This window comes from Mycobacteroides chelonae CCUG 47445, assembly GCF_001632805.1.
Classification (GTDB): domain Bacteria; phylum Actinomycetota; class Actinomycetes; order Mycobacteriales; family Mycobacteriaceae; genus Mycobacterium; species Mycobacterium chelonae.
The window spans coordinates 3678500-3735679 of record NZ_CP007220.1 but is presented as its reverse complement, the minus strand read 5'-3'; the positions used below and the strand labels follow the sequence as shown (position 1 = coordinate 3735679).

Sequence of the window (57180 nt, the reverse complement as noted above, 5' to 3'; positions counted from 1 at the left end):
GGTGGTCATCGATCGGCTCCTATCGTGAGGTCAGATTGTGCGGCGATGGCGGCGTAGAGCGCGTACGGATCGTGGATGTCCCGCCCTATGGCGCCCGACATCCAATCCTTCGAGTAGTCGGCGGCGTAATCGTCGGCACCATCCCCGTATGCGCCGTCGTCGTCGAGATTGGACCGGAATATCCCGGCGGCCGAACGCGGCAGGAAATCCTCGTACACGATGGGGCTGCGCACGATCTGACCGTCGGCGCCCACGTCCGTACGGAAGTATGCGAGTTCCTGCTCGGCCAGACCGGCCTCGGTATCCGGAAAGTGATCGGCCCAAATCGACGCGGCCCGTTCGGGATCTGCCTGTGCGGTGTCGATGGCGATCATCGCGGCGTCGTAGCGAGTGCGGCCCACGGGGGTGAGGGCAATACCCCGTGCCTCGACTTCGCCGAACCGGACCCGCAGCGTGTCGCTGGTCACGGCGCTGTCAGGCATGAGGAAACGGCGTGGCTCGGCCAGTGCCCGGAATGAGGTCTGCCGCAGCAGAACATCGGGTCCGTGCCAGCGTGGTGGCCCCTGGATCGCGTCGATCATGGTGATGCCGCGTGCCGTCATCCGCTGGTACAGATCGTCGATATCGAGCACGCGCGGTGTCAGATGGTTGATGTGTGTGCCGCCCACGCCGGCGATGTCCGCGGCGACCGGTGAGACCGCGGAAAGCTCGTCATACCAGGCACGGTCGATGGGGGCGGTGGACAGTGCGAACGACTTCACGGCCTCGCGAATGAAGTCCTCGGCCTGCGCCGGGGTGGCTCCACCCGCGGCGCTGATCAGTCGCGCGTGGGCCAGTAGGGCCGGATCGAACAGCTCTCGCCGTCGTACGAAGTGATCCACGCGCGTGCGTAGTTCCGCATCGAAGAACCGGCGGTCGGCGGTCGCAAGCATGGAGGTGAACACCCGGAAGGGGTTGAGTGCCAACTCTTTTTCATCGATGGGCCGAAATGCAGTCGAGACCACGGGCACCGGCGACGCGGCGTCACGCAAGTCGTAGAAGTCGACGGGATACATCCCGAACGCTTCGAACAGGTCGGCGACGGCGGCGAGTTCTCGCGGGCTGCCCACCCGGATCGCGCCGTGGCGCTCGGCGGTCACACGATCAATCGAACCGAGCCGCTCGGCATCCGGATGCGTTGTGGCGTAGGTCTGGTTAACCTCAGTGCTGACATCGACCAGCGTGTTGTACGCGGGAACTTCCGTCCCATACATCTGAGACAGTGCCGCCGCGAAACCTGCGCGCAGTTCCCAGCAGGGGATGAGATCGATCATCGAATTCGTCCTGTAGTTGGTCTCACAGTTGACGTGATTGGCCTGCGCAAGTTTGTTCCTTGTGGTCCGTGGTCGCGGTACTCTGCCCCCGTGAACGCGGATTCCGAGAGAACGCCCGAGCGTCCGCTTGATGACGTCGATCGAATTCTGGTGCGCGAGTTGGCTCGCGATGGCCGGGCGACCCTTGCACATCTGGCGGCAAAGGCCGGTCTGTCGATCTCGGCGGTGCAAACTCGTGTGCGGCGGCTGGAATCTCGCGGTGTTCTCACCGGATATGCGGCCCGGGTCAATCCGGAGTCGGTGGGCCAACTGCTCTCGGCGTTCGTGGCAATCACCCCTCTCGATCCTTCGCAACCCGATGATGCTCCGGCACGGCTTGAGCACATTGACGCCATCGAGTCGTGCCACTCGGTGGCGGGCGAGGAAAGCTACGTCCTCCTGGTGCGCGTGCCCTCGCCGCGTGCGCTCGAGGAGCTGCTGCAGCTGATCCGCACCACAGCCAATGTTCGCACGCGAAGCACCATCATCTTACAAACTTTTTACGATGGCCGCCAGCTTGTGCCGTAAATATTCTTGTCGTGATGTAGAGAAGTCGTAAATACTCCGTTAGTGTGGGTCTTATGACCGCACTCATGTTTCCGGGGGCACACGTAGGCTCCACGACCGATGACGAGGCAACGCGTCCGGACCCGGTGACACCGGATCGGGTGCATGAGGTGCTGCGGCGCAGCATTCTGGCCGACGGAATGGACCTCGTGCTGGACCTGGAGCGTTCGCGTGGGGCGCATCTAGTGGACGCGCGCGACGGGACCACCTATCTCGACATGTTCACGTTCTTCGCGTCGTCGGCGCTGGGGATGAACCACCCGATGCTGGCCGAGGACGGCGAGTTTCGTGCCGAACTGACCCGGGCTGCCATCAACAAGCCGAGTAATTCGGATATCTACACCGTCGAGATGGCCAGGTTCGTCGACACTTTCGCGCGTGTGCTCGGTGACCCGGCGCTTCCGCACCTGTTCTTCGTCGACGGCGGAGCACTGGCGGTAGAGAACGCACTGAAGGTGGCCTTCGATTGGAAGAGCCGCTGGAACGAGGCGCATGGAATCGATCCGGCCCTGGGCACCAAGGTATTACACCTGCGTGAGGCCTTCCATGGCCGAAGTGGCTACACCATGTCGCTGACGAACACCGATCCCAACAAGGTGGCGCGGTTCCCCAAGTTCGACTGGCCGCGCATCGATGCGCCATACCTGCGCCCCGACGCCGACATCGAAGAACTGGAAGCTGCGGCGTTGGCGCAGGCCCGCCGCGTGTTTGCCGAAAATCCGCATGACATAGCATGTTTCATCGCCGAGCCGATTCAGGGTGAGGGTGGAGATCATCATTTCCGTCCCGATTTCTTCCACGCCATGCGCGCGCTGTGTCACGAGAATGACGCCCTGTTCGTCTTCGATGAGGTGCAGACCGGGTGTGGCCTCACCGGTACGGCGTGGGCATTCCAACAGCTGGGAGTGACTCCCGACATCGTGGCGTTTGGCAAGAAGACGCAGGTGTGCGGGGTCATGGCGGGCGGTCGTGTCGATGAGGTCGCCGACAACGTCTTTGCCGTCAGCTCACGCATCAACTCCACCTGGGGTGGAAACCTGGTCGATATGGTGCGCTCTCGCCGCATCCTGGAAGTGATTGAGTCGCAGCGGCTTTTCGGCAATGCGGCTCGGATGGGCGAGTACCTACTGGACCGTCTGCAGACCCTGGCGCTGCGGCACGGCGAGATCGGCGACGTGCGGGGCCGCGGGCTGATGTGCGCGTTCAGTCTGCCGACCACGCAGGAGCGCGATCATCTGGTGGAGCGCCTATGGTCGCAGGAGCGCGTGATCCTGTTGCCCAGCGGCAAGAACAGTGTCCGGTTCCGTCCGCCGCTGATCGTCAGTGCCGAGGAGATCGACGCTGCGGTGGCCGCGGTATCACGGGTGCTGGCGCAGTCTCCCCAGGCATAGCTCACCAGGCGTAAGGGGAGTGCTCCCGCGCCGTCCGTAACGCGGAACCCCACCATGCCAGCTCATCGAGCATCGTCTTGGCGGCGGTTTCCGCGTCGCGGCTGTCGACGAGCTGGCCGGCGTCATCGAATTGGCTCCACACGCCGTGGAAACTGACCACGTCACGGGTGGTCACGGCATGCAGTTCGGCGAACACCAGGCGCAGCTGCTCGATGGCGCGCAACCCTCCCGACATGCCGCCGTAGGACGTGAATCCGACCGGCTTGGCCTGCCACTCGCTGTGATGCCAGTCGATCAGGTTCTTCAACGGGGCGGGGAAACTGTGGTTGTACTCCGGAGTGACCACGAGAAATGCGTCGGCAATGCGCAGTCGTGCCGTCATCTTGGCCAGATGGGCGGTGTCGTCGGCCCCCGGTCTGCGGGAAAGGTGAAGGGGAAGTGGGTATTCCGCGAGGTCGATGTAGCCGGCATGGAACGACGGATGATCCCGGGCCTTTTCTGCGATCCAGTTCGCGACAGTGGGGCCGAACCGACCGTCACGCGTACTGGCGCAGATCACGGCGAGGCGCAGCGGGGTGGTTGACGTGTTCACGCGCCCATCGTCGTACCTAAAGTGCACTCGAGGTCAAGTGGTTTCTTTCCGTCACGCCAGCATGGCGTCGGCGAAGCGGCGCACGGCGGCGACGGCTTCCTGCTCGGCACTCGTCGAGCCCGGGTAGTCGTCGCGGGCCCGCGATTCGATGCCCCCGGTGGCGGGGTCGAGCCGCACCTCGGCGACCATCTCGGCGGTGGTCGGTTCGCAGACGGCCCAGCTGTAGAGGCGATCGGAGTCCCAATCGGCTGCGCGCGCGGATACATAGTCGGCATCGTCGACGCCGAGTGAGGTCAGTGCCGCGCGATCGTCCATGCGTTCGTCGGCCCGCAGGGCGCGTAAGTACCATGCGCCCGCATTGATCTCGATGGTTTCCATGAGTCTAGAAACGCGTCGAGCGTGAAACCATGGCGGCAATTCGGTGAGAATCGCGCCACAGCTTCACGCTCGGCGACAAACGTCCTACTTGATCTCGGCGATCACGGTGCCCTGGGTGATGGCGGCACCTGCCTCGACGCTGAGCCCGGTGATGGTGCCGGCCTTGTGCGCGGTGACCGGGTTCTCCATCTTCATGGCCTCCAGCACCACGATCAGCTCGCCGGCCTCGACCTCCTGGCCCTCTTCGACCGCGACCTTGACGACGGTGCCCTGCATCGGAGCGGTCACCGAATCACCGGTGGCGCCACCGCGGCCGTGGCCGCCGCGCTTGCGGGCCTTGGGCTTCTTGCGGATAACACCGTTCGCGGCGCCACCGCCTCCGCCACCGAGCGAGATGTCACCGGGCAGCGAAACCTCGAGACGACGGCCGCCGACCTCGACGACCAGCTTCTGGCGGGGCAGAGCCTCGTCCTCTTCGCCCTCGGCGGCGTCGGCGGTGAAGGGCTCGACGGTGTTGTCCCACTCGGTCTCGATCCAGCGGGTGTGCACGGTGAAGCCGTCCTCGTCGCCGATGAAGGCGGGATCGGAGACCACTGCGCGGTGGAACGGGATGACGGTGGCCAGACCCTCGACGTTGAACTCGGCCAGGGCACGCCGCGAGCGGGCCAGCGCCTCGTTGCGGTCACGCCCGGTGACGATCAGCTTGGCCAGCATCGAGTCGAACTGTCCGCCGATCACCGAACCGGCCTGCACACCCGAGTCCAGGCGCACACCGGGGCCGGTGGGGGTGTCGTAGACCTTGACCGGGCCGGGGGCCGGCAGGAAGTTACGGCCGGCGTCCTCGCCGTTGATGCGGAACTCGATCGAGTGGCCGCGCGGCGTCGGGTCCTCGGTGAACTCAAGGGCCTCGCCGTTGGCGATCTTGAACTGCTCCAGCACCAGGTCGACGCCCGCGGTCTCCTCGGTGACCGGGTGTTCCACCTGCAGACGGGTGTTGACCTCGAGGAATGAGATCAGGCCGTCTTGGCCCACCAGGTACTCGACGGTGCCGGCACCGTAGTAACCGGCTTCCTTGCAGATGCGCTTGGCGGACTCGTGGATCTCCTTGCGCTGAGCGTCGGTCAGGAACGGCGCGGGCGCCTCCTCGACCAGCTTCTGGAAGCGGCGCTGCAGCGAGCAGTCGCGGGTACCGGCGACGATCACGTTGCCGTGCTGATCGGCGATGACCTGCGCCTCGACGTGGCGCGGCTTGTCCAGGTAGCGCTCCACGAAGCACTCGCCACGGCCGAAGGCGGCGACGGCCTCACGGGTGGCGGACTCGAACAGCTCGGGAACCTCTTCCAGGGTGCGGGCCACCTTCATGCCGCGGCCACCACCACCGAAGGCCGCCTTGATGGCGATCGGCAGACCGTGTTCCTTGGCGAAGGCGACGACCTCGTCGGCATCCTTCACCGGGTCCGGGGTGCCGGGCACCAGCGGGGCCTGGGCGCGTGCGGCGATGTGGCGGGCGGTGACCTTGTCTCCGAGGTCACGGATGGACTGCGGGCTGGGCCCGATCCAGATCAACCCGGCGTCGATGACGGCCTGGGCGAAGTCGGCGTTCTCGGAGAGGAAGCCGTAACCGGGGTGGACGGCGTTGGCGCCGGACTTCTCGGCAGCTTGCAGGATCTTGCCGAAGTCCAGGTAGGACTCGGCGGCGGTGTTACCGCCGATGCCGAAGGCCTCGTCGGCGAGGTGAACGTGGGGCGCGTCGGCGTCGGGCTCGGCGTAGATCGCGACGCTGCCCAGGCCAGCGTCCTTCGCCGCGCGGATCACCCGAACGGCAATCTCGCCGCGGTTGGCGACGAGTACCTTGCTGATCTTCGAGCTGGCGTGATTGGGCACCGGGCCTCCTGTTGTTGGTTCTTCGCGCAAGCGGCTCATCGGGACTCCTACTTCCTGAGTTTTACCGCTTTCTTAGAGTCTCGGCAGTGAGTTTATGCATCCGTGGCATCAAACACACATCCGGGATGGGGTGTGCCGCCCCTGTTTTTACCTACTGATGAGTAGGTTTAGGACAATCTTCGTTTGATGCGCGCCAGCATCGCCGACATTCCGCGCAGCCGCAGTGGGCTGATCAGCTCTGCCAATCCGAGTTCGGCGTAGAAGTCGTCAGGGACCGCCAAGATCGCGTCGGCCGACTGGCCGTCCAGACCCTGATACAGGATCGAGGCGAACCCGCGCGTCGTCGGGGCCTCGGCGGGCGCGCTGAAGTACAGCCGGATTTCAGAACGGTCGCTGGCGTCGACGTCCAGGAACAGCGGCGACTGGCACTCCGGCACCGGTTCCATCGCTGCCTGCTCCAAATGCGATGGCAAATCAGGCAATTCGCCCGAAAATTCCAGTAACAAGCGCAGCTTGTCCTGCCCGTCGACGGCCTTGAAGTCGGCGACGATCTCGGCGAGTTCTGTCGGAAGGGTCATGCCTGGTGCGGTTGGGGCAGTGCCCCGGGCTTCTCGCCCTTGACGATCGGAGTGCGGACTCGGTTGCCCCATTCCGTCCAGGACCCGTCGTAGTTACGGACGCCCTCGACACCCAACAGGTGGGTGAGCACGAACCAGGTGTGGCTGGAACGCTCACCGATGCGGCAGTAGGCGACGATGTCCCCCTCGGCGGCGATGACGTCGCCGTAGATCTCGTCCAGCTCGCGACGGCGGCGGAACCTGCTGTCTTCTGCGGCGGCCTTGGCCCAGGGGATCGAGACGGCGGTGGGGATGTGTCCGCCGCGCAGGGCGCCTTCCTCCGGGTAATCGGGCATGTGGGTGCGTTCGCCGGTGTATTCGGCGGGGGACCGCACGTCGACGAGCGGTCCGTGCCCGAGGTGGGCCAACACATCGTCGGCGTACGCGCGGATCGGGGCGTCGTTGCGATCCACCACGGGGTAGCCCTCGGTGTGCTTGGACGGAACATCGAGGGTGGTGTCGCGACCCTCGGAGATCCACAGGTCGCGTCCACCGTCCAGGAGCCGGACGTCCGGGTGGCCGAACAGCGTGAACACCCACAGTGCGTAGGCAGCCCACCAGTTGGACTTGTCGCCGTAGATGACGACCGTGTCCTCGCGGCGGATACCCTTGCGGTTCATCAGCTCTGCGAACTGCGCGCCGTCGATGTAGTCGCGGACCGTGTTGTCGTTGAGGTCGACGTGCCAGTCGATCTTCACCGCGCCGGGGACGTGCCCAATGTCGTAGAGCAGGACGTCCTCGTCGGACTCCACGATGGACAGTCCGGGAGTACCCAGGTGTCCCGAGAGCCAGTCGGCGGAGACCAGGCGTTCGGGGTGGGCATAGGCGGCGAATTCGGGGCTGGGGTCGGCCGGGAGGGTCACGTTGTGAGCCTAGTCGCGTTCGAGCGCGGTCGGCTCATCGAGTTGGATACCGAGTTCAGATACCCGGTGCGTTGCTGGTCGCGGTGCGAGAATTCGCCAATGCCGGACTGGACCTACCACCCGCTGAGCCCCCTGGCGTCGTCCGTTGTCGGTGCGCGCCGGACACGGGTGTGGGCGATGAAAGTACTGGCGGCGGTGGTGACGCAAGCCGGGGGACGGCGCTGGATTCCCTGGGTTTTCGATCATCGGCCGGTTCCGTCGCAATGGCAGGGTCGGTTCGGAGCGACGGTGCCGGTCTCGATCGCGCGCGAGGCGGTTGCGGTGTTGCCGGTGCAGGGGGCCGCTGTCGTCGAGATCGGACCGGTGCAGACCGGCGATGTGGACGCGGTGCGGCGAGCCAGTGCCGACCGCAGATGCCGGGTGATCGCGGTCGCCGCCACGGCCGAGGTGGCTCAGGAGCTGGCGCCTTGCGTCGATGCGGTGTCGCTGCCCGGGGAGCCCGGGACGGTGCGACTGACCGAACCGGCGATCGATGCCGTGCTGCGCGCGCTCGCGGACCCGTCGGTGACGGTGCTCGCCACACCTGCGGTGCTGATCGCCGCCGGGCCGGGCTGGTTCAATCGGGTGATCGAAGCCGCCACGCCGACGTCGCCGCCAAAGCCGTTGCGTGATATCGGTTTCGATCCGCGCCAATGGCCCGGGTGGATATGGGGCGCGCTGGTTGGGCTCGGACTGATCATCGCGGGTATCGGAGCGGCCATCATCGCGTTGGGGCCGGTGCTGTTGTGGTACGACCGCGACTACCTCGGACTCTCGGTGCACGATCTGCATGGCGTGAACCATCATCTGGTCGGCTTTCTGCAACATGATCGGCTCACCATGGCGGGCAACATGATTGGTATCGGAGTTCTGTACCTGGGCTTGGCGTGGGGTGGGCTCAGGGAAGGGCACCGATGGGCCCGCAATGCTCTGTTGATTTCCGGGCTCGTCGCGTTCCTGACGTACTTCTACTTCCTGGTGACAGGTTTTCTCGAGCCGCTACACACGCTCGTCGTCGTGGGATTGTTCCCCATGCTGCTACTCGCCGTGTGGCGCGCTCCCTCGGTGCCGCACTGGCCACCGATCGTGGAGGGGCCGGAGTCCGAGCGGCGCCGTGCGTTGTGGGGGCAGCTGCTGATGATCGCCGTTGGGGGTGGGTTGTTCGTTGCCGGAGCGGTGATTTCAACGGTCGGCCTGACCTCGGTGTTCGTCCCCACCGATCTCGATTTCCTGGGCACCAGTGCCGAGGCATTGCGTGCCGCCAACCAGCACCTGCCGGCGTTCATCGCGCACGATCGAGCCGGCTTCGGTGGTGCGTTGATGGGAGCGGGCCTGGCGGTTCTCCTGGTCAGTCTGTGGGGCTGGCGCCGCGGTGAGCGTTGGGTGTGGTGGTCGTTGTTGATCGGATGCGCGTTCGGCACCGTGCCGGTCTTGGCGATTCATTTCGCCATCGGGTACACGCATTTCGAGCATCTGCTGCCGGTGTACGTGTTGGTAGTCGTGGTGGCGGTCGCCCTGGTGTTGTCGAAGGCGTATCTCACCGCGCCGCCCAATCAGTCTCCGACGCCTGCGTTCAGTCGCGGGGAGTCAGCCCGCTGACCTCCGCCACGATCTCCAGCGACCGCAGCTGCAACTTCCGGTCGGGCGCGTTGGGCACCACGATGAGCTCATCGGCCCCGGCCAGCTGTGCAAAGTCGTCCAAGTATGTGCTCACCTGACCTGGAGTGCCGACCGCGAAATACTTCGTCATCGCCTTGATCTGTTGCCCCGCAGGGGAATCCAGTGCGGCGATAGCCTCGTCGTCGGTGAGGCGCGGACCTCCGCCGCGATGCAGGAAAAGCTTGGCACGTTCGATCAGCGCCGCCCGGTACTGCTCCCGGGCGGTGTCTTCCTCGTCGGCGGCAATGACGTTGACCCCGGCGATCACGTACGGCTCCTGCAACTGCTCCGAGGGCTGGAACTCTCGCCGATACAGCGCCACCGCATCCTGCAGCGCGGGAGGCGCGAAGTGGGAGGCGAAACCGTAGGGCAGCCCCAGCACCGCCGCCAGCTGTGCGCCGAACAACGACGACCCAAGGATGTAGAGCGGTACATGTGTCCCGTGCCCCGGTGTCGCGGTTACCCCCGGGACCCGGCTCTGTTCGCTCAGATATGCCTGCAGCTCGATCACATCCTGCGGAAAGTGCTCGGCATCGGCGGGGGAGTGCCGCAATGCGCGCAGCGTCACCTGATCGGTCCCCGGGGCGCGGCCGAGACCGAGATCGATGCGTCCCGGGTGCAGGGTTTCGAGGGTGCCGAACTGCTCGGCGATCTGCAGCGGGGAATGGTTGGGCAACATGATGCCGCCCGCGCCCAGTCTGATGGTCGACGTCTGGGTGGCCACATGTCCGATCAAGACACTGGTCGCCGACGAGGCAATGGACCGCATGTTGTGGTGTTCGGCGTACCAGACGCGATGAAATCCCAGCGCTTCGGCGTGCCGCGCAATCTCGACGCTGGCGGCGAAGCTCTCAGCCACGGTCTCGTGCGGCGCCACCCGCGCCAGATCCAGAATCGACAAAGGTCTCGCCATGAACTGGAGCAACCCGCGGCGTTTCTTCGCTATTCCCCCGTGCGACGCACCATAGACGGTACAAACGGATGGTGCCCTTCATTCCGACCGCAGCGGAACTGGCGGGTGCGCTCGCCGAACTGCTCGACGACCTCCAATCTGAGCTGCCCGCATCCTCGGTGCATCGCGCCCGCGTCGGGGCCAACATCGCCAGGATTCTGCAGCGAGAACTGACCACGCCCGCGCAGCCGCCTGCCGATGACCCGTCATGGGAGGACCTGGCCGAGGCGGTGCGTAGTGAACTCGCGGTCGTCAAGCCCGGGTACGACGCCTGGGAGGGCGAATGATCGACCTGGCCGACGGGCTCACCCGTTACCTGCACGACGAGTTCGGCAAAAAGTTTCAGGTGTCTGGCGTGGTTGGCGTTTCTGCGGGCGCCCGACGGCGAAATGTGCTGTTGGATGCCACTTTCGGGGGTGAGACTCTCGAGCTGGTCGCGACGATTGTGCCCGCAGTTGTGCAGCAGGTCCCGGTGGGTAGTGAGGCCGGGGTGCGTGAGCTGGCGCGCAGCCACGGTGTTCCGGTGCCGCGGGTTCGTGGCGTGTGTTCCGAGGCCTCGTACGTGGGTGCGCCCTTCATGATCTCCGAACGCATCGCGGGCGAGACGGTTCCCCGTAAGGTGCTGCGGCTGGTGCAGTCCGCCGGGATCGAGGATCTGGTGGCTGAGCAGCTTGGTGGGGCGATGGGTCGGCTGCATGGGATAGATCCGGCGATGGCGCCGCCGGATCTGCCCGGTGACCCGGAGGCCGAGCCGGCGGTCATCCTGCTGGAACAGATGCGTGAGGGGGTGGCGGCGCTGCTTCCGGATCGGCCGGTGTTCCAGCGCACGCTGTCCTGGCTGACCGAGCGCATGCCCGGGCCACCCGCTCGGCGATGCCTGGTGCACACCGATATTCGCAATGGCAACGTCATCGTCGGCGAGGACGGCTTGCGTGCGGTTCTCGACTGGGAGGGCACCACTCGGTTTGGAGATCCCATGCGCGATGTCGGCTGGACCGCGCTGCGGATGTGGAGGTTCGGTGTCGATGAGCGCGAGTTCGGTGGCTTCGCGGGCCGCGAGGTGTTTGTGTGTGCGTACGAGGATGCAGGCGGCACGTTTGACGCCGACAGGTTCCGGTGGTGGAAGGTGTTGGGCACGCTGTGGTGGGGTGTTGGCCTTGCCGCGCAAGCGAAGTCGTATCTGGACGGTAGCGTGCGGGACATTGTGATGGCGGCAAGTGGTCGCCGGATACCCGAGATCGAGTGGGACCTGTTGATGTTGACGAAGCCGTAGGTGCCGGAAGGATCCAGATGAATTTCGAACTGCCGCCCGAACTCGTCGGTTATCTCGCCGAGCTTGATGAGTTCATCGATCGCGAGATCGTGCCGCTCGAGCAATCCGATGACAACATCCGATTCTTCGATCACCGGCGCGAAGATTCCCGTACCGACTGGGATCGTGGTGGCCTGCCCAATGGTGAGTGGGAGGAACTGCTCGGGGAGGCCCGTCGGCGTGCCGATGCGGCCGGTCACCTTCGGTACCCGTTCCCGGCGGAGTTCGGCGGACGTGACGGGTCCAACCTCGGCATGGCGGTCATCCGTGAGCACCTGGCGCGGCGCGGTCTCGGATTGCACTGCGACCTGCAGAACGAGCACGCCATCGTCGGTAACAACGTGGGGCTGCTTCTCATGCTGGAATACGGCACCGCGGAGCAGAAGGCCCAGTGGGTCGAGGGACTCGCCAGCGGTACGAAGTTTTTTGCGTTCGGCATCACCGAGCCCGAACACGGCTCCGATGCCACCCATATGGAAACCCGGGCCACAAGGGATGGCTCGGACTGGATCATCAATGGTGAAAAGACCTGGAACACCGGTGTGCATATCGCCGACGCCGACCTGATTTTCGCCCGCACCTCGGGCGATCCGGGTGACGGGCGCGGTATCACTGCGTTCCTGGTGCCCGCGGATGCGCCCGGATTCAAGGTCGAGGAATACCTGTGGACCTTCAACATGCCGACCGACCACGCCCACATCTCGCTGACCGACGTGCGGGTCCCCGATTCGGCGGTCTTCGGTGGGGAGGGCCGTGGGCTGGGTGTGGTGCAGCACTTCTTCAACGAGAATCGGATTCGTCAGGCAGCATCCAGCCTCGGGGCGGCGCAGTTCTGTATCGACCGATCTGTTGAATATGCCAAGGAGCGCAAGCCTTTTGGTAAGCCGCTGGCATCGAATCAGGCCATCCAATTTCCACTCGTCGAGCTGCAGACCCAGTGCGAGATGCTGCGCGCGCTGATTCACAAGACGGCATGGTCGATGGACACCTACGGACCGTTCTCGGTCTCCGAACAGGTCTCGATGTGCAATTACGTCGCAAACCGGTTGTGCTGCGAGGCCGCAGACCGTGCCATGCAGGTTCATGGCGGCATGGGGTACTCGCGGCACATGCCGTTCGAACACATCTACCGCCATCACCGGCGGTACCGGATCACCGAGGGTGCCGAGGAGATTCAGATGCGCCGGGTGGCCGGGTATATGTTCGGCTTCATGAATCAAAAGGCGCCCAAGGGGGTCTAGTGGGCGAAACGTCGGTACCCATTGTGGTGGTCATGGGTGTGGCAGGGGTTGGCAAATCAACCGTGGCGCAGGCCCTGGCGAAGCTCCTGGGTGCACCCTGTGCTGAGGGTGATGATTTCCATCCGGACGCGAACATCGCCAAGATGTCGGCCGGAATCCCGCTGGATGACACCGATAGATGGCCGTGGCTGCAGCGGATCGCCGAATGGATGGCCGAGCGTGGACGAGAGGGGACGGGCGGGGTGGTCACCTGTTCGGCACTCAAACGCCGCTACCGTGACGTTCTCCGCGTGGGATACCCGGATGCGTTCTTTGTGCACCTGTCAGGAGACAGGGCGCTCATCGGCGACCGGATGTCGCATCGCTCAGGACATTTCATGCCGACATCGTTGTTGGATTCGCAGTTCGAGATTCTCGAACCGCTGGAACCCGATGAGCGGGGTGCGGTGTTGGATGTCGGTATCGGGCCGGATGAACTGGTAGCGGAGGCCGTAAGGCAGCTCGGCGCATGAACGCCAACCTGATTCTGCTGGCCGAGCCGGCGAAGATCCCGCACACCACCAGCGACGTTCGGCTCCTTGTTGCCGTGGTGCCGAGCATCGGCGTGATCATTGCGCTCATCACCAGGCTCAAGATGCATCCGTTCCTGGCGCTGCTGTTGGGGTCGGGATCCCTGGCCGCCGTCGCGAGTGTGCCGTTCGACAAACTCCTTGGGTCCTTTGTGACGGGATTCGGCTCGACGATCGCCGGCGTCGGACTGCTCATCGGTTTGGGGGCGATGCTGGGTCGCCTGCTGGCCGATTCCGGTGGCGCCAACATCGTCGCCGATGCCGTGCTCGCACGGTCGGGCCCACGCATGCTGCCCTGGGCGGTCGCTCTGATCGCGGCCGTGCTCGGGCTGCCCTTGTTCTTCGAAGTGGGTGTGGTGCTGCTGATTCCGATCGTGCTTTTGGTGGCACGCCGGGGAAATGTGCCACTGCTGCGGGTGGGAATTCCCGCGCTGGCGGGCCTATCCGTATTGCACGGACTGGTTCCGCCGCACCCAGGTCCCTTGGTGGCGGTGGACGCGCTGAAGGCGGACTTGGGTGTCACCCTGGCGTTTGGTCTGCTGGCTGCGGTGCCCACCCTGATAGTGGCGGGGCCCCTCTATGCGCGGGTGGCAGAGCGCTGGGTGGGGCCACTGGAGATCCCTACCGCGACCGCACCCGAAGCCGATCGAAAGGGGCCGGCTCCGAGCGTTGTCGCGGTGTTGGCGACGATCTTGCTTCCGGTGGCCCTGATGTTGGCGAAGGCGCTCTCCGATGTGGTCATCGATAATCCGAAATCGTTGGTGCAGAGGATTTTCGACACCGCCGGTACGCCGCTGGTAGCGCTACTGGTGGCGACCCTGGTGGCAATGGTGACGCTGGGCACGGCATCTGGCCTGGACCGCGCGGGTGTCTCGGGAATCATCGAGAAGTCGCTCGGGCCCATCGCGGGCATCGTCTTCATCGTCGGTGCCGGAGGCGGATTCAAGCAGACCCTCATTGATGTGGGGGTCGGAGATGCCGTGAGCACCTGGTCGGAGAAATGGCATATCCCCGCGCTGGTGCTGGGCTGGCTCATCGCGGTGCTCATCCGATTGGCCACGGGTTCAGCCACGGTGGCGACCATCACCGCCGCCGGTATCGTCTCCCCGCTTGCGGCGGACATGTCTACCGCGCACGTCGCGCTGTTGGTGCTCGCGATTGGTGCCGGGTCGCTCTTCTTCTCCCATGTCAACGACGCCGGATTCTGGTTGGTGAAGGAGTATTTCGGGATGACGGTCGGCCAGACCCTCAAGTCATGGTCGGTGATGGAAACGGTGATTTCGGTCGTCGGATTTGCGATGGTCCTGCTGCTGAGCGCCGTTGTATGACTCGTCTAACCCTTTGTCGCACTCACGAACTGTGAGAGTCCCCGCACCTCTTGCTCAATGTCGTGAAATCCCGAGTTCCACAGCACCGAGGTGATGTCATCGCGGTCGAAGCCGTGTAAACCGTTGCGTGCCGCCATCTTCACGGAGAGCGACCGAACGAGCCTGGGGCCGCGGGTGCAGCTGGTCATCACCGCGATCCGGCCGCCCGGCCTGAGCACCCGGAGCATTTCATCGAGAACTTTGAAGGGCTCGGGTACCAGATACAGCGCGGCGAAACAGCACACCGCATCGAAGCTTCCGTCGTCGAACGGCAGGGTGCGCGCATCCGCCCGCAGGTATCCAACCCCGTTCGCGATATTGGTCCGGACCGCGCGCCGCAGCATGGGCTCGGAGAAATCGAGCCCGACTGCCAGACCGTCGGCGGATAACTGGCTGCCCAGGTATTTGGTGAAGTTTCCTGGCCCGCAGGCGACATCGAGCAGTGTATGGGCCGCGTCGAGTCGCAGGGCCCGTGCCGCACGGCGTCGTTCTGCCGATGGCGTGATGCCGGTGTAGAGCACGGTCTGGCCCCAGCGCCACGGCCCTTGATAGACCGCGGCCACCACGGGGTTGTTCATGGCGCGCTGGGCGACGCGCTGAGGCTGGTCCGAGGGCGGCGGAAGCAGATCCAGGTAGCCGGCCGACGAATGCGCACCCGCGTCGAGTGCGTCGGACCAGACCAGCTCGCCGAGGCGATCCAATGCGGTCGGGGTTGTCATTGGGCCTCCTGCAGCCTGTCGTCGTCGTGAAGGTGCTGAGCGAAAAAGGCGTAGACCCGTTCCCACGCGTCGGCCTCCGCCTCGGGGGAGTACCCGAATCCGGCGATCCGCATCAGTGGTTGCATCGGCAGCTGGTTGGCGAAACTGTGCCCCGCGTCGTACTTCTTGATGTCGTGTTCGATGCCGTGGGCGTCCAGTGCCTTGCGCAACCGGGGCTCGCCCCGAATCACGAAGGGGTCCCGAGTGGCCAGGCTCGCGACGACGGGGCACGCTCCCTCGAAATGGTCGCCGTAGGGGCCGGGCATCGCACCGTAGAAGGGTGCGGCCGCGTCAAAACCCTTGGTGGAAGTGATAAGTACGAATCCACCGCCCATGCAGAAACCGGCGACACCGACCCCGCCTGTGGTGTAGGGCAGCGACAACAGGTGATCGCGCGCGGCCAGGATCTCGTCGATCGCACGACCCCGGCGGGTAATCAGGTTGGTCATGACTCGGCTGATGCACCGGATACGTCCACGTGAGTACAGGTCGGGCGCCAGGGCCACGTAGCCGTTGGCGGCCACGTTCTTGGTGATGCGACGCAAGTCGGGAGTGGACCCGTTGATGTCGTGCAACACCACGATCGACGGCCACGGTCCGTCGCCCGCGGGCTTCTCCAAAATGCCTGTGACTTCACCACTTCTTGTGGGGAAACTGATGTCCGCCATAGCGCTCCTGTGATCGATCACAAATATTGTTTACAGTGATGTTAAGCTAATTGGAAAGGTAGGCTCCAGCTCTGATGGCTGTCAATACCCCATCGGGCCGGCCCCGGGGGCGCCCCGCCCGCACGCCCGAGCAGCACGAGCAGATGCGCGCACGCATCCTCGCCGCCGCCGGTGCCGTGTACGCCAAGCACGGGCAGCGCGGCACCACAGTGGCGCGCATCGTCAAGAAGGCCCACCTGTCTCGGCCGACGTTCTATGTGTTCTTCGACGGAACCGACGACGTCATCACCGCATTGGTCAATCACACCCAGTCGCAGCTCAACGGGAGGCTCTACGCGGTGATCGCGGAGCCGGCCGATCTGATCACCCAAATCGTTGCGGCAGTGGACGTTTACCTCGATACCACCGAGGAGATGGGCGATGCGGCGCGGGTGTTCCATATCGAGGCCCACGATCCGGCTTCCTCCGCACATCGATTGCGCCAGGAGAACGAGGAGGTAATGGTCGAGATGCTGCGCGGCCGGATCATCGAATCCGGCCGTCCTGCACCATCTTCAGAGGCCTTCCGAATGCTGTTCGGAACCCTGCAGGCGGGCAGTTACCGCTACTTGTCGACGCCCGGCAGTGATCGCCGGGAGGCGCGCGCCGCGATGTTGCGGGCGGCAGTGGCGCTGGTAGGCGCTCCGGAGGACTGGCGCCGGGCCGCCGAGCGGCCCGATCTGTTCGGGCAGTAGGGCTAGATGCTCAGGTACTGGGGTGTCAACACAATGGAATACAGGATGGTTCGATAAGCCCGGGTGGGGTCGGTAACCCACTGGCTCACCAGAAAATGCAGCGTCTGAGTGCCATCTGCGTTCATGGTTATGCTGACGACCTGAGGTCCATACGGCTGCAACAGCTTGTGCGGATCACGGGAGATGAACGGATCATCCGGTCGTGGATCGGACGGATCGTTGCGGATCAGCACCGTCATGGGCTCGCTGACCAACTCCTGGGGAGTGCGGAAAAGCTTGAGTCCGATGTGCGCGTCGCCGGAGCCGTTGGAATCGAGCAGGCCGAAACCGCCTGCAGGTAGGGCGAACAACTGATTTTCGCGGTCTCCGCCACCACTGATCTGACCGATCTTCTCCCACGCCGAGGAGTCCAGGAAAGCGGGGTCGTCGATCGGAGGTGTGAGCCACGCGAACCGCGGTGCCCAGGGACCGGTTCCGACATTTCCCGCCACCAGCATTCGGCGACCAGGCGCCGAAACCCCGCTCGGCTGCGAGATTCCGGCCATCACACCCATCGGCTGATATGACGGTCTGCCCGGATCGCTCACGTCGTAGACGGTGGTGTCCGCCGAGACGAAGGTGCTGCATCCCGGCGATGGAATGCACGAGGCGAACAGCAGCGAACGATGCGCCAGCTCCGCAGATCCGGTGGGCAGCAGCCGGGCACCGTCCTGTGCATCCGATGGCAGCGCAAGCGGTTTGGAACGTCCCCCGAGTGCCACCGAGGGGCTGGCAGGATCGACGGGAATGAGCTGAATGCCGTCACCGGTGTTCAGGTAGTCGCCCGTCCACAGGCAGGCCCCGCGGTTGGTGTGCACGCCGAGGTCGAAGGAATCGTCGCGACAGGCGGCCTGAAAACTGGCATTGACCGATGGCATATGCGGAATCGGGTTGCCCTGGGCATCCTTGAATTCCTGCTGTTGGGTTGGCCCGATCATGACGAGTGAGTCCAACAACGGCACCATGCGGGGCGGCAGTGGGGCCGGGGTAGGAGTATCCGGATGGAATGGCTTTGGCGGTACGTGCTTTTCGTGGCGGATCCACAGTGACGAGGCGGGCACCCCGAGCCTGTCCAGCAGTTGGCCCAACAGCGGCACGCTGACGCCGATCACATTCGAGGGATCACCGTCGATGCCTTCGACGAACCAGCTGCCCAGTCCGTCGAGCGTGAAGGCGCCCGCCACCTGCAGGGGCTCGCCGGTAGCTAGATAGGCCTCGAGATCTGCTGCCGACGGTTTCCCGAAACGCACTGTGGTCGAGCGTGTTTCACTGACACGTGCGACGGCCTTGTCCTCGATGACCCGCACCAGGCAGTGCCCGGTCAGCAGCTGAGCGGACCGCCCGGCCATCAACCCCCAGCGGCGACGCGCTTCTTCCACGGTGCCCGGCTTGCCCTGCAACGTGCCGTCGAGCAGGAGCATCGAATCGCAGCCCAGCACCACCGCGTCGGCGGCCACCTCACCGGCCAGAGTCGTCGCGACGTCAAAGGCCTTGGCGCAGGCCAGCACTTCCACGGCTCGCTCCGGGGCGGTACCCGAGGGCTGGGTGGCCACGACCAGATGCTCGTCGACGTGCGAGACGATGACGACTGGGTTCAGGCCGGCCTGCTCCAGGATCCGTTCGCGCGCGGGAGAGGCCGAGGCCAGGACAAATGCGGTCACGGGGCCGGTGACGGCCGTCTAGAACGTGCCCTGCGGGCGCGCCAGCTTCGCGCGCTCGAACAGGGTGACTCGCTGCCAGCTGTGTGGGCTGTAGCGGAGCATGTCAATCGGCTCGGCCCAGAGATTCCGGGGCTTGAGGCTCTCGGTCTCCGCCTTCGAGGCCAGCGCGCTGAGCGCCGCGACCAGGGCCGCGATCTCCTCATCTGTCGGGTTGCCGCTGAGCACCTGCACGTCGGCGGCCTTCACCTTCCCGGAATCGCTTTCCGCGGTTACGGTCTCGCTGGTCTCATCGGTCACGGACGCACCTTCTTCATTCGTCACAGCGGAATGTTCCCGTGCTTCTTCGGTGGGAGCCGCACGATCTTGCGATCGAGCAAGCGCAGCGAGGTGGCGATGTAGCCGCGAGTGTGCGACGGCGGGATGACCGCGTCGACATATCCGCGCTCGGCAGCCATGTACGGGTTCACCAGGGTGTCCTCGTACTCGGCCTGCAACTGCAGGCGCAGGGCGTCCACATCGTCACCGTTCTTGGAAGCCTCGGCCAGCTGCGAGCGGTACACGAATCCGACCGCACCGGAGGCACCCATGACCGCGATCTGTGCGGTGGGCCAGGCGACGTTGACGTCAGCGCCCATGTCCTTGGAACCCATGACGCAGTACGCGCCACCGTAGGCCTTGCGGGTGATCACGGTGATCTTCGGAACGGTGGCCTCGCCGTACGCGTACAGCAGCTTGGCGCCGCGCCGGATGATGCCGTTGAACTCCTGCTCGGTGCCGGGCAGGAAGCCGGGCACATCCACCAGGGTGATGATCGGGACACCGAAGCAGTCGCAGGTGCGGATGAACCGCGCGGCCTTCTCCGAGGCGTTGATGTCCAGGCAGCCCGCGAACTGGGTGGGCTGGTTGGCGACGATGCCGACGCTGCGGCCATCGACACGGCCGAAGCCGACGATGATGTTCTGGGCGTATCCGGCCTGCACCTCGAGGAACTCGTCGTCGTCGAGGATGCGGGTGATGACCTCGTGCATGTCGTACGGCTGGTTCGGGGAGTCTGGAATCAGCGTGTCGAGCTCGATGTCCTCGTCGGTGAGGTGGTCCTCGATGGCGCCGTCGGTGGGCTCAGGTCCCGGATAACGGGGCGGCTCGGAGGCGTTGTTGGACGGCAGGTAGCTCAGGATGTCGCGGACGTAGTCGAAGGCGTCCTGCTCGCCGGAGGCTACGTAGTGCGTGGTGCCGGACTTGGCCTCGTGGGTGTGTGCGCCACCCAGCTCCTCCATGGTGACGTCCTCACCGGTGACGGTCTTGATGACGTCGGGACCGGTGATGAACATCTGGCTGGTCTGGTCGACCATGACGATGAAGTCCGTCAGCGCGGGCGAGTACACGTGACCACCGGCGGCCGGGCCCATGATGAGCGAGATCTGCGGGATGACGCCCGAGGCGATGACGTTGTTGTGGAAGATCTGGCTGTACAGGCCGAGGGAGACGACACCCTCTTGGATGCGAGCGCCTGCACCCTCGTTGATGCCGATGAGCGGGCGGCCGGTCTTGAGGGCCAGCTGCTGCACCTTGACGATCTTCTCGCCGTACACCTCGCCGAGGCTGCCGCCGAACACCGAGACGTCCTGGCTGAAGATGCACACGTCACGGCCGTCGATGGTGCCGAAACCGGTCACCACGCCGTCGCCGAGTGGGCGCTTCTCGCCCAGCCCGAAGTTTGAGCTGCGGTGCTTGGCCAACGCGTCCAATTCCACGAACGAGCCCTCGTCCAGTAGCGCATAGATGCGCTCACGGGCGGTCAGCTTGCCCTTGGCGTGGATCTTGTCGACGGCGGCCTCGCCGACCGGGTGCAGTGTCTCCTCGCTGCGCCGGCGCAGATCGGCGAGCTTGCCCGCGGTGGTGTGGATATCGGGCTCGGTGGTCGTCATGGGTCCCGATGTTATCGCGCTGCACCCGGCAGAACGCGCATGGGCCTTAGAGAGTTCTCAGAAATTTTCTCGAATGGATGTTCACCGATCGAGGTACATACAAAGAGATGGACAAACTGCCTGCGCTGGATGCCGACCTGGTGTTCACGATCGTGTCCCGTTTCGACCAGCTCGAGGGGGCCGACGCGGAGGTCGCGGTGCGTTCGGCGGCGGAACTGGCCGAGTGTCCGGTCGGTGTCCGGTGGTCCGAGGACGCCGAGCCCACGGTATGGCTGGAACGCGAGGGTCCGGCCCGATCCACCGACGAGTTCCTGTTGCACCGGCTGCACCACGTCCTGCGCCGATCTGTGCCGGATGCCGTACCAGCCGCCCTGCATATGGACGATCCAGCGCTGGTCGAAGTGCTGTTGTCCGGCGGTTCGCGACCCGAGGATCGGGTGCGCGCGCCGCGCCTTCTTGGTCTGGATGACGCACGGGAGCTGCGGGTGTTGGCGATCTCCGCACCGGCGGATGCGCGGCAGCTGCTTGCCAGGGCGCTGCCGAACCGGGTGATCCACGGGGCGACCATCGGGCGGGTCGGAGCCCTGATATGCCAGGCGAGCGAGGACACCAAGGCATTGTCGGATCACCTGGACACGGTGATAGTCGGCGAGTTCCCGGCATCGCCCCGAGCGGTGCCGGGCCCCTGGATCGGGATCGGATCCAGCGTCGCCGTCATCGAGGCGCCGACGTCATGGAGTCAGGCACAGCGCGCGCTGCGCTTTGCGTCCTCCACCGGCTTCGGGCGGCGTGCCATCGCGTACGAGCGGCTCCGCCTGCTGGAGGTGCTAGCGGACATCCCACCGGAGCGGCTACGCGAGGTCGACGACGTAGTGCGGATCGATCAGATCGCGTCCACGCCGGCCGGTGCCGTCGAGGTCGACACCCTAGAGGCGCTCTGCCAGTTCGGCACGCTGCGCCGCACGGCTGCCGAACTGCATGTGCATCACAGCACCGTTGCCGCCCGTATTCAGCATGTCGAGCAGCTGATGGGGTGGGACCTCGACGATCCGATGGACAGATTCCTGGCCACCTTCGTGCTGATGGTGCGGCGGATATCGCTGTCCACCGCGGAGTTATCGGGCGGGCAGCCGCCACATGTCGGGCACGTCGCCGATATTTCTCGACGGCTGTCGGGTGACACCGCAGGTGCGAGCGGACACCATTGACCCATGGCAGTCATCGACACCGAACGGACCTGGGAGCTGGTCGAAAAGCGGCTTGCCGCAACGGAAAACGAGCGGCACCGGGTGGTGCTGGGCGCCGTGCTGCATCACATGAGGCTGGAGCGCGATGCCGATCTCGACGGACTGATCGACACTCTGAGCGCGAATCCGAACTATCACTTCTGGATGGACGGGCAGGATTTCGGGCCCAAGGGCCGCGACGGCGTGCGCACCTACTACGCGGGGCTGGTTCAGGGGCGAATGAGCGTCATGGAATTCGAGATGGATCGGCTTCTCGTCGACGACAATTGCGTTGTCACCGAGGGATTCCTCAAACAGATCTATCCCGGTGCGGTCGCGCAGAGCATGGGCTTCCCGATCGAGGACCCCGGCGCCGACTACTTGTTGGTATTCCGTCAGTTGGTGCTGTGGCCGGTCGACGCCGACGGCTTCATCGAAGGTGAGGACTCGTATCACTCGGGGCCGGTGAGCATTACCAAGCTTGCCCCCGAAGAGTTACCGCAGGAGTATCGGGATCTGAAAGGCGCATCATCGGCGCTATGACTCGTGAGTCCACTCCTCGGGCCGATATCGCTGCCATGCTCCTGGACCGGGTCGGCGACAGACATCTGGGGCTCCGGACCCGCGACCGCGACTGGACATGGGATGAAGTGGTCGGCGAGTCCGGCGCACGGAGCGAACTCGCGCAGAAGCTGCGGGCCGAGGGACCCTTCCACATCGGGATCCTGTTGGAGAACGTTCCCGACTTCATCTTCTGGCTGGGCGGTGCCGCGCTGGCCGGCGCCACCATCGTGGGTATCAATCCCACTCGAGGGCCCGTCGAAATGGCCGCCGAGATTCGTCATACCGATTGCCAGCTGATTGTCACCGACACCCGCAATCTCGACCGGTTACGGGATCTCGAGCTGGGTCTGACGATGGACCGGTTTCTGGTGATCGACACGCCCGAATACCTGGCGCAGATCGATGAGAATCGCACTGCGGCATCGGTTTCCCATGGAGTGGGTGCGCAGTCGCTGCTCCTGCTGCTGTTCACCTCCGGCACCACGGGTGCTTCCAAGGCGGTGAAATGCAGTCAGGGCCGTCTGGCGCAGATCGCGCACCTGGCCACCGGCAAATTCGGACATCACCGCGGCGATGTCGACTACTGCTGCATGCCGCTGTTCCACGGGAATGCGTTGATGGCGCTGTGGGCTCCGGCGCTGGCCAATGGCGCCACGGTCTGCTTGATTCCCACCTTCTCGGCGTCACGCTTTCTGCCCGACGTCCGGTACTTCGGCGCGACGTTCTTCACCTATGTCGGTAAGGCACTCGGATATCTGTTGGCCACCGCGGAGCAACCCGACGATGCCGAGAACCCGCTGGTGCGCGGATTCGGCACCGAGGCTTCGCCGGAGGATCAGGCCGAGTTCCGACGACGATTCGGTGCGGAGCTGTTCGAAGGTTATGGATCCAGCGAGGGCGGGGGAGCCGTGGTGCTCGATCCCGGCGCGCCGTCCGGCGCGCTGGGGCGCCCGGCGCACGAGGGTGTGGTGATCGTCGACCCGGAGACGCTACAAGATTGTGTTGCAGCAGTTTTCGATGAGCATGGACGTGTGCTCAATGCCGATGACGCGGTCGGCGAGATTGTCGACAAGCAGGGGCGGCGCGGGTTCGAGGGCTACTACAAGAACGACGACGCGGATGCCGACCGCATTCGCAACGGGTGGTACTGGACCGGTGACCTCGGCTATCTCGATGCCGCCGGGTTCATCTACTTCGCGGGGCGTCGCGGTGACTGGATCCGGGTCGACGGTGAGAACACGTCGGCGCTGACCATCGAGCGGGTGCTGCGGCGCCACCCGGCCGTGATCGCGGCAGGCGCCTATGCGGTACCCGATCCGCGTTCGGGTGATCAGGTGATGGCGTCCATCGAGGTGGCCAATCCAGAGGCGTTCGATGTGGACGGATTCACCGAGTACCTCGCGAGGCAGGAGGACCTGGGTGGCAAGGGAATTCCACGTTTCCTGCGGGTATCGGCGAACCTGCCGGTAACGGGCTCCAACAAGGTGCTCAAGCGCGAGCTGCAAGCGCAGCGCTGGCATACCGATGAATCCGTGTTCCGTTGGGAGGGAAGGGGTACGCCGGTGTATCGGCGGATGAGTGCGGATGACAAAACCGCACTCGATGCTCAATTCACGGCATATGGGCGACAACGGCTGCTGTAGAGCGCAGTATTGAAGACGAGTCAGCGAAAGGACAGCCCCCGATGACTGACGAAATGATTCGCGAAATCGACAGCGGCACAGTGATGACCCGGTTTGCCCGGGGGTGGCATTGCCTGGGACTGGCCGAGTCGTTCCATGACGGTGAGCCGCATGGCATCGAGGCGTTCGGTACGAAGTTGGTGGTGTTCGCCGACTCGCACGGTGAGATCAAGGTGCTGGACGGATACTGCCGTCACATGGGCGGTGATTTGTCGCAGGGCACCATCAAGGGCGACAACATCGCGTGCCCATTCCACGACTGGCGTTGGGGCGGCGACGGTAAGTGCGCGCTGGTTCCGTATGCCAAGCGCACCCCGAAACTCGCGCGCACTCGCAGCTGGCCCACTCTTGAGGTGAACGGTCAGCTGCTGGTGTGGCATGACCCGGAGGGGTCTGCGCCACCGCCCGAGCTCAGCCCGCCGGCGATCGAAGGCTATGCGGAAGGTAAATGGTCATCATGGCAATGGAACTCGATCCATATCGAGGGATCGCATTGCCGCGAGATCGTCGACAACAACGTGGATATGGCGCACTTCTTCTATATCCATCACGCCTATCCGACGTACTTCAAGAACGTCATCGAGGGCCAGACCGCCAGCCAGTTCATGGAGTCCAAACCGCGGCCCGACTTTGTTCCTAACCCCGAAAAGCTTTGGGAAGGAACGGGTGTGCGCTCGGAGGCCACATATTTCGGCCCGGCATACATGATCGACTGGATTCACAACGACCTCGGTCCCGGATTCACCGTCGAAGTGGCGCTTATCAACTGCCACTATCCGGTGACGCACGATTCTTTCGTGCTGCAATGGGGTGTGGCCATCCAGGAGATGCCCGATCTGCCGCCGGATAACGCGCGTAAGCTCGCCGCCGCGATGGCCAGATCATTCGGCGACGGATTCCTGGAGGATGTCGAAATCTGGAAGAACAAGACGCGGGTAGACAATCCGTTACTCACTCAGGAGGACGGTGCCGTCTATCAACACCGGCGCTGGTACGAGCAGTTCTACGTGGATCTGGCAGATGTCACCCCGGACATGACAGAACGTTTCGAGATCGAGGTGGACACCACGCATGCCCACGGGGTGTGGGTGCACGAGGTCGAAGAAAATCTTGCCGAGCGGGCCGCCACGGCGTCGCGCTGAGAGCCCTAGGCTGAGCGTGTGACCTCGGACAGACTCACCCTCACCGACAGCCCCGGCGGACAGTGGCGCCGCATCGACGTCGTCGACGAAACCGGATCCACCAACGCCGATCTGGTGGCACGCGCCACGGCGGGGGAGGACATCGACGGTGTCGTGCTGCTGGCCGAACACCAGACCGCCGGCCGGGGGCGTCACGGCCGCAACTGGGGCGCGCCCGCGCGCACGCAGCTATCGATGTCGGTGGGCATAGGAGTCGGTGAGGTGCCACCGGATCGGTGGGGATTGGTGCCGCTGCTGGCCGGAGTGGCGATCGTCGACGCGGTCGCCGAGGTCTCGGGTATCCAGGCCGGGCTCAAGTGGCCCAACGATGTGCTGGTGGAGGGGCGCAAGCTGTGCGGGATCCTGGCAGAGGTCGCGACGCCGCAGTTGGCCATCGTGCTCGGCCTCGGACTCAACGCCACCTTCACCGAACATGAGCTGCCCGACCCCAACGCGACGTCCCTGGCGATCCTGGGCTGGGCCAATCCGGATCGCAACGAGCTGGCGCGAGCGGTGCTGCGTGAACTCGGGGGCCGCATCGAGCATTGGCGCACCGCGAGGGGAGTCGATGAGCAGCTGTTGGAGGACTACCGTGCCCGCAGTGTCACCCTGGGAGCGCGGGTGCGGGCCGAGCTGCCGGGCGAGCGTGAACTGATCGGCGTAGCCGTTGGGCTCGGTAACGATGGACAGCTCCGTATCGAGGCCGCAGACGGCACCGTCACCGCGGTGACGGCGGGCGACATTACGCATCTGCGCCCGCTGAGCGACCAGTAAAGTCGCTGCACGTGGGGTATCCGGAGAACGTACTCGCCGACGACGAGCAGGTGGTGTTGCACCGCCATCCACATTGGAAGCGACTGATCGGCCCGGCCCTGGTGTTGATTCTGTCCACCGGCGCGGCGGCCTTCATCGCCGCAATGGTCGATAACACCGACTGGCAGCCCACCGCGAAGAACGTGGTGATGATCGCGATCGGTGTTGTCTGGCTGGTGCTGGTCGGCTGGCTGAGTGTATGGCCATTCTTGAACTGGCTGACCACGCATTTCGTGATCACCGACCGGCGCGTGATGTTCCGTCACGGACTACTGAGCCGTTCGGGAATCGATATCCCGTTGGCGCGTGTCAACAGCGTCGAGTTCCGGCACGGCTTGGTGGACAGGATTCTGCGCACCGGCACCCTGATCATCGAGTCGGCATCGCAAGATCCGTTGGAGTTTCACGAGATACCGCGAGTGGAATACGTCCACTCGCTGCTATATCACGAGGTTTTTGACACCCTCGGTTCGGAGGAGGGCGACAGCCGCTCCACCGGGCGCGGCCGCGAACGGCCACCCGCCACGTGATGCGCTGAGCCGTACAAGCCGCGGCCGACTTCGGTCCCGTGATGCACGGTGGTGCTGTTGGGCAGCCCTGTGGGTGGGTGCAACGGAGTGACGTTTTCCGGGTCGGCGCCTGATCCGTCGTCGTCCACATCGACCGAGACGAAAGCCACCGGAGTCTCGCCGTGGCGCCCGAATTCGTCGGGAAACACCCAGCGGCGGAACGCCCAGAACCGGAACGCCATCTGCAGCAGGTTGCCGATGAGGTACGCGCTGATGAAGTCGGCGATGTTCTCGACCGTCAGGCTGACGTTGGGCACGCGCAGCTCAAAGATGTAACTCGACACCCACAGCGGAAGCATGGCGATCAGCACGCCGATGCCGCTGACCGCGAAGAACAGCAGCGCCTCGTGGTGCCGTTCCCGGCCGCCGCGGTCCCGGAAACTCCATTCCCTGTTGAGGATGTAGGAGGCGATGACGGCGATGATGCCGGAGATGATCTTCGCGGTGAGTGGTTTGGGCTCCAGGATCGTCAGCTTGAGTGCGTAGAAGATACCGGAGTCGATGATGAACGTGGTGGCTCCGACGATGCCGAACTTGATCAGCTCGTGGTGCCGCTCGGCGACAGGCCGGATGAACCGGGGCAGCCGGGCGATGGTGGCATCGGCGAAAGACACAAATGGCGAGTGTACGGAAGATGGCATGGCAGTGCGAAGCGGTCCGCAGACCTCATGTGGGTACGGGCGTGTACGTGATCGCCTGATCCTGGCTGCTGACGACGGCTGAGACGGACCGTTCCGGCGGGGCCGTGTGGCCAGCATGACAACATATGTCTGTGCCCGAAACTCCCGTCGTCACCATGATCGGTGGTGGTCAGCTGGCCCGGATGACCCATCAGGCGTCGATCGCGCTGGGTCAGACACTGCGGGTGCTGGCACATGCCGCCGATGAGCCGGCGGCTCAAGTCACCCCCGATGTCGTATTCGGTTCGCATACCGATCTTGATGATCTGCGCCGCGCGGCGAAGGGGGCCACCGTGCTCACCTTCGACCACGAACACGTCCCCACCGCGTTCCTGGAGACCCTGCAGGGCGAGGGCGTCAATGTGCAGCCACCGCCGTCGGCGCTCATCTACGCGCAGGACAAGACGTTCATGCGACGCAAATTGAAGAGCATCGGGGCTCCGGTGCCCGGATTCGCCGATATCAGGACCGTCGCCGACGTCGAGCGGTTTGCCGCGGAGACGGGCAGCCGGGTGGTGCTGAAGGCGGTGCGGGGCGGATACGACGGCCGCGGCGTGTGGATCACCGACGATCTGGATGAGGCGCGCGCGGTGGCCGCCGAGCAGCTGGCGGCGGGTGTGGACCTGCTTGCCGAGGAACGTGTCGACATGCGCCGTGAGCTGTCGGCGATGGTGGCCCGCTCACCGTTCGGGCAGGGTGCCGCCTGGCCTGTGGTGGAAACCGTTCAGCGGGATGGGATTTGTGCGGTCGTCATCGCGCCGGCACCCGAGCTGCCCGAAGAACGGGCGATGGAGGCCGAGCAGCTGGCGCTGCGGATCGCCACCGAGCTCGGTGTGACCGGATGCCTGGCGGTGGAACTATTTGAAACCAATGACGGCCGATTGCTGGTCAATGAACTGGCCATGCGACCACACAACTCCGGGCATTGGAGCATGGACGGCGCGCGGACCGGGCAATTCGAGCAGCATCTGCGCGCCGTGCTCGACTACCCGCTCGGCTCCACCGAACCGCTGGCTCCGGTGACCGTCATGGCCAATGTGTTGGGTGCAGCTGAGACGCCCGCAATGTCACTTGATGAACGGATGCACCATTTGATGGGCCGCATCCCGGAGGCGAAGGTGCACTTGTACGGCAAGGGCGAGCGTGCGGGCCGCAAGCTCGGGCATGTGAACATCCAAGGCCGCGCGGATGGTTCGCCGGCCGATCCGCAATATGTGGCCGAGGTGCGCGAGCGTGCAGAGCGTGCCGCGCACTGGCTCTCGCACGCGGTATGGACCGACGGATGGCAAGCGACACACTGATGAGCGCTTGCGCGAAGAAGCGGAGGCACTGATGAGCTTGCGCGAAGAGGCGAAGGCGCTGATAAGCGACTGCGCGACGATGAGAGGACGCTGAATAGTGAGTGCACGGGTCGGCCTGATCATGGGCAGCGACAGTGACTGGTCGGTGATGTCGGATGCCGCGAATGCTTTGGCAGAGTTCGCAATTCCCTTTGAGGTGGGCGTTGTCTCGGCACACCGCACCCCGGCGCGCATGCTGGAGTACGCACAGACGGCCGCCGACCGGGGCATCCAGGTGATCATCGCCGGGGCAGGCGGGGCCGCGCATCTGCCCGGCATGGTGGCCTCGGCCACCCCGTTGCCGGTCATCGGCGTTCCGGTGCCGCTGGCGCGGCTGGATGGTCTGGACTCCCTGCTGTCCATCGTGCAGATGCCTGCGGGTGTGCCCGTCGCGACGGTGTCGATCGGTGGAGCCCGCAACGCCGGGCTGCTGGCCGCGCGCATCCTGGGGGTCTCCGACACGACGCTGCGGGACAAGGTGGTTGCCTTCCAAGCGAGCATGGAAGCAACCGTTTTGGAGAAGGATGAGGCGCTGCGGCGCAGACTATTAGGCGACTAAATTGACCGTGACGTACAGTTAACGGCGACTAACTGTTCGATCCTGGAGGCTGTGATGGCTGGAAACCCGTCGTTTGACCTGTTCAAGCTGGCAGAAGAGCATGACGAGTTGCGTGCGGCGATCCGTGGCCTGGCTGAAAAAGAGATCGCTCCCTACGCCAAGGATGTCGACGAGAAGGCCCGGTTCCCCCAGGAGGCCCTCGATGCGCTGGTCGCCTCGGGCTTCAATGCCGTGCACGTTCCCGAGGAGTACGACGGTCAGGGCGCCGATAGCGTGGCCGCCTGCATCGTCATCGAAGAGGTGGCCCGGGTCTGCGCGTCGTCGTCGTTGATCCCCGCCGTCAACAAGCTCGGCACCATGGGGCTGATCCTCAGCGGCTCCGACGAGCTCAAGAAGCAGGTTTTGCCATCCATCGCCAGCGGCGAGGCCATGGCCTCTTACGCGCTGTCCGAGCGCGAGGCCGGCAGCGACGCGGCCAGCATGCGCACTCGTGCCAAGGCGGACGGCGATGACTGGATCATCAATGGCAGCAAGTGCTGGATCACCAACGGTGGCAAGTCTTCCTGGTACACCGTGATGGCAGTGACCGATCCCGAGAAGAAGGCGCACGGCATCTCGGCCTTCATGGTGCACAAGGACGACGAGGGTTTCACGGTCGGCCCGCTGGAGCACAAGCTGGGTATCAAGGGCTCGCCCACCGCGGAGCTGTACTTCGAGAACTGCCGGATTCCGGGCGACCGGATCATCGGCCAGCCGGGCACCGGTTTCAAGACCGCGCTGGAGACGCTCGATCACACCCGGCCCACCATCGGCGCGCAGGCCCTCGGGATCGCGCAGGGTGCGCTCGACGCCGCGATTGCGTACACCAAGGACCGCAAGCAGTTTGGCCGGTCCATCAGCGACTTCCAGGGTGTGCAGTTCATGCTCGCCGATATGGCGATGAAGGTCGAGGCCGCCCGCCTGCTGGTGTACACCGCGGCGGCTCGTGCCGAGCGCGGCGAGAAGAGCCTGGGCTTCATCTCCTCGGCCTCGAAGTGCTTCGCCTCCGATGTGGCCATGGAGGTCACCACCGATGCCGTGCAGCTGTTCGGCGGCGCCGGGTACACCACCGACTTCCCGGTGGAGCGGATGATGCGCGATGCCAAGATCACCCAGATCTACGAGGGCACCAACCAGATTCAGCGCGTGGTGATGACCCGCGCCCTGCTTGGTTCCTAGCCCGCGTCTTTAAGAGGCAAGGTTGGAATGGAGGGTGGCTAGATATCAAGATCGGTCCCTTGTGGGCAATGAGCAGCATTCTCCGCATGCAGTTCTTTGGCTCTGTCACCTCGGCCAGTTGTAATGAAAAACTCTGCAGTATTAGTCCGGTTTTGAATAGTCTCCTGATGCGCCGGACCGAAGGCTCGAACGTAGCTAACGAGATTATCCTCAAACAATGTTGTTGCTTCGGCCGGCTGTCCGGAGCGGGCAAGCATCCAGGCAAGGTTGTTTCTATTCATTAGAGTAATCGGATGGTCAGAGCTCAGTGCGTGTTCGCAGGTTGATAGCGTGGCTCGGGAACGGTCAATGGCTCTCGTAGCGTCACCGTGGAGAAAAAGGCAGTTAGCGAGGCTCCCCCCTGAAACTAGTGTATCTGGATGATCTTTCCCTAGAATGCGCTCACGGTCGGTGAGGAGCGCGGTACTGAGCTCAACTGCCGTGCTGAAATTTCTGGAGCTGTAGTGTGCGCTGGCAAGGTTGTGTCGAATAGTCATGCAGTCTGGGTGGGCTGCGCCGAGAACTTCAGTCGCATGGTCAAGGGCGGCCGTGTAGAGCTCGATGGCGATAACAATTTGTCCTGCTGACTCGTAGATGGTGGCAACGTTGTTACGAGAGGCGATAGTATCTGGATGGCGATCGCCAAGTACGCGTTCCCTAGAGATCAGAGTCTGAGTGTGTGCCGCCATCGCCTCTGGCAGGTTTCCTTTGAGTTTAAATGCATTCGCGAGGTTGTTTCGGCAGGTGAATGTCTCGGGATTGTCGGGCCCAAGAGTTCGCTCTCGAGTTGCAAGATTATCTTGAAATAACTGGATCGACTCGTCGTATCTGCCGATTGCACTGTAGATATCGGCGAGATTATCAAGTGCTATTAGCGTATACGGGTGGTCCGGGCCGAGTATTGTTCGACATTCTTCTACGGTGGTATTAGCGAGATCTAATGCGGCATTGAGATTTCCTGCTCTTCTATATGTATTCACAAGATTGCTGTAAGAAACGAGAGTATCGGGATGGTCCAGACCCAGTGTGCGGGTACGGTCTTCAAGATTAGCTTTATGAATTAAAATCGCATCTTGTGGTCTGCCGGCGGCAACCATGATAGTCGCAAGGTTGTTAAGCACCGTGAGGGTTCCTCGATGGTCCTGCCCCCAAGTGTGTTTGCAACATTGGATCGTTTGCTCGGCCAATTTGATTGCATCAGTCAGCCTGCCGGTAAGTGCATAAGTGATAGCGAGGTCACTTTGAGAAGTCAGAGTTTCTGGATGCTTTAAGCCAAGGATTCGTTTGCGATTTTCTAGGTTCTCCTCAAATATTTGAATCGCTTTGTCGACCTGACCAGAAAGTTTGTATGCGCTCGCCAACATATTGCGCAGTGTTAAAGTGTCTGGGGATTGTGGGCCGCACGTCTTCACCGCAGAGTCGAATGCGGCTTCGAGTGAATGGATAGCCTGCTCAGGAAGCATGGCGTATATGTAAGCCCGCCCGAGGCAGGCCTTTGCAAATATGGTGTGCAGGTGATCTGGGCCAAGTTTATTGACGCAGTCCTTCACTACTTCACCACCAATTGCTGTAGATCGCTCTAAACTGGCTGATTCTGTTAAGAAGACTACCGACCAGATTCTTGCTGCAATGGCTTTAGTCCAGGTGTCGATGTTTGTAGTTTGAGGTAGTCCAGTCGCCCAGATTGCCTCAATCTGCTCAACGATGTGTGTGCCTTTGTTGCGTTGGCTCCATGCTTCATTAAAGTCAAAGAGAAAAGGGCCGAGAGCTTCCAATGCGCGAATTACCAGCTCTTCTTCTGTATTTTCTGAATTAGCACGTTCACGTATCACTCGGCCGACTAGACGATGCATTCGCAGCGAACCACCCGTCGTTGACCATGATAACAATGAACTTCTATCGCACCATTCAAGGATGGAGTCATCTGCTATGCCGTCGTTTGGTAGGGCCCACCTGTAGACGCCACCCGGTGAAAGCATTGCGATTAGGCCCAATAGGTGACGTATCGCCTTGCTGTCCATGTCATCGTCGCCTGCTTCAACGGCTTCGATTGACAACAAAATGGCTTGTACTACGGGTATCGGATACTCGTGACCAGCCCGTCGGTTTAGCAGAGACGGTAGTTTTTTGCTCTTGAGCATTCGCAGATACTCGGCAAAGTGGAGGTGCCTTCGGTGAATGGTTGATGCTGCTGCCGACAAGGCTAGTGGATGACCATCAAGCTCAATAGCTATGGAAGCCGCGCCTTTTTTGTCGGCCAAGCCAGTGCAATCTAGAAGATAGCGAATAGCTTGTGCGTGTTTGAAACTTTCAACTTTTATGGGCTCGCCCAGGGGCTCGAAGTCTCTGTTGGTAGTGGTGATAACAATGCTTGTGCGGCCTGTAGCTGGTAGGAGCTTTCGAATGCTATCGGGATCAATTGCGTTGTCGAAGACTAGAAGCCCTGCCTCTTCTCGCACCGCCAGATAATTTTTTAGGTTTCTGGCCGAAATATCTGGGTCTCCATTAGGGTCAGCAATCCCCAGTTTTGTTGCGAGTTCAGTAAGGCTACTGCATGCGTTCTCGTAAGTGTCTGCGTTTATCCATCCAACGAGGCTGTATCCCTCCAAGATGTTCGCTCGACATAATGCCGCTGCTATCTGAGTCTTTCCCGTTCCACGCATTCCATGAAGGACTGTGGTTGTTGACTCCTTGAGGGCGCTTGAAAGTGTCCTTGACTCATCTCGCGTGACTAGATGCGCCGATGCTCGTGGAATTTCTCCGACTATTACACGATTTTCTGGATGGAACCTATGAGCGTGATGCTCGATGACGGCAGTGATTGACAGATTGTGGGCTGTTACATTCCGAAGTCCTATTGGTAGGCTTGGTAATTCTGGGGAAGGCGCGGGGCCTGTTACAGAGGCCGCCGCGCCTCGATAGGGTGCTGCGAATCATGTTCCTTCGTGGTGACCCGACTGATGTGAATACCATCGCTGAAACGGGATCGGTCGACTGTGACGCCTGACCCGGACGTCACAACATCTTTGATATCTAAACTTGTTGCTTTGACATCAGATAGGTGAACACCCGCATGATGACGACCAGGTTCGTCACTCTTGGGCTCCTTCGCTTTGTGATAGAGCCACATTGACGTTCCGAAGCCTGCAAGGGTGGCGAGACCAACGAATATCCATGAGATTGCGGATGCGGCACTGCTTGTGGCGTAGTTTATTGCGACACCTAAAGAGCAGGTAGATGCGGTTGTTCCGAGCATTGGAGCTGCGAGTCGCCACGTTCTTGAGCCGTTGATCAATTTCCGTACCCCCATTGCTTGTGTTGACTGACATCGAAGTGCCCGTAACGTCTAATTGCAGTTGAATGCCTAACTGTGGACGCGCGGTCCTTCTTTGGCTTTTGACGGTACCCCGATCACGGCCGCGTACGGGTGACCTTTTCGGAGGTGACCCGGCGTTCTTGCGCGCCCGGGTCCGGATTGGCCACCTGCACCAGAGAGGCTCCGGCGATGAGCACTGCCAGCAGATTCTCGATCAGCTTGTCCGGGCTGTCCCAGGAGCCGGTGCCCAGCACCCGATCCTCGGCCGTGATGCCTTGCGCCGTGGCACTTTCCCGTGCGGCAGCGGCAACGTCCCCGACGTTGCGGCCGTTCAGGGCGGGACCGGCACCGGCGGGTGAGAACCGGTCGCCGTGTACCCGGACTGCCGTCGAATAGTCGGTCAATCCCAGCGGCAGGTCCGGTACGGGGCGCCCGAACGCATCAAGCGACAGCACGCACACCTCGTCGGCATCCGGTTCGTCGCCAAGCGTGCAGAACGCCACGTCGGCACTGTCCTCGCCGCCGAGCACCACTTCGGCTCCGGCCCACCAGATTCCAAGCAGTACGCCCGCTGTCTGCCAATGTGCGGGCAGCCGCACCGCGACCGTGGACCCGGGTCCGGCACCGAATTCGTCACGCAACATGTTGGCGGTCTTGGCGGCCCAGTTGGCCAGCGTCACCGTCGAGAGTTCGATGCGTTCGCCGGAGGCGTCGTCGTAATAGGTGACCCGGGGGGCTGGGTTGTTCGCATCGCCCAGCAGCAGGGAGGTGAGATCCATCAGTTGACGCAACGCGGGCCGTTGGCCGCCGTGAAAATCGGCGACGGGGGCGGGGGCGCTGCCTCTTCTTCGGTGGAGGAGCCGGTATCCGAGGCGGCAGGTGTGGTCTCACGGCCAGATCCCGGGCCGTGGTAGTCGTTGGACAGCACCACGCGCACGGTGTGCTCGGCCAGGCCCGGTTTCTGCACTACCTGCAATCCCAACGCCTCGGCCACTGCCTTGGCGCCCACGTCGTCCGACTCCGCGGCCTGAACCTGGCTGTTGCCGGCATGCTCGGCCTCGTTGTTGCCCACCTTGCCTGCGGTGAATCCCTTGCCCACCAACAGTTCCGACACTGCAGCGGCCAGGCCGTTGATCTGGGTCTCATTGACGACGTCGGCGATCGTCTGGTCCTTGGAATAGGTGGCCTCTTCGGTCTTGCCCTGGGCCTGCTGGTCCAGCAAACCGGATACCCAACTGCGCACCTGATCGGGATCGACCTTCACGACACTTTGGGTGCCATCCTCGGTCCAACCATCCTCACGCAGAATGGGAATGGTCGCGAATGCCACGTTGCCCCCGGACAGCTTCTGTAGCTGCTTGATGAAGTCCATGACGTCCCATCCCTCACTGAGCACCACGGTGCGCGTGATCGCATCGCGCAGCTTGCCCAGCGTGGAGGGGTTGGTGAGCGTGCCCCCGGAGAGCGCCGAGTGCGCCAGTGACGACATCACCACCTGCTGGCGGACCACACGATCGAGGTCACCGCGCGGCAGATCGTGGCGTTGTCGCACGAAACTCAATGCGTTGGGGCCATCGAGTGTCTGCGGACCGGCGGGAAAGTCGGCTCCCGACATCGGTTCGTACACAGCCTCGTTCAGGCACACGTCGACACCACCGAGCGCGTTGGTCATCAGCACGAATCCGAGCATGCTGACCTCGGCGTAGCGATCGACGGTGACGCCGGTCAGCTTGGCCACGGTCTGGGTGAGCGCCGAACGCCCGGCGTCGACGGATTCGCGTTCGGCGGCTTCCAGTGTCTCGCCGGATTCAACGCGTTTCTGACGGTCGTTCTCTTTGGCTTCGCCGTAGACGCCGTTGATCTTTCCCTTGCTGCCATCCGGGACGGTGACATAGGAGTCGCGGGGGATGGAGATCGCCGTTGCGGATTTTCCGTTGCTGGGGATGCGGATGAGGATGATGGTGTCGGTATTGGTGGCGGTCTCGTCCCCGGCCCTCAGCATGGACAGCTCGTCCTGCGAGAGCGGATTGCCGTGTGCGTCGCTGCGACTGTCGACGCCCACCATCAGAATGTCGATCGCGCCGTCATCGGGCCTTCCGGCATTGCCGAACAGACCAGGCAGATCGAACCGGGCGATGTTCGGATCGATGTTGCCGATCTTTCCCCAGGCGGCGCCGGTGACCACCATGACGGCGACGGCGGCGAGCGTCGCAATACCCCGCCACAGAGGGCGCGGCGTCTCCGTCTGCGACGAGCCGCTCGCGCGAGGAGCGTGAGGGTCGGTCACGGTGATCCGTTTCTTTTCCGGGCCGGGCGTTCGCCGGGCAACGAGTCTCAAGCCTCGTCAAGGCTACGTCGGGGTGGCTCTCATCCCTCGGAAGCGAAGTCGGCGTGCCAGACTCTCGGTGTGCTTGTTATCACCGGAGCGGGCGGTCAGCTCGGCACCCATCTGATTGCCCGTGCCGCGCTTCGCGCCCTCCCTGTCCGCGCCCTGAACTCGGCTGATTGGGATATTACCCGCGACGGCGTGCCCGACGGTGTGGTTGCTGCAGGGGACACCGTGATCAACTGCGCCGCGTACACCGCCGTGGATGCCGCGGAAAGCGACGAGGCCAGGGCGTACGCGGTCAATGCCGAAGGTCCTGCCCGGGTGGCCCAGGCGTGTCGCGAGGTTGGCGCCAGATTGATCCATATCTCCACCGATTACGTGTTCAGCGGTGAGTTCGGTGATGCCAACCCACGCCCGTACCGACCAGGTGACGCCACGGCTCCGGCCGGTGTGTACGCGCGCACCAAGGTCGCCGGAGAACGGGCCGTGCACGATGCCCTACCGACAGCGCAGGTGGTGCGCACGGCGTGGGTCTATACCGGCGTCAACGGGGATTTCGTCGGGGTCATGCGGCGATTGGCCGCGGGGGACGGCCCGGTGCGGGTGGTCACCGATCAGACCGGCTCTCCGACCTACGCCGCAGACCTTGCCGAGGCATTGTTGAACCTCGCGGCCTCCGACGTCCGCGAACCGTTGCTGCATGCGGCGGGGGGTGGAGCGGTGAACCGGTTCGACTGGGCGAAGGCCGTGTTCGAGCTGGTCGGGGCGGATACCTCGCGTCTGCAGCCCTGCCTGTCCGTCGATTTTCCGAGCGCAGCGCCCCGGCCGGTGTACACGGCACTTGACGGCGATCTGTGGGCCGAGGTGGGTCTGGCACCGCTGCGTCCGTGGCGCGACGCGTTGGCTGAGGCGCTGGCCACACACCAGGGGTAGGTACCCTCAAGCACCGTGCCTGATCCTCATCGCCCGAGTGGCTCGTCGGTGCCGCTCGAGCAGATCGCCGTGGTGACGGTGACGTACTCGCCTGGCGAGCATCTCCATCGCTTCCTCAGAACGCTGCGCCACGCCACCGATCGCCCGCTGCGGTTGATCCTGGCCGATAACGGTTCCACCGACGGGGCGCCCGAAGTGGCCGCCGAGGAGCCCGATGTCGAGCTGCTGCGCACCGGGGGCAATGTCGGCTACGGGAAGGCCGCCAACCTTGGGGTGGCGCAGGTTGATCCGGAAGCCGAATGGATTGTGATCGCGAACCCCGACGTGCAGTGGGGCCCGGGAAGCATCGATGCGCTGCTTGAGGTTGCGCAGCGCTGGCCCGCCGCGGGCGCGCTGGGTCCGCTTATTCGTGAGCCCGATGGTTCGGTGTATCCCTCGGCGCGAGTGGTGCCGTCGCTCGCGGGGGGTGCGCTTCACGCACTGCTGGGATCGGTGTGGCCCACCAATCCATGGACCGCGGCGTATCGCCAGGATCGGATGGAGCCGTCCGAGCGCATCGTGGGATGGCTCTCGGGATCGTGCCTGCTGCTGCGGCGCAAGGCCTTCGATGCCATCGGCGGGTTCGACACGCGGTACTTCATGTACATGGAGGACGTTGATCTCGGAGACCGGCTGGCACGTGCGGGCTGGCAGAACGTGTATGCGCCGAGCTCGGAGGTCGTGCATGCGAAAGGTCATGCGGCCGGTCGCGACCCGGCGCGCAGCCTCACCGCGCACCACGACAGCGTCTACATCTATCAATCAGACCGGCACCCGCATTGGTGGCAGGCACCGTTGCGTTGGAGCATTCGGGGCGCACTGGCGGCTCGATCTGCGATCGTGGTGCGCGCGGCCATCCGCGCCAACCGGCGCCGGGACAAGCAAGGAGGGTGATATGTCTGACCATGTGAAAGCCGATGCCGTCATCTTGGTGGGAGGGCAGGGCACCCGGCTGCGTCCACTGACGCTCTCGGCGCCCAAGCCGATGCTGCCGATCGCCGGCTTCCCCTTCCTGACGCATGTGTTGTCGCGGGTCGCCGCGGCCGGGATCGATCATGTGGTGCTCGGGACTTCCTACAAAGCCGAGGTCTTCGAGTCGGAGTTCGGCGACGGATCCAAGCTGGGCCTGTCGATCACGTATGTCACCGAAACCGAACCGCTGGGTACCGGTGGAGCCATCCGGAATGTGCTGGACCATCTGCGCCACGACACCGCCCTGGTGTTCAACGGCGATGTGTTGTCCGGCTTGGACTTGAAAGACCTTCTCGCGCAGCATGAGCAGACCCAGGCCGACCTGACGCTGCACCTGGTGCGGGTCGGCGACCCGCGCGCTTTTGGTTGTGTGCCCACCGATTCCACGGGCCGCGTGACCGCATTCCTGGAGAAGACCGAAGATCCGCCCACCGACCAGATCAACGCCGGGTGTTACGTGTTCCGGCGCGAGCTGATCGAACGGATCCCTGCCGGGCGGCCGGTCTCGGTTGAGCGAGAAGTCTTTCCAGGACTGCTGAGCAGTGGTGCCAAGGTATGTGGATACGTGGACACGAGCTACTGGCGCGATATGGGAACTCCCGAGGACTTCGTGCGCGGCTCGGCGGACCTGGTGCGCGGTATCGCGCCCTCACCAGCGATCCCCGAACATCCGGGTGAGGCTCTGGTGCACGATGGCGCCTCGGTGGCACCGGGCGCGCTGGTGATCGGTGGCACCGTGGTGGGTCGCGGAGCTGAAATCGGTCCCGGGGCACGGCTTGACGGTGCGGTCGTCTTCGACGGTGCCCGCATCGAGGCGGGCGCGGTGGTGGAACGCTCGATCATCGGGTTCGGTGCCCGCATCGGTCCGCGCGCGCTGGTGCGTGACGGTGTGATCGGTGACGGGGCCGATATCGGTGCGCGGTGCGAGCTGTTACGTGGCGCTCGGGTGTGGCCCGGAATCACCATTCCCGACGGTGGCATCCGGTACTCCTCGGACGTCTAGGGACTCGGCCGCACATCGGCGTCCGACGGCGCGTACTCGGCAGATGAGCCGAACATGCCTGAGGGGTTGGCGTTTTCGATGATCGTCGACGCCTTCGTGCTCGATAGCGGATTGTCCAGCGATTCCTGGGTGCCGAAGAACGGCAGCAATATCGGCGTGGTTGCCCCAGAGGCGTGCACCATGGTGAAGATCCGCAACACGGGGTGATCGGAAACCAGTTCCTCGATGACGCCGCGGGACGCGAACTGGGTTTCGGTACACAACGCCTTGCCGCCCAGGAAATCGTGGACCAGGGTTGATTCCCGGAGGAAGCCGATGACGTTCTCGCCGAGTGCGACCTGCGGGGGATAGCAGGTGCGTGTTTCCTTCACCGATCGGTGGGTGACGGCGATCAGGGTGACCTTGATAACCGCCAACCGGACGGTCCGGGAATCGATATCGATGATGGTGCTGCCCTGGTTCGTCGATCCGGGGGCCAGGAACGCCCCGCCGGACCCGCCGGAGGAGCCGGCATAGATTAGTCGCGCCTGGGCGGGCATCGCCGGAGTTTCGCGATAGTCCCCGAACTGGCTCCCGAGTGCGTTCAGGTGCCCGGCCACGATCTCGGGTGTAGGGGGTTCTGAGGGTGTGCCCTTGGGATAGACGACGACGCGGGTCAGGCTGGCCGGGACGTCGACGCGAAACGATCCACGGTTGTGGTACGTGGTCTTGGCCAGGACGTGGATGATGGGGCCGGTCGAGCCCACTGGCGTCAACTCGGTCTGCACGTCTATCAGCGGAAGCGAACTGTGCGTCATGTACTCGTTCTGAATCCAGAACTGCACCAACCCAATGAGGGGGAACAGTGCGACGACGGCGATGCCGGTTCTGGTCAGGGCGCCCGCCGCGTACCGGCTCAGATGCAGCACCCAGCACAGGGCGACGGCGCCCAATGCCAGCGCGACTCCTGTGATGCCCCCTAGTTGGCTTGCGGGACTACGCAGGTCGAGCAGCCAGACATAGGCGGCGAGGCAGATGACGAATACCTGGCTGGCCAGGGGGGTGAGCACCGAACTGTGCCGGTATTTCACAATCACCCCGATCGCCAGTGCGCAGGTGATGCCGATGGCAAGGAGCAGCGCGGTGCCCAGCAGATCCCACGCGTTCTGGGTCAACGTGGCGTTCTTGGCGGCCAGCCACAACACGATCGTGCCGTCGATGGCGATGCACAACACCAAGAGCGCCCGGACTCGCGGTCGTAGGTCTCCGACGGTGAACGTGTGCTGGGGCTCGTCACCACCGGGGGATGGCTCGCGGTCGAGCTTGGTGAATCTCGCGCTGCCACCGAAGGGGGTCTCAATCTTGATGTCCATGTGCGTCGCCTCACAGAATCGCCGCTGATGAGGGGACGATACGACGGCTCGTTACGCCGGATACGGGTAATGCACTACCCGACTTTCAACGCAGCCTGGCGCGGGCCCGCTCGGCCAACACGACCACCGAGGGATCCTCGGCCGGAATCTGGTCGATGGGCCACCAGCGCAGGTCCAGTGATTCGTCGCTGACGGTGATCTGGGCGCCCTCGGGCGCACGCGCCAGGAACTGCAGATCGAGATGGCGAGTCGGCACGCCCAGCGAGCACTTGATCGGGTGTACGTGTATGCCAAGCAGATTCGGCTCAAGAGTGAGGTCCGCTATCCCGGACTCCTCGGTGGCTTCGCGCAGCGCGGCGGCCCGGATGGTGGCGTCCTCCTCCTCGCAGTGACCACCCAGCTGAAGCCACTTACCCACGCGGGGGTGCAGGGTCAGCAGCGCCTGCGACCCGTCGTGGTTGACCACCAGCGCCGAGGCGGTGATATGGCCTGCGGCGCTGCGGCGGCGGCAGGCGTCCGGATTGGCGTCGAGAAAGGCCAGAACGGAGTGCCGCAGGCTGTCCTGCTCGGCATCGGGCGTTTCCCATGCGGAGAGCAGCTCGACGGCGGAAGCTTGCAGACCCGAGATGCGGCTCATCAGAGCTCAACCAGCATCTGGCCGGCGGGCAGGGGAGTGCGGGGTTCCAGCGTCTCCTCGGGGTATCCGTGCGGATACCCGATGGCGATGGCTCCCATCGGTTCCCATGAGGCATCCAGCTCGAGCTGCCTGCGGACGACGTCGGCGGCGAAGATGGTGGACCCGATCCAGCAGCTCCCCACGCCCCGCGCCGCCAGCGCCACCAACAGTGCCTGCACCGCCGCACCCACCGCGACGGTGAACATGGTGTGTTCCGCCGCATTCCGGCGCTCGTCCGGGTAGTCGTGGGCACCGTCGGGAACCAGGAACGGAATGACGACTTCGGGTGCGTCGTAGAGGATCTGTCCGCGGGCGACCCGTTTCTCGACGGACTCCGGGGTGCGCCCGTCTCCGCTGAGATCCACGGCCCATGCCTGCTTCATGGCATCCAACAGCGCGCGCCGTGTCGTCAGATCCCGTACCCATACGAATCTCACCGGATGGGTGTGGTGCGGAGCGGGCGCCGTCAACGCTTCGCCGATGGCTTCCCGTAGTAGGTCGGAATCTACTGCGATATCAGCGAATTGACGGATGGAGCGGCGCGCCAGCACCGCATCGCGACGCCCCTGCTCCAGCGCTTCCGCGGTGCCGAGCCAGAACAAATCGTCGGGGCCCGAGCGCTGGAGGTCGCGGGCCACGCTGCCGTCGTCGGGCACCGACAGGCCCCGCACCACAGCAACCGGTACGTCGGTGAGCTTGCCCTTGACAAGGTCGGCGGCGGCGGCGATCTCGTCGACGATGGCCACCTCTGTCACCTGAAGTTCGTTGCCGTGCTTGTCCTTTGCGCCGGCATAGCCATACAGGACGGGGATGCCGGAGGAACCGATGGCGGCATCGGTCTGGCCATTGCGCCAGGCCCGTCCCATGGTGTCGGTGATCACCACCGCTACGTTCACACCCAGCTGTCGCGACAGTGCTGCCCGCACCGCCGCCGCGCTGCCATCGGGGTCGGTGGGGAGCAGTACGAGTTCGGCGGTATCGACATTGGACGCGTCGATTCCGGCGGCGGCCTGCACGATGCCGATGGTGTTCTCGGTGATCAGTGTCTTTCCCTTGCGGGCCAGCACGCGGACCGACTCGGAGTCGATCAGTTTGCGCCGCAAGGTGTCCCGTGCTTCGGGATCGGTAGGCGCCGCGACGATGCGGCCCTCGGCCTTGGAGATGATCTTGCTGGTGATCACGATCACATCGCCGTCTCGGACCCACGGTGCCGCCTCGGCGATGGTCTTGGCGACATTGTCGCCGGGGCGGAATTCCGGCAGGCCCGCAATGGGTAAGATCTCCACCGGAGCCGCCGAACCATGTTCCGGTGCAGTGGAATCCGCAGATGAGGTCATAGGGTAACTCCGGCCAGTTCGAGTCCCGCACGCACCATCGCCGCCGTCGCGTCCGGGTCGGTCATGAGCAGCGGAATCGACCGTACCTGAACTCCCGCAATGTGAGCGGCGTCACCCTCGTCGACCAGCCAGCCGTCCAGGATGCCGGTCTGTGAGCGCGCGCCGAAGTGTTCCCCGACACCTTGTGAGCTCACCTCGACACCGATCACGCGCAAACATTCGTCAGCCATTCCGCGGAGCGGCTTACCGGACACGATGGGCGAGTACCCGATGACCGGAGCGGTGGTTGTGCGGAGTGCCCCGCGAACTCCGCCGACCGCCAGGACGGCCCCGATGCTCACCACCGGATTGGAGGGAGCCAGCAAGACAGCATCTGCCTCGGCGATGGCTTCGGCAACGCCGGGGCCGGCCTTTGCTTCGTCCGCGCCGACGAACGCAAAACTGTGCGTGGGTACCTGTGCTCGGTGCTGCACCCACCACTGTTGGAAGTGGATGGCGCGCTGCTCTCCATCGGCAGGGTCGGTGATCACCACGTGGGTCTCGCAGCGTTCGTCGCTGGCGGGTAACAGGCGGACTCCGGGCTGCCATCGATTGCATAACGCTTCGGTGACCGCTGATAGCGGGTAACCGGCCCGCAGCATTTGACTGCGTATCAGGTGAGTGGCCAGGTCCCTGTCGCCGAGCGAGAACCAGTCGGGCTGGGCGCCGTAGGCCGCCAGTTCCTCCATCGCGTTCCAGGTCTCGCCCCGGTGCCCCCAGCCGCGTTCCGGATCCACCCCTCCGCCCAGGGTGTACATGCAGGTGTCCAGGTCAGGGCAGATCCTGACGCCATGCATCCAGGCGTCGTCGCCAATGTTCACGATGGCGTTTATCTGATGCTTGCTGGAGTCTGATCCGAGCAAGCGTTGGACGCCGAGCAGGAAGCGCGCTCCGCCGACGCCGCCGACGAGGACGGTGAGTTTCACGCTGACCGAGACTAGTGCGCCGGCAATGATGCGACACGCCACGAGGGCGCCACGCCGATTTTGTCGGTCGTAGATGGTATGAATTTTCGTCCTTCGCTTGACCCCGGCAGCGAACACGTGTGTAATCACACCAGTGTCATTCCTCGGGCTGGGTTTGGAAGTTGCAGGCGCAGACCGGGATTCGATCAGATGTTCGAATGGAATGGCCGGGAAAACGACAATGTGGCACGAAACCGGGCACGACGACTGCAAGTGGGAATGGTGAGGAGGCGGGACGATGCTGTTCGGGCACAATGAATTTGGCGCACACGACGAGCTGAGTTCCGGCGTCGGCACGGGTGCGACGGGCTTGCCGCCCGCACGTCCGCATCTGACGTTGGTGCAGAACGATTTTGATGCGCTGATTGGTGTCGCTGATGATCAGTGGCAAGAGAAGGCGCTGTGCGCGCAGACCGATCCCGAGGCGTTCTTCCCTGAGAAGGGTGGGTCGACTCGCGAGGCCAAGCGCATCTGCCAGGGCTGCGAAGTCAAGGACGAGTGCCTTGAATACGCACTGGCCAACGACGAGCGGTTCGGTATCTGGGGCGGGTTGTCTGAGCGTGAGCGCCGCCGCCTGAAGCGGGGCATCATCTAACTCCGCGTTCGATCGGGCGGTTAGTCGCCCTCATCGGTGATGGTCGGGTCGATCACCGATGGTTCCACCCCCAGGTGGGTGGCAACCTGCGCCACCAGCAGATCGTGCAGGAGATCCGACAAATCCCCAGATTTCTTCGCGCGTAATTCGATCGGCTTGCGGAATAGGACAATTCGCGCCCGGGTGGTGTTACCCCGGGTGTCCACGCCGGCGGGAATGAGCCTTGCCAGCGGGATCGGTCCGTCAGCGATCACCTCCGGCGGCCATTGCACCGACTCGGGATCCTTGGGTTGGATGCGCGGAATCTCGTCCACCGCGACATCGAGACCCTCCAGCCGTGACTGCCACGCCCGCTCGATGGGTTCGTAGGCTTCCAGTACCGCCATATCGAAGCGCTCGGCGCGTGAGCGCCAGCCGGGAACAGTCGGCGGCAAGAGCGGGCCACGAAAATCACGCCCCCTTCGGGAGCCCTGCGAGCTCGACCCGCCCGCCGAGCCGCCGCGCCGTCCGTCACGTGCCATACGGGAAATGGTAACGGTGTGACTGCTGTGGCTGACGAATCACAACGAGCCGATCACCCCGGGGTCTCTGCCTGATCACCGGAGGGTCTCAGTGGGTTCACAGCGCGTGTCTGCGGGTCGGAACGTGTTTGCGCACGCTAGCCTCAACGTTTGTGAGAGCCCCCCGTCGCTGCTGTCGACCCGGGTGCCCGAGTTCCGCCGTGGCGACGTTGACGTTCGTCTATGCGGACTCGACGGCCGTGGTTGGGCCGCTGGCCACGTCCAGCGAGCCGCATTCGTGGGATCTGTGCGCGCAGCACGCGAGCCGGATTACCGCGCCCCGTGGCTGGGAGCTGGTCCGGTACAACGGCCCCCTGCCGTCGAATCCCGAGGATGACGACCTGGTTGCCCTGGCCGATGCGGTTCGGGAACCCACCGGAGTACGGATGGCTGCGGCGGGATTCAGCGAGCCCGCACTCGATATGGGAGCGCCCGCCACCTCGGCTGCTCCCCGGCCCGTGCATCCGGCCCCGGTCGGGCGGCGCCGCGGACATCTGCGGGTGCTGCCGGATCCGGCCGACTAGTTCTGATCAGGTGCTTTCGGCTTGGCCCCGTGACATTCTGTAGCCTCTCGCCGGACGTTCACGTTGGGCACTCGCCGACCACTAGGCTGGCCAGCGACACCTAACGTCCCTCGCTCGACAGATCAATAGGAGTGCTCTCGTCATGGCCCGGTCCGCCGACGCTGTCCACGCAGTCATCAAGGCGTACGACGTTCGTGGCCTCCTGGGCGAGCAGATCGACGAGTCATTCGTGTTCGACGTGGGTTCTTCGTTCGCGCGGCTGGTCAAGGCCGAGCAGGCCGACGCCGGCGCGTCATTGCGGATCGTGGTGGGCCGCGATATGCGGGACTCGTCGCCTCCGCTGGCTCAGGCGTTCACCGAGGGCGTCACCGCTCAGGGCGTCGATGTCGTGCAGATCGGACTGGCATCCACCGACCAGCTGTACTTCGCTTCGGGGCTATTGGACTGCCCGGGAGCCATGTTCACCGCCAGCCACAACCCGGCTGCGTACAACGGAATCAAGCTGTGCCGCGCCGGTGCCAAGCCCGTGGGCAAGGACACCGGCCTGGCCGTCATCAGCGAGGAGCTCATCAACGGCGTGCCGACGCACGATGGTCCGGCGGGCACTGTCACCGAGCGTGATGTGCTGGACGAGTACGGAGATTTTCTGCGGTCGCTGGTTCAGTTGAGCGAGGCGCGCCCGCTCCGGGTGGCGGTGGACGCCGGTAACGGTATGGGCGGGCACACCACGCCGGCAGTGTTGGGATCGATTCCATCGATCGCGATCGCGCCGTTGTACTTCGAGTTGGACGGCAACTTCCCCAACCACGAAGCCAACCCGCTCGACCCCGAGAACCTGCGCGATCTGCAGGCCTTCGTGGTGGCCGAGGGGGCCGACATCGGCCTCGCCTTCGATGGTGACGCCGACCGGTGCTTCGTCGTCGATGAGCGCGGACGTGCCGTATCTCCTTCCGCGGTAACCGCTTTGGTAGCGCGTCGAGAGCTGGAGCGTGAAATCGGCGGCACCATCATCCACAATCTGATTACCTCCCGCGCCGTCCCCGAGCTTGTCGTTGAGCACGGCGGAACGCCGGTGCGCTCTCGCGTCGGGCACTCGTTCATCAAGGCGTTGATGGCCGAGACGGGCGCGATCTTCGGCGGTGAGCATTCCGCGCACTACTACTTCCGGGACTTCTGGGGCGCCGACTCCGGGATGCTGGCGGCACTGCACGTGCTGGCAGCCCTGAGCGAGCAGGACCGGCCGCTCTCAGACCTCATGTCTGATTACGAGCGGTACGCGTCCTCCGGCGAGATCAACTTCCGCGTCTCGAATGCCAAGGCATGCGTCGATGAGGTGTTGAAGTCATTTGGCACACAGATAGTTTCGATCGACCATCTAGACGGTGTCACCGTCGACATCGGTACCGGAACGTGGTTCAACCTGCGGACGTCCAACACCGAGCCATTGCTGCGCCTCAACGTCGAGGCCCGCACCGACGAAGATGTGGCGGGTGTGGTCGCGCGCGTCACCGAGTTGGTCGACCGCACCGAGGCCGCGACCTGATGAAGGCCACCATCGATCTGGACGACGCCGAGGCGCTGTTGGCGGCCGACCGCGATGGTTCGCTGCAGGCCGCTTCGATGGCCGGCTCGCAGGTGCGGGCGGTTGGTACGGCCATCGCCGAGGGTGCCCTGGAGCCGCTTCACGTGGAGGACCGGTCGCGCGCGCTCGTGTGGGTCGCGGGCCGCGGCACCGCCGCAACGGCGGGAGCGGTTCTGGCCGGGGCGCTGTCGGACACGGCGAGTCTTCCGTTCGTCACCACCACCCGGGCTCCGGTGTGGGTGGGCCCGCTCGATGTCATGGTGGTCGCCGGCGACGATGCCGGTGATCCTGCCCTTACTGCTGCGGTGTCGGTGGGTACCCGTCGCGGTGCCCGGGTGGTCATCGCCGCACCCGATGAGGGCCCCTTGGCGGATTCCGGTGCTGGCCGGGCGATTTCACTGGCGCCCCGGTTGCGGGTGCCCGACACATTCAGTCTTGCTCACAACCTCGCTGTGGGGGCGGCAGTGCTAGGGGTGCTCGATAGGGCCATCGCGCCCGACGTCATGGCCATCGCCGATGAAGTGGACGGCGAGGTGTCCCGGAACACCGTGGGCCGGGAAATCTTCACCAACGCCGCCAAGGTGATCGCGACGCGATTGACCGGTGGACCCGCCGTGTTCTGCGGGGATCGGTCGGTCACCGTGGCGCTCGCGCAACACGCGGCGGCAACGCTGCTGCGGCTGACGCAGCGCACCGCCACCGCGTGCGGCCTTCCGCAAGCGTTGGCCGCGATGCGGGATGCGTTGTCGAGCAGGAGCTCTGGCGAAAGCTCACTGTTCCATGACGAGTTCATCGATGGTCCCCGCGGCGATGGTCCACCGCGGATACTTGCCCTTGCAACCGATAGCGACTTCCAATCGGTTGCGGCGCGGATCGATGGTGTCGATGAAGCGCAGCTGGTGAGTACCACCGATCTTGGTGACGTGGCGGCCCGACCGTCGGAGCTCGCGCAGCTGATGATGCTCGCGACGCGACTCGAAATGGCCTCGGTGTACGCCCGGCTTGGCGGGGGGAGATCCGGGCTGTGAATCTGCTCAGGGGGGCGATCCGGACGTACGCCTGGGGTTCGCGGACGGCGATCGCCGAGTTCACCGGACGCCCCACACCGACACCGCATCCGGAAGCCGAACTGTGGCTGGGTGCGCACCCAGCCGACCCGGCGTACCTGGAAACCGGTGGTGGCGCAGAGTCATTACTCGATGTGGTGGCCGCAGACCCGGCGGGGCAGTTGGGTCGGGCGTCGGTGGCGGAGTTCGGCGATCAATTGCCATTCCTGCTCAAGGTGTTGGCGGCGGACGAGCCGCTGTCCCTGCAGGCCCACCCCAGTGCGCAGCAGGCGGCAGACGGCTACGCGCGTGAAGAGGCGGCGGGTGTCCCACTCAACTCTCCGGTGCGTAATTATCGCGATCGCAATCACAAGCCCGAACTGGTTGTGGCGCTGGATCGTTTCGAGGCGCTGGCAGGCTTTCGCGACCCCGGTGACACCGTCGAACTCTTTCGCGCGCTCAATGTCGACGAGCTGACACCCTATGTGAATCTGTTGGCCGGACAGTCCGACGCCGACGGGCTGCGCGCCCTGTTCACCACCTGGATAACACTTCCGCAGCCCAGCCTGGATCTGTTGGTGCCTGCCGTGCTCGAGGGTGCCGTGCGTTATCTGTCGTCCGGCCACGAGCGTTTCACTGGCGAGGCGCGCACGCTTCTGGAGTTGGGTGAGCGGTATCCGGCGGATGCCGGAGTGCTTGCCTCGCTGTTGTTGAATCGGCTCACGCTGGAACCGGGGGAGGGGATCTACCTGCCCGCCGGAAATCTGCATGCGTACCTGCGCGGTTTGGCGGTCGAGATCATGGCCAATTCCGACAACGTGCTGCGCGGTGGGCTTACTCCCAAACACGTCGATGTACCCGAATTGCTTCGGGTGCTGGATTTTTCACCTGCCGCCGAAAAACACCTGCATGTTGAGACGGTCACCGACGCTGCGCAGACTCGGTACCTCACGCCCGCCAAGGAGTTCGCGTTGTCGCGATTCGATCTGGTGGATGGCGAACGCGCTCCGGTGGACGTGAAGGGACCGCGGATAGTGCTGTGCACGCGGGGCAGCGTGCGGTTGGACGGTGCGGGACCGGATCTCGACGTGCATGCGGGGCAGTCGGTCTGGATACCGGCCGACGGCGGAGATGTGACGCTGACCGGGCAGTCAGATGCCCGTGTATTCATGGCAACAGTCGACGCGGGCGCGTGACCGTCCGTCAGGACAATGCGAGCGCGGAACAGTAAGGAGAGTCGATGTCAGCAGGCGGCAGTAAGAGGGCGATCATCGCGGCGCTGGCGGCGAACGCGGGTATCGCGGTGGCCAAGTTCGTCGGCTTCCTGATCACCGGGAGTTCGTCGATGCTCGCCGAGTCCGTGCACTCGGTGGCGGACACCTCTAACCAGGGGCTGCTGCTCTACGGGCAGCGCGCCGCGAGTAAGGAAGCAGATCGACTGCACCCGTTCGGATATGGGCGTAGCCGATTCTTCTACTCGTTTGTGGTCGCGCTGGTGCTATTCACGCTCGGCTCGGTCTTCGCCCTCTATGAGGGCTATCACAAGATCCACGCTCCCGAGCATCTGCAGTCGCCCATTGTCGCGATTGTGATCCTGGCGTTGGCCATAGGTTTGGAGGGTTACAGCTTCCGTACCGCCTTTGTGGAATCCAAGCCGCTGAAGGGTAAAGCCAGCTGGTGGCAGTTCATCCGAAACTCCCGTAACCCCGAGCTTCCCGTCGTGCTGCTCGAAGACACCGGTGCCCTACTGGGGCTGGCCTTCGCGCTGTTCGGCGTCGGCATGACGATTCTCACGGGCGACCCCGTGTGGGATGGGATCGGCACCATGGCGATCGGTGTGCTGCTGGGCGTCATCGCGATTGTCTTGATGGTCGAGATGAAGAGCCTGCTGATCGGTGAAGGTGCGACCGCGACGCAGGAGCGCGCGATCCTGGACGCGCTGACCGGCACTGATCACGTCGAGCGGGTAATCCATTGCCGTACCCAGTATCTGGGTCCGGAGGAGCTTCTGGTCGCGGCCAAGATCGCGATCGCACCCGATGCGGATCTGCCATTGGTCGCCGCCACGATCGATGCCGCAGAGCGGCGGGTGCGCGAGGCGGTGCCGATCGCGCAGGTGATCTACCTCGAGCCCGATCTGGATCGTTCGGCCGTCAATTCTTAGCCGGGCGGTGTGATCAACCGTGGTGAGCACGGGGGTTGTGCAAGACTGCCGTAATGCCAGGTAGCGGATTGTGGCGAACCAAGTCTGTCGAACAGTCGATCGCGGATACCGACGAGCCGGAAACAAAGCTCCGTAGGGACCTAACGTGGTGGGATCTCACCGTTTTCGGGGTCTCTGTGGTCATCGGAGCCGGTATCTTCACCGTCACGGCGTCGACGGCCGCCAACGTCACCGGTCCGGCGATATCGCTGTCCTTCATCATGGCTGCGATCGGGTGTGGCCTGGCCGCGATGTGTTACGCGGAGTTCGCGTCGACCATTCCGGTTGCAGGCAGCGCCTATACGTTCTCCTATGCGACATTCGGTGAGTTCGCCGCCTGGATCCTGGGATGGGACCTCATCTTGGAGTTCTCGGTTGGTGCGGCCACCGTCGCGAAGGGCTGGTCGAGCTATCTGAGCACAGTATTTGGGTTATCGAGTGGCACAGTGCATCTCGGGTCGCTCAAGGTCGACTGGGGCGCGCTGCTCATCGTCTCGGTGTTGACGGTGCTACTGGCTGTCGGCACCAAGCTGTCTTCACGGGTGTCCCTCGTCATCACGACCGTCAAGGTCCTGGTGGTGCTGCTGGTGATCATCGTCGGCGCGTTCTTCATCAAGGCGGCCAACTACACACCGTTCGTTCCACCGGCGGAGGCGGGAAGTTCCAGCAGGACCGGTTTGGATCAGTCCCTGTTTTCGTTCATCGCCGGCGGTTCCGGAAGCCAGTACGGCTGGTTCGGGGTCCTGGCGGGCGCCTCGATCGTGTTCTTCGCGTTCATCGGGTTTGATGTCGTCGCCACCACCGCGGAGGAAACGCGGAACCCGCAAAAGGACGTGCCGCGCGGCATCATCGCCTCGCTCGTCATCGTCACCGTTCTGTACGTCGCGGTCACGGTGGTCCTCTCGGGGATGGTCAAGTACAGCGACCTGCGGGCAGCGGATTCGCATCCGAATCTATCCACGGCATTTCACCTCAACGGTGTCGACTGGGCTGCCAAGGTCATCGCCATCGGCGCGCTGGCCGGGCTGACCACGGTGGTGATGGTGCTGATGCTCGGACAGATCCGCGTCATCTTCGCGATGTGTCGTGATGGACTGCTGCCCCGCGAACTCGCCCGGACGGGATCGCACGGCACACCCATACGCATCACCCTCATCGTGGGCTTTCTTGTCGCGATAGCGGCGTCCCTCACCCCGATAGAGGGGCTGGAGGAGATCGTCAACGTCGGAACATTGTTCGCCTTTGTGCTGGTGTCGGCTGGCGTGATCGTGCTGCGGCGCTCCCGCCCCGACTTGCCCAGGAGCTTCCGCACACCGGGTGTGCCGTGGCTGCCCGTGGTCGCGATCCTGGCGTGCGGGTGGTTGATGCTCAATCTCGCCGTCCGCACCTGGATGTTCGCATTGGCCTGGATGGTCATCGGCGTGATCGTCTACTTCGCTTATAGCCGCAGGCACTCGGTGCTGGGGTTGCGGGTAGCCGTCGAGAAGTAGCGCGCTCCGCATCTCTCCTTGGGTCCACTGTGGGTGACGCGCACCACCAGGTACTTTACAAAACATACTCATTTGTCTAGACAAGCGACGAATCATGTCCTATCGTCAAATCTGTTCGGTGACGTACCTCACGCAGATATAGACCGAGGAGATAGTGACGATGACGTCAAACCTTGATGCAGCCCATGACCTGCCCGTCCAGTGGCGCGACCGCAAGCGCCACATGTGGCTGTACGGGATGATCCCGCCCACCGCGATCTTCATTGCGACGGCGCTGGTTTATGGGATGAACCAGCTCGGATGGCAGCAGTTCTCGCCGTTCTTCTTCTGGATCGGTCCACTGCTGGTGTACGTGATCCTGCCGCTGCTGGATCTGCGGTTCGGTGCCGACGGCGAGAACGCACCCGATGAGGTGATGGAGGCGCTGGAGAACGACAAGTACTACCGCTATTGCACGTACATCTTCATTCCCTTCCAGTACGCGAGCTTCTTCCTGGGGGCCTACTACTTCACCGCCACCGACCTGAGTTGGATCGGGTTCGACAATGGCATCAGCTGGATCTCCAAGCTGGGTATCGCCTTGTCGATTGGTGTTCTCGGCGGCGTCGGCATCAACACAGCCCACGAGATGGGGCACAAGAAAGACGAGCTGGAGCGCTGGCTCTCGAAGATCACACTGGCGCAGACCTTCTACGGCCACTTCTATATCGAGCACAACCGCGGACACCATGTGCGCGTTGCGACACCCGAGGATCCGGCCAGCTCGCGATTTGGCGAGACGTTCTGGGGATTCTGGCCGCGCAGCGTCTGGGGCAGCCTGAAGTCCTCGTGGAATCTGGAGGCTACCCGCATGAAGAGGCTGAACCGCTTCGTGCTGCACCCCAGCAACGATGTGGTGAACGCCTGGCTGATGACGGTGGTGTTGTTCGGGGTCACCATCGCCATCTTCGGCACCGCGGTTATCCCGTACCTGATCATTCAGGCCATCTACGGCTTCACCTTCCTGGAGACGGTGAACTACCTGGAGCACTACGGGCTGCTGCGGCAGAAGGCCGCCGGCGGGCGGTACGAGCGCTGCACCCCCAAGCACAGCTGGAACTCCGATCACCTGGTGACCAACATCTTCCTGTACCACCTGCAGCGGCACAGCGACCACCATGCCAACCCCACCCGGCGCTATCAGACTCTGCGCAGCATGGACGGTGCTCCGAACCTGCCCAGCGGCTACGCCACGATGCTGACACTGGCGTACTTCCCGCCCCTATGGCGCAAGGTCATGGATCAACGGGTACTGGATCACTACGACGGCGACATCACCAAGGTCAACATCCAGCCCAGCAAGCGCGCCAAGATTCTGGCCAAGTACGGCGTAACCGAACAGGCGGCCTGACATGTCCCAGTACCGTTGCCCCATATGTCAGTACGTGTACGACGAGAGCACGGGCGCCCCTCGCGAGGGGTTCCCGGCCGGGACGGCGTGGTCGGAGGTTCCCGACGACTGGTGCTGCCCCGACTGCGGAGTGCGCGAGAAGGTGGATTTTGAAGCCCTGCAAGGAGCGGAATCATGAGCGACGACGACTACAAGTTGTTCGAATGCATGCAGTGCGGATTTCAGTACGACGAGGCGCTGGGCTGGCCGGAGGACGGTATCGAGCCAGGCACTCGCTGGGATGACATCCCGGAGGACTGGAGTTGCCCGGACTGTGGCGCCGCCAAGGCCGACTTCGTGATGGTGGAGATCGCGCGGCCATGACATTGACCGAGTACACCGCGCCTGCCAGGCTCCACGGTGTGACGCCACGAGTGCCGTATGCCGAGGCCGCGCGGGCGCTGCTTCGCGAATCGGTTCTTGATGCGCTCGGAGACCTTCTGCGTCATCAGGATTGGTCGGCAGTGACGATGTCGGCGGTCGCCCGCCGGGCAGGAGTCAGCCGTCAGACGCTGTACAACGAGTTCGGTTCCCGGCAGGGGCTGGCTCAGGGATACGCGCTGCGTCTGGCCCTGCGTCTGGCCGACTCCGTGAACGACGCGATCTACGCCAACGTCGGTGATATTCATGGCGCGTTGCATCAGGGATTCGCGGCCTTCTTCGCCGAGAGTGCCGCAGACCCCATGGTCATCTCGCTGTTGACGGGCGAGGCCAAGCCCGAACTCATGCGCCTCGTGACGGTGGACAGTGCGCTGATCGTGCTGCCGGCGTCGGCGCGGCTCACCGAGTCGTTCGCGAACAGCTGGGTGGCGGCCAGTGAGGAAGACGCGGCCATCCTCGCAAGGTCGATTGTGCGGCTGGCGATTAGTTACGTGTCGATGCCGCCGGAATCGGATCATGATGTGGCGCTCGATATGGCGCGCCTGCTGTCCCCGTTCGTGGAAGCCAACGCGCTCACCGACAAGGCCCCCGCAAGCGGGACAGGCCCCCGGTGACCTGCGCATCCATAAATCTCGCTACCTGATCTAACTATCCGTTGCTTACACGCGCTAACCTGGTGACGGACCCGTGCGTGTCAGTTGAATTGACATGCAGGAATTATTCAAGCGACGCGATTGAGGTGGCGATGACCGAGCTGGTGGCCGACGTACGCAACGGCATTGATTACAAGGTGGCCGATCTTTCGGAGGCCGAGTTCGGCCGCAAGGAGATCCGTCTCGCCGAGCATGAGATGCCCGGCCTCATGGCACTGCGTCGTGAGTACGCGGATGTATTGCCGCTCAAGGGTGCTCGTATCTCGGGCTCGCTGCACATGACGATCCAGACTGCGGTGCTGATCGAGACGTTGACGGCCCTGGGCGCGGAGGTGCGCTGGGCCTCTTGCAATATCTTCTCCACCCAGGACCATGCGGCTGCGGCGATTGTCGTCGGCCCGCACGGCACCCCGGAGGAGCCCCAGGGCACCCCGGTCTTCGCCTGGAAGGGCGAGACGCTGGAGGAGTACTGGTGGGCTGCCGAGCAGATGCTCACCTGGCCGAACGAGCCGGCCAACATGATCCTCGACGACGGCGGCGATGCCACCATGCTGGTGCTGCGCGGTGCGCAGTTCGAGCAGGCCGGCGTGGTGCCCCCGGCGGACGACAATGACTCTGCCGAGTACAAGGTCTTCCTGAACCTGCTGCGTGAGCGGTTCGAGACCGACAAGGACAAGTGGACCAAGATCGCCGAGTCGGTCCAGGGCGTCACCGAGGAGACCACCACCGGCGTGCTGCGCCTGTACCAGTTCGCCGCTGCCGGCGAGCTGGCGTTCCCGGCCATCAACGTCAACGACTCGGTGACCAAGAGCAAGTTCGACAACAAGTACGGCACCCGGCACTCGCTGGTCGACGGCATCAACCGCGGCACCGACGTGCTCATCGGTGGCAAGAAGGTGCTGATCTGTGGCTACGGCGACGTCGGCAAGGGCTGCGCCGAGTCCCTCGCGGGGCAGGGCGCTCGTGTGCAGGTCACCGAGATCGACCCGATCAACGCGCTGCAGGCGCTCATGGACGGGTTCGACGTCGTGACCGTCGAGCAGGCCATCGGCAATGCCGACATCGTGGTGACGGCCACCGGCAACTACGACATCATCCTGCTGGACCACATGAAGGCCATGAAGGACCAGGCGATCCTGGGCAACATCGGCCACTTCGACAACGAGATCGACATGGCGGCCCTCGAGAAGTCCGGCGCCACCCGGCTCAACATCAAGCCGCAGGTGGACCTGTGGACCTTCGGGGACTCGGGCAAGTCGATCATCGTGCTGTCCGAGGGCCGTCTGCTTAACCTGGGTAACGCCACCGGCCACCCGTCGTTCGTGATGAGCAACAGCTTCTCCAACCAGGTGATCGCGCAGATCGAGCTGTGGACCAAGAACGACGAGTACGACAACGAGGTCTACCGGCTGGCCAAGCACCTGGACGAGAAGGTCGCGCGCATTCACGTCGAGGCTCTCGGCGGCACGCTGACCAAGCTCACGAAGGATCAGGCCGAGTACATCGGCGTCGACGTGGAAGGCCCGTACAAGCCGGAGCACTACCGCTACTGATTGTCTAGAAACTCGTACAAGGCCCTCGGCACTCCGGTGCCGGGGGCCTTTGCGTAGGCTGACCAGCCGTGGGCCAGCTGATTGCGATCGAGGGTGTCGACGGCGCGGGCAAGCGCACGCTTACCGCGGCGCTGACGAAGCGCTGCGGATTGCAGGGGTTATCCGTTGCGACGCTGGATTTTCCGCGTTACGGACGCTCGGTGCACGCCGACCTCGCGGCCGAGTCGCTCAAGGGCGGGCACGGCGATGTGGTGTCCTCCGCGTATGCGATGGGGCTGCTGTTCGCCCTCGATCGCCGCAGTGCGCTTGAAGAGTTGACGGGGCTGGTGCGCACTCATGATCTGGTGATATTGGATCGCTGGGTTGCGTCCAACGCCGCCTATGGCGCGGCGCGGCTGCATCAGGACGGCGACGGGGACATGGCGCGCTGGGTCTATGAGCTTGAGTACCAACGCTTTGGTCTGCCGCATCCCGACTGGCAGGTGTTCTTGAACGTCTCTCCGGAGCTTGCCCAGCAGCGGGCGCGCCACCGCGAGGAGCAGGAGAGTGCGCGCACCCGTGACACCTATGAGCGTGATGCGGATCTGCAGTCGCGGGTTTCCGCGGCGTATGCCGATTTGGCACAACGGAATTGGGGTGGCCCGTGGGCGATCACCGACGGCAGCGATCCGGATGCGCTCGCCGAGAAGCTCCTGCGCCGAGTGTGAAGATACGGCGGATATTCGGTCGAACTATCGCCATGGCTTCACACTCGACGGGGCGTAGGCCCTTACCACTCACTGGCTTCGGCCTCTTCCTCGCGATCGACATGCCAGCGCACCGATGAGACAGCGGGTTCCATGGACAACCGGCTCACCGCGGACTCCAGTAGCGAGTCGTTGCGTTCTTCGGCACTCAGTTTCGCCACCACGCGCACATGCTTGCCGTCTTCGACGTCATAGGACCGCACCGATTGCAGTGCGAATTCAGGCCTGCTGACGGCCTGCACGGTGAGTGCGCGGATATGCGCCTCGGTTTCGTCGGTGGTGGTGACCTCGAACAGATACTCGGCCGGTCGGGCCTCGCGACCGATGGCCGGTTGGCGATCCAGCAGATGCCCCAGCGGCCGCAGCAGCACGTTGGCCAGCACGATGGCGGCGGTGCCAACTATCGCGACGTCGTACATCCCGCCGCCGGCCAGCGCCCCCACGGCGGCGGTGGCCCACATGGTGGCGGCGGTATTCAGCCCGGTGATGGTGGCGCCCTGCTTCATGATCACACCGGCGCCGAGGAAACCGATACCTGAAACAATCTGTGCTGCAACGCGAGTCGGGTCGGCGCCGGGGCCATGGAAGCTGTAGCCGCCCATGATGACGAAGAGTGTCGCGCCCAGGCATACCAGCGCGTTGGTGCGCAGGCCGGCGTTCTTGGCGCGCCACTGCCGTTCGATCCCGATGACGCAACCCAGGCCAAATCCCAGGGCTACGCGGATGATGACATCCCAATGACTCATGATGGGTCCTGTTCTCTTGCAGTGGCTTCGAGGTGCACACAACGGTGTGGTGCAACAAGAGCGCCTTCGAGCGCGACCCTGATCTGCGTTAGAAGGCGCTGTGGATACTCGGAGGTTGACTATCGGACATAGTCGCGTCACCTCCTAAGCGTGTGCGCAAAGCGCGCATGAACCACTGCTGAACAAAGCGCCATCATTAAACACCCGTCCGCCGGTGACCGGCAAGGCGTCCGTGTGCTTCGTGGATATGCGCGCCACATTGGGAGCGG

56 protein-coding genes and 1 pseudogene (1 of these 57 running past the window's edge) are annotated in these 57180 nt (G+C 64.0%); 34 read left to right on the top strand and 23 right to left on the bottom strand.

All coding sequences use genetic code 11. The features are described from left to right. A protein-coding gene (gene amaB / locus BB28_RS18275; RefSeq protein ID WP_046254538.1) for an L-piperidine-6-carboxylate dehydrogenase crosses the window boundary here: on the bottom strand, positions 1 to 9 show its 5' end (the start). 1551 nt of this gene lie to the left of the window's left edge; 9 of the gene's 1560 nt are visible here — the first part of the coding sequence; it begins with the start codon at positions 7 to 9; the stop codon falls past the left edge of the window. Next, positions 6 to 1313, bottom strand: a complete 1308-nt coding sequence (gene hglS, locus BB28_RS18270) for a 2-oxoadipate dioxygenase/decarboxylase (protein ID WP_046254537.1) — start codon at positions 1311 to 1313, stop codon at positions 6 to 8. Before hglS ends, amaB begins: the two co-directional genes overlap by 4 nt. Before the next feature lie 90 nt (positions 1314 to 1403). On the opposite strand from hglS, the gene BB28_RS18265 reads away from it, so the two are divergent. Then, a complete protein-coding gene (locus BB28_RS18265) occupies positions 1404 to 1880 on the top strand; it encodes an Lrp/AsnC family transcriptional regulator (RefSeq protein ID WP_046254536.1) in 477 nt (158 codons plus the stop codon). Positions 1881 to 2005: 125 nt separating this feature from the next. Next, positions 2006 to 3310 (top strand): L-lysine 6-transaminase, encoded by a 1305-nt coding sequence (lat, locus tag BB28_RS18260; protein ID WP_046255958.1) that lies wholly within the window; start codon positions 2006 to 2008, stop codon positions 3308 to 3310. Between the two features lies 1 nt (position 3311). On the opposite strand, the gene BB28_RS18255 is transcribed toward lat, so the two are convergent. The 5 genes from BB28_RS18255 to BB28_RS18235 all read right to left on the bottom strand — a co-directional run bounded on the left by BB28_RS18255 (position 3312) and on the right by BB28_RS18235 (position 7644). Then, positions 3312 to 3902 (bottom strand): NADPH-dependent FMN reductase, encoded by a 591-nt coding sequence (locus BB28_RS18255; protein WP_046254535.1) that lies wholly within the window; start codon positions 3900 to 3902, stop codon positions 3312 to 3314. A 51-nt stretch (positions 3903 to 3953) separates the two neighbouring features. After that, complete coding sequence (locus BB28_RS18250) at positions 3954 to 4280, bottom strand: hypothetical protein (protein ID WP_046254534.1); 327 nt, start codon at positions 4278 to 4280, stop codon at positions 3954 to 3956. 84 nt (positions 4281 to 4364) lie between these two features. Then, a complete protein-coding gene (locus tag BB28_RS18245; RefSeq protein ID WP_046254533.1) occupies positions 4365 to 6164 on the bottom strand; it encodes an acetyl/propionyl/methylcrotonyl-CoA carboxylase subunit alpha in 1800 nt (599 codons plus the stop codon). Between the two features lie 167 nt (positions 6165 to 6331). After that, positions 6332 to 6742 (bottom strand): SufE family protein, encoded by a 411-nt coding sequence (locus tag BB28_RS18240; protein WP_046254532.1) that lies wholly within the window; start codon positions 6740 to 6742, stop codon positions 6332 to 6334. Further along, complete coding sequence (locus BB28_RS18235) at positions 6739 to 7644, bottom strand: sulfurtransferase (protein WP_046254531.1); 906 nt, start codon at positions 7642 to 7644, stop codon at positions 6739 to 6741. Before BB28_RS18235 ends, BB28_RS18240 begins: the two co-directional genes overlap by 4 nt. Positions 7645 to 7743: 99 nt before the next feature. On the opposite strand from BB28_RS18235, the gene BB28_RS18230 reads away from it, so the two are divergent. Continuing rightward, positions 7744 to 9282 (top strand): hypothetical protein, encoded by a 1539-nt coding sequence (locus BB28_RS18230; protein ID WP_046255957.1) that lies wholly within the window; start codon positions 7744 to 7746, stop codon positions 9280 to 9282. Here the strand turns inward: BB28_RS18230 and BB28_RS18225 are convergent. Beyond that, positions 9257 to 10255: an LLM class flavin-dependent oxidoreductase gene (locus BB28_RS18225; RefSeq protein ID WP_046254530.1), complete on the bottom strand. Its 999-nt coding sequence runs from the start codon at positions 10253 to 10255 to the stop codon at positions 9257 to 9259. The genes BB28_RS18230 and BB28_RS18225 overlap by 26 nt on opposite strands. A gap of 71 nt (positions 10256 to 10326) precedes the next feature. Between BB28_RS18225 and BB28_RS18220 the strand changes: the two genes are divergently transcribed. The 5 genes from BB28_RS18220 to BB28_RS18200 are packed head-to-tail and all read left to right on the top strand — an operon-like array spanning position 10327 to position 14744. After that, complete coding sequence (locus tag BB28_RS18220) at positions 10327 to 10581, top strand: hypothetical protein (RefSeq protein WP_046255956.1); 255 nt, start codon at positions 10327 to 10329, stop codon at positions 10579 to 10581. Beyond that, positions 10578 to 11567, top strand: a complete 990-nt coding sequence (locus BB28_RS18215) for a phosphotransferase family protein (protein WP_046254529.1) — start codon at positions 10578 to 10580, stop codon at positions 11565 to 11567. Before BB28_RS18220 ends, BB28_RS18215 begins: the two co-directional genes overlap by 4 nt. Before the next feature lie 17 nt (positions 11568 to 11584). Next, positions 11585 to 12847: an acyl-CoA dehydrogenase family protein gene (locus BB28_RS18210; protein ID WP_046254528.1), complete on the top strand. Its 1263-nt coding sequence runs from the start codon at positions 11585 to 11587 to the stop codon at positions 12845 to 12847. Between the two features lie 32 nt (positions 12848 to 12879). After that, positions 12880 to 13359 carry a gluconokinase gene (locus tag BB28_RS18205; protein ID WP_109550575.1) on the top strand — a complete coding sequence of 160 codons (480 nt, stop codon included), beginning with the start codon at positions 12880 to 12882 and terminating at the stop codon, positions 13357 to 13359. Beyond that, entirely contained in the window at positions 13356 to 14744 is a 1389-nt protein-coding gene (locus tag BB28_RS18200; protein WP_046254526.1) for a GntP family permease, read from the top strand. The genes BB28_RS18205 and BB28_RS18200 overlap by 4 nt, the downstream gene beginning before the upstream one ends. Positions 14745 to 14749: 5 nt before the next feature. Here BB28_RS18200 and BB28_RS18195 read toward each other — a convergent pair whose 3' ends face one another. Then, the gene (locus tag BB28_RS18195) at positions 14750 to 15502 is read right to left on the bottom strand and encodes a class I SAM-dependent methyltransferase (protein WP_046254525.1); all 753 of its coding nucleotides are present in this window, start codon (positions 15500 to 15502) and stop codon (positions 14750 to 14752) included. After that, the gene (locus tag BB28_RS18190; RefSeq protein WP_046254524.1) at positions 15499 to 16209 is read right to left on the bottom strand and encodes a dienelactone hydrolase family protein; all 711 of its coding nucleotides are present in this window, start codon (positions 16207 to 16209) and stop codon (positions 15499 to 15501) included. The genes BB28_RS18195 and BB28_RS18190 overlap by 4 nt, the downstream gene beginning before the upstream one ends. Positions 16210 to 16283: 74 nt before the next feature. On the opposite strand from BB28_RS18190, the gene BB28_RS18185 reads away from it, so the two are divergent. Beyond that, a complete protein-coding gene (locus tag BB28_RS18185; protein ID WP_046254523.1) occupies positions 16284 to 16943 on the top strand; it encodes a TetR/AcrR family transcriptional regulator in 660 nt (219 codons plus the stop codon). Between the two features lie 2 nt (positions 16944 to 16945). On the opposite strand, the gene BB28_RS18180 is transcribed toward BB28_RS18185, so the two are convergent. Genes BB28_RS18180 through BB28_RS18170 form a run of 3 tightly spaced genes read right to left on the bottom strand, consistent with a single transcriptional unit; the run spans position 16946 to position 20571 of the window. Next, a complete protein-coding gene (locus BB28_RS18180) occupies positions 16946 to 18643 on the bottom strand; it encodes a Maf family protein (protein WP_046254522.1) in 1698 nt (565 codons plus the stop codon). Between the two features lie 18 nt (positions 18644 to 18661). Beyond that, positions 18662 to 18964: an acyl-CoA carboxylase epsilon subunit gene (locus BB28_RS18175; RefSeq protein WP_052740280.1), complete on the bottom strand. Its 303-nt coding sequence runs from the start codon at positions 18962 to 18964 to the stop codon at positions 18662 to 18664. After that, on the bottom strand, positions 18961 to 20571 hold the full coding sequence (locus BB28_RS18170) for an acyl-CoA carboxylase subunit beta (protein ID WP_044105188.1): 1611 nt from the start codon (positions 20569 to 20571) through the stop codon (positions 18961 to 18963). The genes BB28_RS18175 and BB28_RS18170 overlap by 4 nt, the downstream gene beginning before the upstream one ends. Before the next feature lie 107 nt (positions 20572 to 20678). Here BB28_RS18170 and BB28_RS18165 point away from each other — a divergent pair. From BB28_RS18165 to BB28_RS18140, 6 genes and pseudogenes are all read left to right on the top strand, one after another. Next, a pseudogene (locus tag BB28_RS18165) lies at positions 20679 to 21698 on the top strand (PucR family transcriptional regulator); the annotation flags it as partial. An 84-nt stretch (positions 21699 to 21782) separates the two neighbouring features. Further along, positions 21783 to 22340 (top strand): nuclear transport factor 2 family protein, encoded by a 558-nt coding sequence (locus BB28_RS18160; protein WP_046254521.1) that lies wholly within the window; start codon positions 21783 to 21785, stop codon positions 22338 to 22340. Further along, a complete protein-coding gene (casI, locus tag BB28_RS18155; RefSeq protein WP_046254520.1) occupies positions 22337 to 24004 on the top strand; it encodes a steroid-22-oyl-CoA synthetase in 1668 nt (555 codons plus the stop codon). Before BB28_RS18160 ends, casI begins: the two co-directional genes overlap by 4 nt. A gap of 41 nt (positions 24005 to 24045) precedes the next feature. Continuing rightward, on the top strand, positions 24046 to 25185 hold the full coding sequence (locus BB28_RS18150) for a 3-ketosteroid-9-alpha-monooxygenase, oxygenase component (protein ID WP_046254519.1): 1140 nt from the start codon (positions 24046 to 24048) through the stop codon (positions 25183 to 25185). An 18-nt stretch (positions 25186 to 25203) separates the two neighbouring features. Beyond that, positions 25204 to 25998, top strand: coding sequence for a biotin--[acetyl-CoA-carboxylase] ligase (locus tag BB28_RS18145; protein WP_046254518.1), 795 nt, complete (start codon positions 25204 to 25206; stop codon positions 25996 to 25998). A gap of 11 nt (positions 25999 to 26009) precedes the next feature. Beyond that, positions 26010 to 26567, top strand: coding sequence for a PH domain-containing protein (locus BB28_RS18140; RefSeq protein WP_046254517.1), 558 nt, complete (start codon positions 26010 to 26012; stop codon positions 26565 to 26567). Here the strand turns inward: BB28_RS18140 and BB28_RS18135 are convergent. Continuing rightward, the gene (locus BB28_RS18135; RefSeq protein WP_046254516.1) at positions 26483 to 27220 is read right to left on the bottom strand and encodes a GtrA family protein; all 738 of its coding nucleotides are present in this window, start codon (positions 27218 to 27220) and stop codon (positions 26483 to 26485) included. The two genes, BB28_RS18140 and BB28_RS18135, sit on opposite strands and share 85 nt — an antisense overlap. 158 nt (positions 27221 to 27378) lie before the next feature. Here BB28_RS18135 and BB28_RS18130 point away from each other — a divergent pair, with 158 nt between their 5' ends. From BB28_RS18130 to BB28_RS18120, 3 genes are all read left to right on the top strand, one after another. Beyond that, positions 27379 to 28587, top strand: a complete 1209-nt coding sequence (locus tag BB28_RS18130; protein ID WP_109550576.1) for a 5-(carboxyamino)imidazole ribonucleotide synthase — start codon at positions 27379 to 27381, stop codon at positions 28585 to 28587. A gap of 97 nt (positions 28588 to 28684) precedes the next feature. Further along, complete coding sequence (gene purE / locus BB28_RS18125) at positions 28685 to 29185, top strand: 5-(carboxyamino)imidazole ribonucleotide mutase (protein WP_030096886.1); 501 nt, start codon at positions 28685 to 28687, stop codon at positions 29183 to 29185. Positions 29186 to 29239: 54 nt separating this feature from the next. Then, positions 29240 to 30403, top strand: coding sequence for an acyl-CoA dehydrogenase (locus BB28_RS18120; RefSeq protein ID WP_030096887.1), 1164 nt, complete (start codon positions 29240 to 29242; stop codon positions 30401 to 30403). Positions 30404 to 30441: 38 nt separating this feature from the next. Here the strand turns inward: BB28_RS18120 and BB28_RS24700 are convergent, their stop codons facing one another. From BB28_RS24700 to BB28_RS18110, 3 genes are all read right to left on the bottom strand, one after another. After that, positions 30442 to 33105, bottom strand: coding sequence for a tetratricopeptide repeat protein (locus tag BB28_RS24700; protein ID WP_075874156.1), 2664 nt, complete (start codon positions 33103 to 33105; stop codon positions 30442 to 30444). A gap of 748 nt (positions 33106 to 33853) precedes the next feature. Further along, positions 33854 to 34540, bottom strand: a complete 687-nt coding sequence (locus tag BB28_RS18115) for a TIGR03089 family protein (protein WP_109550577.1) — start codon at positions 34538 to 34540, stop codon at positions 33854 to 33856. Beyond that, positions 34537 to 36045, bottom strand: a complete 1509-nt coding sequence (locus BB28_RS18110) for an LCP family protein (RefSeq protein ID WP_046254513.1) — start codon at positions 36043 to 36045, stop codon at positions 34537 to 34539. Before BB28_RS18110 ends, BB28_RS18115 begins: the two co-directional genes overlap by 4 nt. 120 nt (positions 36046 to 36165) lie before the next feature. On the opposite strand from BB28_RS18110, the gene rfbD reads away from it, so the two are divergent. The 3 genes from rfbD to manB all read left to right on the top strand — a co-directional run bounded on the left by rfbD (position 36166) and on the right by manB (position 39034). Beyond that, entirely contained in the window at positions 36166 to 37020 is an 855-nt protein-coding gene (gene rfbD, locus BB28_RS18105) for a dTDP-4-dehydrorhamnose reductase (RefSeq protein WP_046254512.1), read from the top strand. A gap of 69 nt (positions 37021 to 37089) precedes the next feature. Next, a complete protein-coding gene (locus BB28_RS18100) occupies positions 37090 to 37953 on the top strand; it encodes a glycosyltransferase family 2 protein (RefSeq protein WP_046255953.1) in 864 nt (287 codons plus the stop codon). A 1-nt stretch (position 37954) separates the two neighbouring features. Next, positions 37955 to 39034: a mannose-1-phosphate guanylyltransferase gene (gene manB, locus BB28_RS18095; RefSeq protein WP_046254511.1), complete on the top strand. Its 1080-nt coding sequence runs from the start codon at positions 37955 to 37957 to the stop codon at positions 39032 to 39034. Here the strand turns inward: manB and BB28_RS18090 are convergent. The 4 genes from BB28_RS18090 to cofD all read right to left on the bottom strand — a co-directional run bounded on the left by BB28_RS18090 (position 39031) and on the right by cofD (position 43364). Further along, the gene (locus BB28_RS18090) at positions 39031 to 40386 is read right to left on the bottom strand and encodes a hypothetical protein (RefSeq protein ID WP_046254510.1); all 1356 of its coding nucleotides are present in this window, start codon (positions 40384 to 40386) and stop codon (positions 39031 to 39033) included. The two genes, manB and BB28_RS18090, sit on opposite strands and share 4 nt — an antisense overlap. Positions 40387 to 40471: 85 nt before the next feature. Continuing rightward, positions 40472 to 41023, bottom strand: a complete 552-nt coding sequence (locus BB28_RS18085; RefSeq protein WP_046254509.1) for an NUDIX hydrolase — start codon at positions 41021 to 41023, stop codon at positions 40472 to 40474. Continuing rightward, entirely contained in the window at positions 41023 to 42399 is a 1377-nt protein-coding gene (locus BB28_RS18080) for a coenzyme F420-0:L-glutamate ligase (RefSeq protein ID WP_046254508.1), read from the bottom strand. Before BB28_RS18080 ends, BB28_RS18085 begins: the two co-directional genes overlap by 1 nt. Next, positions 42396 to 43364 carry a 2-phospho-L-lactate transferase gene (gene cofD, locus BB28_RS18075; RefSeq protein WP_046255952.1) on the bottom strand — a complete coding sequence of 323 codons (969 nt, stop codon included), beginning with the start codon at positions 43362 to 43364 and terminating at the stop codon, positions 42396 to 42398. The genes BB28_RS18080 and cofD overlap by 4 nt, the downstream gene beginning before the upstream one ends. Positions 43365 to 43743: 379 nt before the next feature. Between cofD and BB28_RS18070 the strand changes: the two genes are divergently transcribed. Then, positions 43744 to 43998 (top strand): WhiB family transcriptional regulator, encoded by a 255-nt coding sequence (locus BB28_RS18070; RefSeq protein WP_030096897.1) that lies wholly within the window; start codon positions 43744 to 43746, stop codon positions 43996 to 43998. 20 nt (positions 43999 to 44018) lie between these two features. Here BB28_RS18070 and BB28_RS18065 read toward each other — a convergent pair whose 3' ends face one another. Further along, positions 44019 to 44519, bottom strand: coding sequence for a metallopeptidase family protein (locus BB28_RS18065; RefSeq protein WP_075874157.1), 501 nt, complete (start codon positions 44517 to 44519; stop codon positions 44019 to 44021). Positions 44520 to 44671: 152 nt separating this feature from the next. Here BB28_RS18065 and BB28_RS18060 point away from each other — a divergent pair, with 152 nt between their 5' ends. From BB28_RS18060 to BB28_RS18005, 12 genes are all read left to right on the top strand, one after another. Continuing rightward, positions 44672 to 45082, top strand: a complete 411-nt coding sequence (locus BB28_RS18060) for a DUF3499 domain-containing protein (RefSeq protein WP_075874158.1) — start codon at positions 44672 to 44674, stop codon at positions 45080 to 45082. 142 nt (positions 45083 to 45224) lie between these two features. Continuing rightward, positions 45225 to 46625, top strand: coding sequence for a phosphomannomutase/phosphoglucomutase (locus BB28_RS18055; protein WP_046254506.1), 1401 nt, complete (start codon positions 45225 to 45227; stop codon positions 46623 to 46625). Continuing rightward, positions 46625 to 47692 carry a hypothetical protein gene (locus BB28_RS18050; RefSeq protein ID WP_046254505.1) on the top strand — a complete coding sequence of 356 codons (1068 nt, stop codon included), beginning with the start codon at positions 46625 to 46627 and terminating at the stop codon, positions 47690 to 47692. The genes BB28_RS18055 and BB28_RS18050 overlap by 1 nt, the downstream gene beginning before the upstream one ends. After that, the gene (gene manA, locus BB28_RS18045) at positions 47689 to 48906 is read left to right on the top strand and encodes a mannose-6-phosphate isomerase, class I (protein WP_046254504.1); all 1218 of its coding nucleotides are present in this window, start codon (positions 47689 to 47691) and stop codon (positions 48904 to 48906) included. The genes BB28_RS18050 and manA overlap by 4 nt, the downstream gene beginning before the upstream one ends. Positions 48907 to 48950: 44 nt before the next feature. Further along, entirely contained in the window at positions 48951 to 49874 is a 924-nt protein-coding gene (locus BB28_RS18040; protein WP_046254503.1) for a cation diffusion facilitator family transporter, read from the top strand. Between the two features lie 53 nt (positions 49875 to 49927). After that, a complete protein-coding gene (locus tag BB28_RS18035) occupies positions 49928 to 51403 on the top strand; it encodes an amino acid permease (protein WP_046254502.1) in 1476 nt (491 codons plus the stop codon). Positions 51404 to 51563: 160 nt separating this feature from the next. Further along, entirely contained in the window at positions 51564 to 52793 is a 1230-nt protein-coding gene (locus tag BB28_RS18030) for an alkane 1-monooxygenase (protein ID WP_046255951.1), read from the top strand. 1 nt (position 52794) lies between these two features. Next, on the top strand, positions 52795 to 52971 hold the full coding sequence (locus BB28_RS18025) for a rubredoxin (protein WP_030096906.1): 177 nt from the start codon (positions 52795 to 52797) through the stop codon (positions 52969 to 52971). Then, the gene (locus BB28_RS18020) at positions 52968 to 53156 is read left to right on the top strand and encodes a rubredoxin (RefSeq protein WP_030096907.1); all 189 of its coding nucleotides are present in this window, start codon (positions 52968 to 52970) and stop codon (positions 53154 to 53156) included. Before BB28_RS18025 ends, BB28_RS18020 begins: the two co-directional genes overlap by 4 nt. 50 nt (positions 53157 to 53206) lie before the next feature. Then, on the top strand, positions 53207 to 53827 hold the full coding sequence (locus tag BB28_RS18015) for a TetR/AcrR family transcriptional regulator (RefSeq protein WP_075874180.1): 621 nt from the start codon (positions 53207 to 53209) through the stop codon (positions 53825 to 53827). Between the two features lie 131 nt (positions 53828 to 53958). Continuing rightward, a complete protein-coding gene (gene ahcY, locus BB28_RS18010; protein WP_030096909.1) occupies positions 53959 to 55419 on the top strand; it encodes an adenosylhomocysteinase in 1461 nt (486 codons plus the stop codon). A 68-nt stretch (positions 55420 to 55487) separates the two neighbouring features. Then, positions 55488 to 56126 (top strand): dTMP kinase, encoded by a 639-nt coding sequence (locus BB28_RS18005; RefSeq protein WP_046254500.1) that lies wholly within the window; start codon positions 55488 to 55490, stop codon positions 56124 to 56126. Between the two features lie 62 nt (positions 56127 to 56188). Here the strand turns inward: BB28_RS18005 and BB28_RS18000 are convergent, their stop codons facing one another. Then, entirely contained in the window at positions 56189 to 56911 is a 723-nt protein-coding gene (locus tag BB28_RS18000) for an MgtC/SapB family protein (RefSeq protein WP_046254499.1), read from the bottom strand. Positions 56912 to 57180: the final 269 nt, after the last annotated feature.

Coding starts and splice junctions, on each gene's coding strand:
- ahcY (WP_030096909.1), top strand. CDS start 53,959: ATGACCGAGCTGGTGGCCGACGTACGCAACGGCATTGATTACAAGGTG.
- BB28_RS18250 (WP_046254534.1), bottom strand. CDS start 4,280: ATGGAAACCATCGAGATCAATGCGGGCGCATGGTACTTACGCGCCCTG.
- BB28_RS18210 (WP_046254528.1), top strand. CDS start 11,585: ATGAATTTCGAACTGCCGCCCGAACTCGTCGGTTATCTCGCCGAGCTT.
- BB28_RS18055 (WP_046254506.1), top strand. CDS start 45,225: ATGGCCCGGTCCGCCGACGCTGTCCACGCAGTCATCAAGGCGTACGAC.
- BB28_RS18050 (WP_046254505.1), top strand. CDS start 46,625: ATGAAGGCCACCATCGATCTGGACGACGCCGAGGCGCTGTTGGCGGCC.
- manB (WP_046254511.1), top strand. CDS start 37,955: ATGTCTGACCATGTGAAAGCCGATGCCGTCATCTTGGTGGGAGGGCAG.
- BB28_RS18170 (WP_044105188.1), bottom strand. CDS start 20,571: ATGACGACCACCGAGCCCGATATCCACACCACCGCGGGCAAGCTCGCC.
- BB28_RS24700 (WP_075874156.1), bottom strand. CDS start 33,105: ATGCGTGGAACGGGAAAGACTCAGATAGCAGCGGCATTATGTCGAGCG.
- BB28_RS18225 (WP_046254530.1), bottom strand. CDS start 10,255: ATGGCGAGACCTTTGTCGATTCTGGATCTGGCGCGGGTGGCGCCGCAC.
- BB28_RS18205 (WP_109550575.1), top strand. CDS start 12,880: ATGGGTGTGGCAGGGGTTGGCAAATCAACCGTGGCGCAGGCCCTGGCG.
- BB28_RS18230 (WP_046255957.1), top strand. CDS start 7,744: ATGCCGGACTGGACCTACCACCCGCTGAGCCCCCTGGCGTCGTCCGTT.
- BB28_RS18160 (WP_046254521.1), top strand. CDS start 21,783: ATGGCAGTCATCGACACCGAACGGACCTGGGAGCTGGTCGAAAAGCGG.
- BB28_RS18215 (WP_046254529.1), top strand. CDS start 10,578: ATGATCGACCTGGCCGACGGGCTCACCCGTTACCTGCACGACGAGTTC.
- hglS (WP_046254537.1), bottom strand. CDS start 1,313: ATGATCGATCTCATCCCCTGCTGGGAACTGCGCGCAGGTTTCGCGGCG.
- BB28_RS18240 (WP_046254532.1), bottom strand. CDS start 6,742: ATGACCCTTCCGACAGAACTCGCCGAGATCGTCGCCGACTTCAAGGCC.
- BB28_RS18000 (WP_046254499.1), bottom strand. CDS start 56,911: ATGAGTCATTGGGATGTCATCATCCGCGTAGCCCTGGGATTTGGCCTG.
- BB28_RS18080 (WP_046254508.1), bottom strand. CDS start 42,399: ATGACCTCATCTGCGGATTCCACTGCACCGGAACATGGTTCGGCGGCT.
- BB28_RS18120 (WP_030096887.1), top strand. CDS start 29,240: ATGGCTGGAAACCCGTCGTTTGACCTGTTCAAGCTGGCAGAAGAGCAT.
- BB28_RS18185 (WP_046254523.1), top strand. CDS start 16,284: ATGGCTGTCAATACCCCATCGGGCCGGCCCCGGGGGCGCCCCGCCCGC.
- BB28_RS18065 (WP_075874157.1), bottom strand. CDS start 44,519: ATGGCACGTGACGGACGGCGCGGCGGCTCGGCGGGCGGGTCGAGCTCG.
- BB28_RS18020 (WP_030096907.1), top strand. CDS start 52,968: ATGAGCGACGACGACTACAAGTTGTTCGAATGCATGCAGTGCGGATTT.
- BB28_RS18040 (WP_046254503.1), top strand. CDS start 48,951: ATGTCAGCAGGCGGCAGTAAGAGGGCGATCATCGCGGCGCTGGCGGCG.
- BB28_RS18195 (WP_046254525.1), bottom strand. CDS start 15,502: ATGACAACCCCGACCGCATTGGATCGCCTCGGCGAGCTGGTCTGGTCC.
- BB28_RS18190 (WP_046254524.1), bottom strand. CDS start 16,209: ATGGCGGACATCAGTTTCCCCACAAGAAGTGGTGAAGTCACAGGCATT.
- BB28_RS18030 (WP_046255951.1), top strand. CDS start 51,564: ATGACGTCAAACCTTGATGCAGCCCATGACCTGCCCGTCCAGTGGCGC.
- BB28_RS18085 (WP_046254509.1), bottom strand. CDS start 41,023: ATGAGCCGCATCTCGGGTCTGCAAGCTTCCGCCGTCGAGCTGCTCTCC.
- BB28_RS18090 (WP_046254510.1), bottom strand. CDS start 40,386: ATGGACATCAAGATTGAGACCCCCTTCGGTGGCAGCGCGAGATTCACC.
- casI (WP_046254520.1), top strand. CDS start 22,337: ATGACTCGTGAGTCCACTCCTCGGGCCGATATCGCTGCCATGCTCCTG.
- BB28_RS18200 (WP_046254526.1), top strand. CDS start 13,356: ATGAACGCCAACCTGATTCTGCTGGCCGAGCCGGCGAAGATCCCGCAC.
- BB28_RS18035 (WP_046254502.1), top strand. CDS start 49,928: ATGCCAGGTAGCGGATTGTGGCGAACCAAGTCTGTCGAACAGTCGATC.
- BB28_RS18025 (WP_030096906.1), top strand. CDS start 52,795: ATGTCCCAGTACCGTTGCCCCATATGTCAGTACGTGTACGACGAGAGC.
- BB28_RS18150 (WP_046254519.1), top strand. CDS start 24,046: ATGACTGACGAAATGATTCGCGAAATCGACAGCGGCACAGTGATGACC.